76 protein-coding genes and 2 pseudogenes (1 of these 78 running past the window's edge) are annotated in these 54,392 nt (G+C 48.3%); 74 read left to right on the top strand and 4 right to left on the bottom strand.

Annotation, left to right across the window (positions count from 1 at the left end; all coding sequences use genetic code 11):
- The 6 genes and pseudogenes from Q5741_RS19005 to Q5741_RS18980 form a co-directional block, all read left to right on the top strand.
- Window positions 1–221: the 3' end of an HD-GYP domain-containing protein gene (locus tag Q5741_RS19005; RefSeq protein WP_305025700.1), read on the top strand. The gene continues 880 nt to the left of window position 1, outside the view; the window shows 221 of its 1,101 coding nt (coding positions 881–1,101); its start codon lies off the left edge, out of view; it ends in the stop codon at window positions 219–221.
- A gap of 152 nt (window positions 222–373) precedes the next feature.
- A complete protein-coding gene (gene yfkAB / locus Q5741_RS19000; RefSeq protein WP_305025699.1) occupies window positions 374–1,510 on the top strand; it encodes a radical SAM/CxCxxxxC motif protein YfkAB in 1,137 nt (378 codons plus the stop codon).
- Window positions 1,511–1,526: 16 nt separating this feature from the next.
- Window positions 1,527–2,906, top strand: a complete 1,380-nt coding sequence (locus Q5741_RS18995; protein ID WP_305025698.1) for a hemolysin family protein — start codon at window positions 1,527–1,529, stop codon at window positions 2,904–2,906.
- A gap of 181 nt (window positions 2,907–3,087) precedes the next feature.
- Complete coding sequence (locus tag Q5741_RS18990) at window positions 3,088–3,321, top strand: spore coat associated protein CotJA (RefSeq protein ID WP_305025696.1); 234 nt, start codon at window positions 3,088–3,090, stop codon at window positions 3,319–3,321.
- Entirely contained in the window at window positions 3,318–3,596 is a 279-nt protein-coding gene (locus Q5741_RS18985; protein ID WP_305025695.1) for a spore coat protein CotJB, read from the top strand. Before Q5741_RS18990 ends, Q5741_RS18985 begins: the two co-directional genes overlap by 4 nt.
- A gap of 22 nt (window positions 3,597–3,618) precedes the next feature.
- A pseudogene (locus tag Q5741_RS18980) lies at window positions 3,619–3,822 on the top strand (manganese catalase family protein); the annotation flags it as partial.
- A 17-nt stretch (window positions 3,823–3,839) separates the two neighbouring features.
- Here Q5741_RS18980 and Q5741_RS18975 read toward each other — a convergent pair.
- The 3 genes from Q5741_RS18975 to Q5741_RS18965 form a co-directional block, all read right to left on the bottom strand.
- A complete protein-coding gene (locus tag Q5741_RS18975) occupies window positions 3,840–5,453 on the bottom strand; it encodes a recombinase family protein (RefSeq protein ID WP_305025694.1) in 1,614 nt (537 codons plus the stop codon).
- Window positions 5,454–5,511: 58 nt separating this feature from the next.
- Entirely contained in the window at window positions 5,512–6,135 is a 624-nt protein-coding gene (locus Q5741_RS18970) for an ImmA/IrrE family metallo-endopeptidase (protein ID WP_305025693.1), read from the bottom strand.
- 324 nt (window positions 6,136–6,459) lie between these two features.
- The gene (locus Q5741_RS18965; RefSeq protein ID WP_305025692.1) at window positions 6,460–6,810 is read right to left on the bottom strand and encodes a helix-turn-helix domain-containing protein; all 351 of its coding nucleotides are present in this window, start codon (window positions 6,808–6,810) and stop codon (window positions 6,460–6,462) included.
- Between the two features lie 157 nt (window positions 6,811–6,967).
- Here Q5741_RS18965 and Q5741_RS18960 point away from each other — a divergent pair, with 157 nt between their 5' ends.
- The 61 genes from Q5741_RS18960 to Q5741_RS18660 all read left to right on the top strand — a co-directional run bounded on the left by Q5741_RS18960 (window position 6,968) and on the right by Q5741_RS18660 (window position 48,704).
- On the top strand, window positions 6,968–7,171 hold the full coding sequence (locus Q5741_RS18960) for a helix-turn-helix transcriptional regulator (RefSeq protein WP_305025691.1): 204 nt from the start codon (window positions 6,968–6,970) through the stop codon (window positions 7,169–7,171).
- A gap of 85 nt (window positions 7,172–7,256) precedes the next feature.
- Window positions 7,257–7,448 carry a hypothetical protein gene (locus Q5741_RS18955; protein ID WP_305025690.1) on the top strand — a complete coding sequence of 64 codons (192 nt, stop codon included), beginning with the start codon at window positions 7,257–7,259 and terminating at the stop codon, window positions 7,446–7,448.
- 22 nt (window positions 7,449–7,470) lie between these two features.
- Entirely contained in the window at window positions 7,471–7,716 is a 246-nt protein-coding gene (locus Q5741_RS18950; RefSeq protein ID WP_305025689.1) for a hypothetical protein, read from the top strand.
- A 93-nt stretch (window positions 7,717–7,809) separates the two neighbouring features.
- On the top strand, window positions 7,810–8,325 hold the full coding sequence (locus tag Q5741_RS18945; RefSeq protein WP_305025688.1) for a helix-turn-helix domain-containing protein: 516 nt from the start codon (window positions 7,810–7,812) through the stop codon (window positions 8,323–8,325).
- A gap of 10 nt (window positions 8,326–8,335) precedes the next feature.
- Complete coding sequence (locus tag Q5741_RS18940; RefSeq protein ID WP_305025687.1) at window positions 8,336–8,608, top strand: hypothetical protein; 273 nt, start codon at window positions 8,336–8,338, stop codon at window positions 8,606–8,608.
- Window positions 8,605–8,847, top strand: coding sequence for a hypothetical protein (locus Q5741_RS18935; protein ID WP_305025686.1), 243 nt, complete (start codon window positions 8,605–8,607; stop codon window positions 8,845–8,847). The genes Q5741_RS18940 and Q5741_RS18935 overlap by 4 nt, the downstream gene beginning before the upstream one ends.
- Before the next feature lie 124 nt (window positions 8,848–8,971).
- On the top strand, window positions 8,972–9,211 hold the full coding sequence (locus tag Q5741_RS18930; RefSeq protein ID WP_305025685.1) for a hypothetical protein: 240 nt from the start codon (window positions 8,972–8,974) through the stop codon (window positions 9,209–9,211).
- Between the two features lie 88 nt (window positions 9,212–9,299).
- A complete protein-coding gene (locus tag Q5741_RS18925; protein ID WP_305025684.1) occupies window positions 9,300–9,560 on the top strand; it encodes a hypothetical protein in 261 nt (86 codons plus the stop codon).
- The gene (locus tag Q5741_RS18920; protein ID WP_305025683.1) at window positions 9,557–11,545 is read left to right on the top strand and encodes an AAA family ATPase; all 1,989 of its coding nucleotides are present in this window, start codon (window positions 9,557–9,559) and stop codon (window positions 11,543–11,545) included. Before Q5741_RS18925 ends, Q5741_RS18920 begins: the two co-directional genes overlap by 4 nt.
- Window positions 11,546–12,631, top strand: coding sequence for a hypothetical protein (locus tag Q5741_RS18915; protein WP_305025682.1), 1,086 nt, complete (start codon window positions 11,546–11,548; stop codon window positions 12,629–12,631). It abuts the gene before it with no gap.
- On the top strand, window positions 12,631–13,338 hold the full coding sequence (locus Q5741_RS18910) for an MBL fold metallo-hydrolase (RefSeq protein ID WP_305025681.1): 708 nt from the start codon (window positions 12,631–12,633) through the stop codon (window positions 13,336–13,338). Before Q5741_RS18915 ends, Q5741_RS18910 begins: the two co-directional genes overlap by 1 nt.
- 5 nt (window positions 13,339–13,343) lie before the next feature.
- Window positions 13,344–13,541 carry a hypothetical protein gene (locus Q5741_RS18905; RefSeq protein ID WP_305025680.1) on the top strand — a complete coding sequence of 66 codons (198 nt, stop codon included), beginning with the start codon at window positions 13,344–13,346 and terminating at the stop codon, window positions 13,539–13,541.
- 45 nt (window positions 13,542–13,586) lie between these two features.
- Entirely contained in the window at window positions 13,587–14,501 is a 915-nt protein-coding gene (locus Q5741_RS18900) for a hypothetical protein (RefSeq protein ID WP_305025679.1), read from the top strand.
- Entirely contained in the window at window positions 14,479–14,817 is a 339-nt protein-coding gene (locus Q5741_RS18895; protein WP_305025678.1) for a replicative helicase loader/inhibitor, read from the top strand. The genes Q5741_RS18900 and Q5741_RS18895 overlap by 23 nt, the downstream gene beginning before the upstream one ends.
- Window positions 14,792–16,144: a replicative DNA helicase gene (gene dnaB, locus Q5741_RS18890; protein ID WP_305025677.1), complete on the top strand. Its 1,353-nt coding sequence runs from the start codon at window positions 14,792–14,794 to the stop codon at window positions 16,142–16,144. Before Q5741_RS18895 ends, dnaB begins: the two co-directional genes overlap by 26 nt.
- A gap of 9 nt (window positions 16,145–16,153) precedes the next feature.
- Window positions 16,154–16,312 (top strand): DUF6906 family protein, encoded by a 159-nt coding sequence (locus tag Q5741_RS18885; RefSeq protein ID WP_305025676.1) that lies wholly within the window; start codon window positions 16,154–16,156, stop codon window positions 16,310–16,312.
- Window positions 16,309–16,449, top strand: coding sequence for a hypothetical protein (locus tag Q5741_RS18880; protein ID WP_305025675.1), 141 nt, complete (start codon window positions 16,309–16,311; stop codon window positions 16,447–16,449). Before Q5741_RS18885 ends, Q5741_RS18880 begins: the two co-directional genes overlap by 4 nt.
- A complete protein-coding gene (locus tag Q5741_RS18875) occupies window positions 16,430–16,609 on the top strand; it encodes a hypothetical protein (RefSeq protein WP_305025674.1) in 180 nt (59 codons plus the stop codon). Before Q5741_RS18880 ends, Q5741_RS18875 begins: the two co-directional genes overlap by 20 nt.
- Window positions 16,575–17,090 (top strand): Holliday junction resolvase RecU, encoded by a 516-nt coding sequence (locus tag Q5741_RS18870; RefSeq protein WP_305025673.1) that lies wholly within the window; start codon window positions 16,575–16,577, stop codon window positions 17,088–17,090. The genes Q5741_RS18875 and Q5741_RS18870 overlap by 35 nt, the downstream gene beginning before the upstream one ends.
- Before the next feature lie 149 nt (window positions 17,091–17,239).
- Window positions 17,240–17,437, top strand: a complete 198-nt coding sequence (locus Q5741_RS18865; protein WP_305025672.1) for a hypothetical protein — start codon at window positions 17,240–17,242, stop codon at window positions 17,435–17,437.
- Window positions 17,438–17,579: 142 nt separating this feature from the next.
- The gene (locus Q5741_RS21710; protein WP_305025671.1) at window positions 17,580–17,675 is read left to right on the top strand and encodes a DNA methyltransferase; all 96 of its coding nucleotides are present in this window, start codon (window positions 17,580–17,582) and stop codon (window positions 17,673–17,675) included.
- Window positions 17,676–17,744: 69 nt separating this feature from the next.
- The gene (locus Q5741_RS18855) at window positions 17,745–17,894 is read left to right on the top strand and encodes a nucleoside triphosphate pyrophosphohydrolase family protein (RefSeq protein WP_305025670.1); all 150 of its coding nucleotides are present in this window, start codon (window positions 17,745–17,747) and stop codon (window positions 17,892–17,894) included.
- Window positions 17,895–18,148: 254 nt separating this feature from the next.
- Window positions 18,149–18,595, top strand: a complete 447-nt coding sequence (locus Q5741_RS21625) for a hypothetical protein (RefSeq protein ID WP_345784174.1) — start codon at window positions 18,149–18,151, stop codon at window positions 18,593–18,595.
- A gap of 228 nt (window positions 18,596–18,823) precedes the next feature.
- Window positions 18,824–18,979: a hypothetical protein gene (locus Q5741_RS18845; protein WP_305025669.1), complete on the top strand. Its 156-nt coding sequence runs from the start codon at window positions 18,824–18,826 to the stop codon at window positions 18,977–18,979.
- 37 nt (window positions 18,980–19,016) lie between these two features.
- Complete coding sequence (locus Q5741_RS18840) at window positions 19,017–19,301, top strand: hypothetical protein (protein WP_305025668.1); 285 nt, start codon at window positions 19,017–19,019, stop codon at window positions 19,299–19,301.
- Between the two features lie 34 nt (window positions 19,302–19,335).
- Window positions 19,336–19,602, top strand: a complete 267-nt coding sequence (locus Q5741_RS18835; RefSeq protein WP_305025667.1) for a hypothetical protein — start codon at window positions 19,336–19,338, stop codon at window positions 19,600–19,602.
- Window positions 19,603–19,633: 31 nt separating this feature from the next.
- Window positions 19,634–19,804: an RING finger protein gene (locus tag Q5741_RS18830; protein WP_305025666.1), complete on the top strand. Its 171-nt coding sequence runs from the start codon at window positions 19,634–19,636 to the stop codon at window positions 19,802–19,804.
- Between the two features lie 89 nt (window positions 19,805–19,893).
- The gene (locus Q5741_RS18825) at window positions 19,894–20,397 is read left to right on the top strand and encodes an ArpU family phage packaging/lysis transcriptional regulator (RefSeq protein ID WP_305025665.1); all 504 of its coding nucleotides are present in this window, start codon (window positions 19,894–19,896) and stop codon (window positions 20,395–20,397) included.
- A gap of 96 nt (window positions 20,398–20,493) precedes the next feature.
- A complete protein-coding gene (locus Q5741_RS18820; RefSeq protein ID WP_305025664.1) occupies window positions 20,494–21,765 on the top strand; it encodes a hypothetical protein in 1,272 nt (423 codons plus the stop codon).
- A 628-nt stretch (window positions 21,766–22,393) separates the two neighbouring features.
- Entirely contained in the window at window positions 22,394–22,663 is a 270-nt protein-coding gene (locus Q5741_RS18815; protein WP_305025663.1) for a hypothetical protein, read from the top strand.
- 230 nt (window positions 22,664–22,893) lie between these two features.
- On the top strand, window positions 22,894–24,072 hold the full coding sequence (locus tag Q5741_RS18810) for an S-layer homology domain-containing protein (protein WP_305025662.1): 1,179 nt from the start codon (window positions 22,894–22,896) through the stop codon (window positions 24,070–24,072).
- Between the two features lie 90 nt (window positions 24,073–24,162).
- Window positions 24,163–25,038, top strand: a complete 876-nt coding sequence (locus tag Q5741_RS18805; protein WP_305025661.1) for a phage terminase small subunit-related protein — start codon at window positions 24,163–24,165, stop codon at window positions 25,036–25,038.
- Between the two features lie 59 nt (window positions 25,039–25,097).
- On the top strand, window positions 25,098–26,714 hold the full coding sequence (locus Q5741_RS18800) for a DNA packaging protein (protein ID WP_305025660.1): 1,617 nt from the start codon (window positions 25,098–25,100) through the stop codon (window positions 26,712–26,714).
- Window positions 26,715–28,199: a phage portal protein gene (locus Q5741_RS18795; protein WP_305025659.1), complete on the top strand. Its 1,485-nt coding sequence runs from the start codon at window positions 26,715–26,717 to the stop codon at window positions 28,197–28,199.
- Entirely contained in the window at window positions 28,192–29,022 is an 831-nt protein-coding gene (locus Q5741_RS18790; protein ID WP_305025658.1) for a phage minor head protein, read from the top strand. Before Q5741_RS18795 ends, Q5741_RS18790 begins: the two co-directional genes overlap by 8 nt.
- A gap of 73 nt (window positions 29,023–29,095) precedes the next feature.
- Entirely contained in the window at window positions 29,096–29,617 is a 522-nt protein-coding gene (locus tag Q5741_RS18785) for a hypothetical protein (protein WP_305025657.1), read from the top strand.
- Between the two features lie 59 nt (window positions 29,618–29,676).
- The gene (locus Q5741_RS18780) at window positions 29,677–30,909 is read left to right on the top strand and encodes an XkdF-like putative serine protease domain-containing protein (protein WP_305025656.1); all 1,233 of its coding nucleotides are present in this window, start codon (window positions 29,677–29,679) and stop codon (window positions 30,907–30,909) included.
- A gap of 29 nt (window positions 30,910–30,938) precedes the next feature.
- Window positions 30,939–31,874, top strand: a complete 936-nt coding sequence (locus Q5741_RS18775; protein ID WP_305025655.1) for a phage major capsid family protein — start codon at window positions 30,939–30,941, stop codon at window positions 31,872–31,874.
- A gap of 38 nt (window positions 31,875–31,912) precedes the next feature.
- Window positions 31,913–32,218 (top strand): Rho termination factor N-terminal domain-containing protein, encoded by a 306-nt coding sequence (locus tag Q5741_RS18770; RefSeq protein WP_305025654.1) that lies wholly within the window; start codon window positions 31,913–31,915, stop codon window positions 32,216–32,218.
- Window positions 32,219–32,255: 37 nt separating this feature from the next.
- Entirely contained in the window at window positions 32,256–32,573 is a 318-nt protein-coding gene (locus Q5741_RS18765; RefSeq protein ID WP_305025653.1) for a head-tail connector protein, read from the top strand.
- The gene (locus Q5741_RS18760) at window positions 32,570–32,896 is read left to right on the top strand and encodes a hypothetical protein (RefSeq protein ID WP_305025652.1); all 327 of its coding nucleotides are present in this window, start codon (window positions 32,570–32,572) and stop codon (window positions 32,894–32,896) included. Before Q5741_RS18765 ends, Q5741_RS18760 begins: the two co-directional genes overlap by 4 nt.
- Window positions 32,883–33,407 (top strand): HK97 gp10 family phage protein, encoded by a 525-nt coding sequence (locus tag Q5741_RS18755; RefSeq protein WP_305025651.1) that lies wholly within the window; start codon window positions 32,883–32,885, stop codon window positions 33,405–33,407. The genes Q5741_RS18760 and Q5741_RS18755 overlap by 14 nt, the downstream gene beginning before the upstream one ends.
- Entirely contained in the window at window positions 33,404–33,868 is a 465-nt protein-coding gene (locus Q5741_RS18750) for a hypothetical protein (RefSeq protein WP_305025650.1), read from the top strand. The genes Q5741_RS18755 and Q5741_RS18750 overlap by 4 nt, the downstream gene beginning before the upstream one ends.
- Before the next feature lies 1 nt (window position 33,869).
- Window positions 33,870–34,112 (top strand): hypothetical protein, encoded by a 243-nt coding sequence (locus tag Q5741_RS18745; protein WP_305025649.1) that lies wholly within the window; start codon window positions 33,870–33,872, stop codon window positions 34,110–34,112.
- Window positions 34,093–35,445 (top strand): phage tail sheath subtilisin-like domain-containing protein, encoded by a 1,353-nt coding sequence (locus Q5741_RS18740; protein ID WP_305025648.1) that lies wholly within the window; start codon window positions 34,093–34,095, stop codon window positions 35,443–35,445. Before Q5741_RS18745 ends, Q5741_RS18740 begins: the two co-directional genes overlap by 20 nt.
- A 3-nt stretch (window positions 35,446–35,448) precedes the next feature.
- Window positions 35,449–35,892: a phage tail tube protein gene (locus Q5741_RS18735; RefSeq protein WP_305025647.1), complete on the top strand. Its 444-nt coding sequence runs from the start codon at window positions 35,449–35,451 to the stop codon at window positions 35,890–35,892.
- A 56-nt stretch (window positions 35,893–35,948) separates the two neighbouring features.
- Window positions 35,949–36,359, top strand: coding sequence for a hypothetical protein (locus tag Q5741_RS18730; RefSeq protein WP_305025646.1), 411 nt, complete (start codon window positions 35,949–35,951; stop codon window positions 36,357–36,359).
- 152 nt (window positions 36,360–36,511) lie between these two features.
- Window positions 36,512–39,850, top strand: coding sequence for a tail tape measure protein (locus Q5741_RS18725; RefSeq protein ID WP_305025645.1), 3,339 nt, complete (start codon window positions 36,512–36,514; stop codon window positions 39,848–39,850).
- Between the two features lie 3 nt (window positions 39,851–39,853).
- Complete coding sequence (locus tag Q5741_RS18720; RefSeq protein ID WP_305025644.1) at window positions 39,854–40,531, top strand: hypothetical protein; 678 nt, start codon at window positions 39,854–39,856, stop codon at window positions 40,529–40,531.
- Between the two features lie 4 nt (window positions 40,532–40,535).
- Window positions 40,536–41,516, top strand: a complete 981-nt coding sequence (locus tag Q5741_RS18715) for an XkdQ/YqbQ family protein (RefSeq protein ID WP_305025643.1) — start codon at window positions 40,536–40,538, stop codon at window positions 41,514–41,516.
- 77 nt (window positions 41,517–41,593) lie between these two features.
- Window positions 41,594–41,842: a DUF2577 family protein gene (locus tag Q5741_RS18710; RefSeq protein ID WP_305025642.1), complete on the top strand. Its 249-nt coding sequence runs from the start codon at window positions 41,594–41,596 to the stop codon at window positions 41,840–41,842.
- A 28-nt stretch (window positions 41,843–41,870) separates the two neighbouring features.
- Window positions 41,871–42,284, top strand: a complete 414-nt coding sequence (locus tag Q5741_RS18705) for a DUF2634 domain-containing protein (protein ID WP_305025641.1) — start codon at window positions 41,871–41,873, stop codon at window positions 42,282–42,284.
- Window positions 42,281–43,099, top strand: coding sequence for a baseplate J/gp47 family protein (locus Q5741_RS18700; RefSeq protein ID WP_305025640.1), 819 nt, complete (start codon window positions 42,281–42,283; stop codon window positions 43,097–43,099). Before Q5741_RS18705 ends, Q5741_RS18700 begins: the two co-directional genes overlap by 4 nt.
- Window positions 43,096–43,749, top strand: coding sequence for a putative phage tail protein (locus Q5741_RS18695; protein WP_305025639.1), 654 nt, complete (start codon window positions 43,096–43,098; stop codon window positions 43,747–43,749). Before Q5741_RS18700 ends, Q5741_RS18695 begins: the two co-directional genes overlap by 4 nt.
- A complete protein-coding gene (locus Q5741_RS18690; protein ID WP_305025638.1) occupies window positions 43,749–44,069 on the top strand; it encodes a hypothetical protein in 321 nt (106 codons plus the stop codon). Before Q5741_RS18695 ends, Q5741_RS18690 begins: the two co-directional genes overlap by 1 nt.
- A complete protein-coding gene (locus Q5741_RS18685; RefSeq protein WP_305025637.1) occupies window positions 44,062–46,692 on the top strand; it encodes a tail fiber protein in 2,631 nt (876 codons plus the stop codon). Before Q5741_RS18690 ends, Q5741_RS18685 begins: the two co-directional genes overlap by 8 nt.
- Window positions 46,692–46,889 (top strand): hypothetical protein, encoded by a 198-nt coding sequence (locus Q5741_RS18680; RefSeq protein ID WP_305025636.1) that lies wholly within the window; start codon window positions 46,692–46,694, stop codon window positions 46,887–46,889. Before Q5741_RS18685 ends, Q5741_RS18680 begins: the two co-directional genes overlap by 1 nt.
- Window positions 46,882–47,010 carry a CD1375 family protein gene (locus Q5741_RS18675; protein WP_305025635.1) on the top strand — a complete coding sequence of 43 codons (129 nt, stop codon included), beginning with the start codon at window positions 46,882–46,884 and terminating at the stop codon, window positions 47,008–47,010. Before Q5741_RS18680 ends, Q5741_RS18675 begins: the two co-directional genes overlap by 8 nt.
- Before the next feature lie 61 nt (window positions 47,011–47,071).
- Window positions 47,072–47,203, top strand: coding sequence for a CD1375 family protein (locus tag Q5741_RS18670; protein ID WP_305025634.1), 132 nt, complete (start codon window positions 47,072–47,074; stop codon window positions 47,201–47,203).
- Window positions 47,204–47,284: 81 nt separating this feature from the next.
- Window positions 47,285–47,752, top strand: coding sequence for a phage holin family protein (locus tag Q5741_RS18665; RefSeq protein ID WP_305025633.1), 468 nt, complete (start codon window positions 47,285–47,287; stop codon window positions 47,750–47,752).
- Window positions 47,753–47,780: 28 nt separating this feature from the next.
- On the top strand, window positions 47,781–48,704 hold the full coding sequence (locus tag Q5741_RS18660) for a peptidoglycan recognition protein family protein (RefSeq protein ID WP_305025632.1): 924 nt from the start codon (window positions 47,781–47,783) through the stop codon (window positions 48,702–48,704).
- Between the two features lie 424 nt (window positions 48,705–49,128).
- On the opposite strand, the gene Q5741_RS18655 is transcribed toward Q5741_RS18660, so the two are convergent.
- A complete protein-coding gene (locus Q5741_RS18655) occupies window positions 49,129–49,338 on the bottom strand; it encodes a hypothetical protein (RefSeq protein WP_305025631.1) in 210 nt (69 codons plus the stop codon).
- Between the two features lie 133 nt (window positions 49,339–49,471).
- Between Q5741_RS18655 and Q5741_RS18650 the strand changes: the two genes are divergently transcribed.
- From Q5741_RS18650 to Q5741_RS18615, 7 genes and pseudogenes are all read left to right on the top strand, one after another.
- Window positions 49,472–50,758: a hypothetical protein gene (locus tag Q5741_RS18650; RefSeq protein WP_305025630.1), complete on the top strand. Its 1,287-nt coding sequence runs from the start codon at window positions 49,472–49,474 to the stop codon at window positions 50,756–50,758.
- 339 nt (window positions 50,759–51,097) lie between these two features.
- Complete coding sequence (locus Q5741_RS18640; protein ID WP_305025628.1) at window positions 51,098–51,379, top strand: helix-turn-helix domain-containing protein; 282 nt, start codon at window positions 51,098–51,100, stop codon at window positions 51,377–51,379.
- 12 nt (window positions 51,380–51,391) lie between these two features.
- Window positions 51,392–51,724, top strand: a complete 333-nt coding sequence (locus tag Q5741_RS18635; protein WP_305025627.1) for a YolD-like family protein — start codon at window positions 51,392–51,394, stop codon at window positions 51,722–51,724.
- Between the two features lie 123 nt (window positions 51,725–51,847).
- Window positions 51,848–52,201 (top strand): P-loop NTPase family protein, encoded by a 354-nt coding sequence (locus Q5741_RS18630; RefSeq protein WP_305025626.1) that lies wholly within the window; start codon window positions 51,848–51,850, stop codon window positions 52,199–52,201.
- A 479-nt stretch (window positions 52,202–52,680) separates the two neighbouring features.
- Window positions 52,681–53,301: a copper amine oxidase N-terminal domain-containing protein gene (locus tag Q5741_RS18625; RefSeq protein ID WP_305025625.1), complete on the top strand. Its 621-nt coding sequence runs from the start codon at window positions 52,681–52,683 to the stop codon at window positions 53,299–53,301.
- Between the two features lie 177 nt (window positions 53,302–53,478).
- On the top strand, window positions 53,479–53,739 hold the full coding sequence (locus Q5741_RS18620; RefSeq protein WP_305025624.1) for a hypothetical protein: 261 nt from the start codon (window positions 53,479–53,481) through the stop codon (window positions 53,737–53,739).
- A 154-nt stretch (window positions 53,740–53,893) separates the two neighbouring features.
- A pseudogene (locus tag Q5741_RS18615) lies at window positions 53,894–54,280 on the top strand (manganese catalase family protein); the annotation flags it as partial.
- Window positions 54,281–54,392 lie beyond the last annotated feature (112 nt).

Here is a 54,392-nt window from a genome sequence, read left to right as displayed (position 1 = left end):
TTGCGATTTATCCGCTGGGATTGACGGTTACACTAAGTACAGGTGAGACCGGTGTCGTGGTCCGCATCCATCACCAGATCCCGCAGCGGCCGGTGATCCGGGTATTCAAGGACCGGAACGGTCAGGAAGTGCCGCCATACGAAATCGATTTATCGACAGCACTGTCCATTATTATTACTGATATTCCCGGCATACATAATGAAATGCTGCAGCGAGGATAGGCTGCTGCCTAAGGCCTGATGACATTGGAGGCCTGACACCGCACCTGGAGAACCCCGAGACGATGGAGGTGATCCGGGTGCTGTTTTACTTGGAGCATGTTATGATAATAACGACATCAATTTAGGTTAATATTAAGAAAAAGGTGAACAGAATGACGGTTTTACAAGAAAATAGTTTTCCCGTGCAGCCCCTTTCCCCGAGCAACGATCCCTGGGATCCGATTGGCTCACTGCGTGTACATGGCAAGCATGTACTGACCAGTGTGGAAATGACGGTTACGCATTTATGCAATATGCGCTGTGAGCACTGCGCAGTCGGCGATATGCTGACGATGAAGGAGGCTCCGTTCCTTCCGCTGTCCCAGATGCTTCAGAGACTTGATGAGGTAGAGCATCTGCAGACGATCAGTCTGACAGGCGGGGAGCCTTCCATGCTGGAAAAAACGGTGGATGAAGTTATCGTCCCGCTCCTGAAATATGCAAGGGAACGGGGAATCCGTTCACAGATCAACTCCAACCTGACGCTCGACATTGGCAGATACGAGAAGCTGCTTCCCTACCTGGATGTCATGCATATTTCATTCAATTATCTGAATGCGGATGATTTCCATACGGTTGGTTTCGCAAATACAGGCCGCCCGGTTTCCCGGGATGTCGCTGCGCGTATGTACGACAAGATGATGGAGAACGCACGACGGTTAAGCGAGATGGGCATGTTCATTTCAGCAGAGACGATGATTAATTACCGGACGCATGAGAAACTGGACGGTATTCATCAGCTGGTCCGTGAAATGGGCTGCCAGCGCCATGAGGTACATCCGATGTATGCCTCCAACTTCGCTTCCTCCCTGCCGGTTCTCTCTTTGGACGATATGCGCCGTGCGATTCATGGTCTGCTGGATGTCCGGGATCCGGACATGTGGATGCTGTTCGGCACACTGCCGTTCTTCGCATGCTCCAGCAGGGCTGAGGATCTGGAGCTGATCCGTCGTCTGCATGCGGAACCTATGGTTACGGTCCGTAACGATCCGGATGGACGAAACCGGGTGAACGTGAATATGTTTACGGGAAACGTATATGTAACAGATTTCGCTGACATCCCGTCATTCGGTAACATTCGTGAGGACCGGCTGGACGATATTTTTGCAGAATGGAGAGACCGCCACCCGTTGAACCAGACGGTGAACTGCCATTGTGATGCAGCCGGCTGCTGCGGCCCTAACCTGCTCGTACAGGATATGTACTACAAAGGGGTCGATTTCAAAACAAGGAAAGCCATAACACTATAGAAATGGGGAATCCCAATTGTCGCATACCGAATTTCACCCCGGAGAGCTATTTCTAAATTTGTTTTTGGTCTTATTATTGGTTTTCCTGAACGGTGTATTTGTCGCTGCGGAGTTCTCATTGGTCAAAGTAAGGCATTCCCGGCTCACGCAGCTGCAGTCGGAAGGCAATAAGCTGGCGAGCTACGCATTAACCGTAAACCGTAAGCTGGATGCGTACCTGTCAGCCACCCAGCTGGGTATTACGCTGACATCCCTGGGACTCGGCTGGCTCGGTGAACCTGCGGTATCCGAGCTGCTCGTGGAGCCGCTGATGTACCGTCTGGGTGTACAGGATCAGGGGATTATTACTACGGTATCCGTCGTAATTGGCTTCTGTGTAATTACCTTCCTGCATATCGTACTGGGGGAGCTTGCGCCAAAATCACTGGCGATCCAGAAAACAGAAGGGGTCGCTCTAGGGCTGTCTGCTCCGCTGCTGCTGTTCTACCGGGTGTTTCTGCCGGTAATCTGGGTGCTGAACGCATCGGCCAACGGTCTGCTGCGCATCTTCGGTATTCAGCCTGCCAGTGAGGCGGAAGCGGCTCACTCGGAGGAGGAAATCCGGATTCTAATGAATCAGAGTGCGAAGAGCGGCGTTATCGATAAGGACGAGATCAAGCTGATGGATAACATCTTCGATTTCTCGGATCTCCTTGCTCGTGAGATTATGCTGCCCCGAACGGATATGGACTGTCTGTATACCAATCTGCCGCTGGAAGAGAACCTGCGGATTATCAGCGAGACCAAACACTCGCGGTACCCGGTGGCTTTCGAGGATAAGGACCAGATTGTCGGCTTCATTCATATTACCGACCTGCTGCTCGCCGATCCGGACAAGCAGCAGGATCTCGCTTCCCTGGTGCGTCCGATCCTCAATGTGCCGGAATCGATGGAGGTCAGTCATGTGCTGCGTCTCATGCAAAGCAAGCATTCCCAGCTGACGCTGGTGGTCGATGAGTATGGCGGTACAGCGGGCCTGCTGACAGCAGAAGAGATCCTTGAAGAGATTGTAGGGGATCTCTACGATGAATTCGAGGATGAGCGTCCGAGTGTCGAAATTAATGAAGATACGATTTCCGTAGACGGCAGGATGCTTATTGAGGACGTGAATGATCTGACCGGCATCGCGATTGAAGACGATGAGGTCGATTCGATTGGAGGGTGGCTGTTCAAGGAGTTAGAGGGCAACCCTGCCAAGGGTAAAAAGGTCGAACATGCTGGTGTAATCTTCGAGGTGGGTGAAGCCTCACGCCTTCGTATTATGCGTGTGGTCATTCACCGGACACCGGGCATGCGCCTCGGAGCTGAACAGGAGAATGAAGAGAATCTGGAGGAGAACACGGCGCTGACCGATTAGCATCTCATGGACTTATGGAATTGTAGAATTACATAAGCACAATCGGGTGGACAAACGGAGCTCCCTGCTGCCAGTTATGCGGCGGCAGGGAGTTTTTGTTTTCTACAAAATCTGGTTCGAAATCGGGCCCTTTCCTCATATGCATGTTATAAAGTCAGAATGAGTAAAGGAGGACCCTGTTATGCAGCCTTCGCAATTTCGGGAGTATGCACCTTTTGTAGGTCCGTTTGATCCTTGCCCCCCGATTCGGATCAAGACGTATAACGTGCCGCCAAATCTGTTCGTCCGATTCCAGCCGCCAGGCCTTCCGCAATTCAGTCCACAGGAGGCATTAAGGCTGGGAACGCTGTGGCCTGCCTTCTACAGCCCTTATCCGGCACCGGCCGGACCGCGGCAAGAGGAGGAGGGCGTATGATGGAAGCAGGTAAGCCGGTGCCGTGTGATGAGCAGTATTATCAGCTGCTGGAGCAGCTGCAGACGCTGGATTTTGTGCTGGTAGAGCTTAATTTGTATCTGGATACGCATCCCAACGATCTCAAAGCCATTGAGCAGTATAACCAGTTTACCCAGGAGAGAATGAAGGTAGCCAATCAGTTTCAGCTTCTCTATGGACCGCTGATGCATTTTGGTCATGCGTTTTCCAAGTGTCCGTGGGAATGGAGCCAGAGCCCTTGGCCTTGGCAGGTATAGCTGACGAAGAGGAGGGAAATGCATGTGGATTTATGAGAAAAAGCTGCAGTACCCAGTACGGGTCAGCAAATGTGATCCCCACATGGCGAAACTGCTGCTTGAGCAGTACGGCGGTGCCGATGGTGAACTGGCTGCTGCCCTGCGATATCTGAATCAGCGGTACACCATACCGGATAAGGTGATTGGTCTGCTCAATGATATCGGCACCGAGGAATCTGCACATCTAAGTTATCGTTCATTATCTCAAGCTCGGGGGAGCTTTGGAAATAACTTAAGATCGAATTTATGAATGCTGTCCGGTCGGCTCCAATGACCACGGACAGTTTTTTTGTATACCGCCATCTCCAGAACTGATTTAAGCAGCTCATTACGCTTGGCAGGATCATCTGTTTTAGGATAGGTATCCAAGACTCGCTCAACATTAGGAATGATGGTTACTTTTGCTTTTTGGCGTTTATGTTCTATTTCAAGATCAGCTGCTGCATTCCTTAGGGTATCCTCGGCTTCTCTAATTCGCTGGGAGAGGCTTTGTGATCGCTCAAGATAAGTTTCAACCGTGTATATCTTACGTTCTAATAGATCGTGTAGGTTGTTATTTTGTTCGTGAAGTTCATATAGTTTCTTGTCCAGATTCTTTACTATAAGTTCTTTCGTTTTAAGCGTGTCTTCCGAGTTGATAGCAGTAAGAGGTTTGTTCGATTCCCACTCTGCTCGGTAGTCTACTAACCATTTTTGTAAGCCTTCCAAGATACGTTCTTCTACCAATTCAAAAGGAGAACTTATATTGTCACAAGTTGAAAGATTGCAAATTAAAGATGGTGCCTGATTATTTCTTGTATAGGGTCGTCGTACCATTTGTCTGCCGCACTTACCGCATCGAATAAGTCCTGCAAGTGGATTGGTAATTATACCGGCAGGAGCAGGGGCGTGTGAGCGGCTCTTTAATATTTCCTGTGCTTTATCCCACATTTCCTTTGTAATAATTGCTTCATGTTTTCCTTCGGCTACAAGCCATTCACTCGGATCCACTCGAGGACGTGATTTAGATAGAATACCATTTTTACGTGTTCTTTTCTCAGGCCTACGTCTCCATGCTATTACACCATAATAAACCGGGTTGCGTATAATCCCATTAATTGTTGCCACTGTCCAGACGCTATTGCGAGCTGTAGGGATGGAAAGATCATTGAGCTTCCTGGCGATTAAGGCGGTTCCCAATCCTTGGTTTATATACATATCAAAAATCATCCTGATGATCGGAGCCTGTTCCGGATGTGGTTTCAGCGTAAACCCTTTCTCATTTTCAAGCTTTTTTCGCTCATATCCATATGGGCTATGATTACCGATATATTTGCCTTCTGAAACTGAATCTCTACGGCCCCTTTGCTGCCGACGGTTAATTGTTTTATACTCCCGGCGTGACATGAAGAGTCCAAACTCAAAGTACTCCTCATCAAATTCATTATCCGGGTCATAGGTTTTAACAGGTGTAATGATTTTGGTATCGCTAAATTTGAAAGTCTGAGCAATAATCCCTTGATCAATGGTATCCCCACGAGCAAGACGCTCAATCTCCATGACAAGTACGCCATTCCAAAGGCCGTCTTCAACTTCTTGCAAAACCTGTTGTATTACTGGTCTTTGGGCTATGGTTTCCCCGGATACAATTTCACGGTAAACTTCTTTAATATTAATCTTCAAGCGTTTGGCTAATTCAAACAGGTTTCGTTCGTGCCTTGCGAAAGTCTCTCCCTCGCCGCGATTCTCAGCTTCTATGTCAGCTCGCGATTTACGCAGATACATGCAAAAGTTACCCTGTTGGTGATTAACAGTTTTAGAATACAGATCGTTAGCCATAATGTATGTCCTCCTTACTCTAGTAATTACTATGCTCTGATAGATGCCGTTATGTACTTTATTTCGCAGTGCCCCTTGTTTGATACTTGAGCTGTGTTAGCAGCCGGGTAGTTTCCTGAGATGGACCCGGTGGCCGCGATCGAAACATCAACACAGCACTCTCAATCTTACTTCTCATCAAATCGGTATCTTCACGGTAGTAGTGATATTCCTCGTCCAGACGAGAAGAGATTTGATCTACCCGTTCTGCTGCAAACTCAACTGGTACACGAAATTCTTCGGCCAGAAGCCCGACGTATTCGCTCCATGTCATTTCGAGTGGAGTAGGGAGCAAATAATATGGGATTGCGGATATCAGTGCAAAATGCCAGCTCTGCAGTTCTTGCAGCTCAACGTATAGATCCGGCAAATCATCTTGGTGTCCTTCATGACGAGCAATATGTCCAAGTTCATGGAAGAAGTCGGCTCTTTGTTTAAGACTGGAGTCAAATTGATTCAGAAAGATAACACTACCATATTCATCCCAATGTGCTTTAGGTTTACCCTTATAATATATGATGTCCGCACCCCATAAGGCAGCTATTAATTCAATATCCATCTCATGTGGATGATTGATATCAAGGGTTTGATATAGGTCGCATATAAGGTATTCAGTATCTGTTGGTTTATAGTATGGAAGCATTTTCTGATTCCCCTCAAATAATAGTACGTATGTTCTGTTTTGAGGCTAAAAGAAAAGCCTTTTCAGGCTCCTTTAATAAAGGTTTAGTCATCAATTCTTTGTTGCTTATATTGGTTTCTGCGGTCAGAAATTCTCTTTTTATATCCTGAAAGTGCTGCATATAAAAAGGCTAGAATAATCATAATGTCTATAATTTTACCCCACCAAGCATACTCCCAAATTACATAACCGAAAGCAGTAATGAAGGCAAATGTAAGGAGGTTCTTCAGTGATCTCCCGAATAGTAAAAAGATTAAAATCATTACAATAAGAAAGATCACCGTATCAGCCCTCTTCTTCTCGTTGTTTCTTTTTCATTTCCCGCCATGCTTGAATAGCAGCATCGGCAACTGCTTTCTCTTCATCGGTCCAGTCCTTACCACCATCTAAGTAAGCACTTCCTCCAGAAGTGACTCTGGAGACTGATCGTCCTTGCAAATAATCAAGAGAGACGTCAAATAAATCAGCAATCCTGTTTAGTGTTTCTAATGGTGGTTGTTTTGTTCCATTCTCATAAGCAGTATAAGTAGGACGCGCTACACCAATTACATCGGCAACATAGCCCTGAGTCCACTTGGAGTCAGTGGATTTTTTTCTTTCTCTTTCTGCTTTTAATCTTTTTGAGAATATCTCCATATTGAACACCAACTTCTCTAGGAATACGTCCATTATAATGTTCCCAAAAGAAACTTTAAATAAATGTTCCTTAAAGTATTAAAAAACCTTGACTTGTTCCTTTTAGTAACATATATTAGATACATAAAGTTACTTAAAGGAACAAAGAGGTGATGATATGAGGGAATGGCTTAAGCAATCTCGCGAAACTGCTTCTAAAACACATGATAGTGTAGCAAACGAGGCGGGGATATCTCGCAGCTATTATACAAATATTGAAAATGGGATCAAAACACCGTCAGTGAAGGCTGCGAAATCAATTGCTAGGGTTTTAAGTTTTCCATGGGAATATTTTTTTGAAGAAAAATGTTCCTTAAAGTAACATTTTTATATTGAAAGGAGGTGGATTTTTAATGGCTGTCCCACTGATTGAACCGCATAAACATATCTCTGGGAGGGATGTGCGAATGCCTAATCAGAAGAAGCCTTTGCCGGAAGGGAATGTTATTGAGACCTACCAGTTCGGTGAAACAACTGTTCAAATCTGCGATGACTTCGTTGCAAAGACACCTGAGCAAATTAGGAAAGTGATTTTTGAAATGCACGCTAAAGGTTGGGCAATCATCAATGACATGAAGCCTAAAAGTGAAGCCGATTAGGCTTCCGATGGAGGACAAGCATATGAACTTCCAATGGATTAAAAGCAATTCAAGAAGCTGCTGCGTAGCAGGTGTCGTTAATCGCATGCTCTTGCAAAATCTGAGCCTGGACGAAGCCATTGATAAAACGCTCCAGACAGGCCGGCAAGCTGTAAACGTTCATTTAATACCTGTTCATGAATTGGAATCAATCAGAAGTGCAGCGATTGAGTTGCAGAAGCGAGTAGAAGAAACCCGCCGGGCGGTACCGGCAGACGGCGGGCAGTGAGGGGATTTTTGGGGAGAACAACTACAACTTCATATTACATCAACCCTCTGTCCACATTCATTATTCAATCCGGACAAAGGAGCGGTTTTTAACATGTCAATCGGACAATTCGGTCCTAACCTTCAGGAAGTTATGAAGCGGAGAGGAGAAACAAGAAACAAAGCCGGCGAAGCAGCTCATGTGGATGCGACGCTTATTGGAAAGATCATTAATGGGACCCGCCGACCCTCCAAGGAAGTGATGCGAAGTACTGCAGAGCATTACGACGACGGCCAATTGTACATAGCCGCAGCGGGAGAAGTCACCGGCGGGGCGTTTGCTCCCTGGCTCGACAATGTGGACTTACATAGAGCGAGTGTGCTGTTCAAAAGTGTGGAGGAAATGAAGGAAGTCTTGACACTATCAGGCGAGGCACCGATCAGTAAGCGGTCAGATCAGCTCACGGAAGCAGAGCGCAAGATGATCAAACGGCTGATCATGGAGGCCGTGGAGGCCATAACCGCTCTAACGCACTTGGTTGCTGTTCTTTGCAAGGAATACACCTTCAGTTGGTTCGGAGTCTGGAAGGAACACCGAGCTGATCTGAAATCCAAAAAATATATCAAGTGAGGTCATGAAAATGGATAGAAAGCAGCTAATTGCTGACGCAGTACAGGCGGGAAAACACGCCAGACATAATCTTCAGGTCATTCGGTTGAATCCGGAGAAGATGCTGCCAGGAAAGATTGGCGAAGCAGAGGCGTACTTGATCACCATGAAGCAGTTCGCGGAACAGGAAATAAAAAACGCCCGGCGGGAAGGCCGGACGCTTCATTTGAGAACTCGCTTAAAAGGTCTCGTGTTGTCTATTGTATCGTCACACCGTATGGAGCGCAAGGGGGAGACGGTATGACTCAGCAAATCGCCGAACAGATGGTTGACTGCTCGAATGCCATGGCCGCCAACACGGCAGCTGTGCAAGATATGCTGCAGCAGGACAAGCCTATGGACACGCCAGAGTTTCAAAAGCTCTGGAAAGAACGTGACGATCTATTTCGGAAATGGCGTAAAGCTGCGCATCTCTTGCAGCTGCTTTCTCCGGAAGAAGCGCTGCTTACATTTAAGGAAATGGAGCGGCTACGCACAGCATAATGCTTTTTCGGAACGGACAGGCCTGTCGGCCTTGTCTTCGACCACCGGACGGTATCTAACCATTCTCCCGTTCGAGGGTCGAAGATGCGGCTGACGCATTAATACATACGAAAGGAGCATTGCTATGGAGCTTATTCATCGAATCACAGTGATCTCAAATCCAACCCGCATTTTTGAAGTCGGCACAGAGTTGGATGGCCAGGAGATTATCGAAATCAAGCAGGCAGGTGCTGAATATGAAGACCGCATTCACTCCGAATATCATGTGTTGAACGAAGAGGGTTGCTTGATCGCCTGCATCGAGAACGCCCCTGTGCTGATCGAATACAAGCAAATCGCAGAACACGATGAACATGAAAAATGACCCGCGGCAACGGGTCATCTAAGAACTTTGACAATCAAATATCACGGCCATCTTATCATGGTGGCCGGCTCAACACAAGGAGGAGTCTATGGGAACTGCCATATCTTTGGAATTATCGAATGAACGTATCGAAGTTGAGCTGAGGCCGTCAATGACGTATACGCCGCCAGCTCTGTGCATCAGGGCAGGGGCGCAGGTCATTGAACTCTATCTCAGCAATGAGCAGTTGGCCGAGATTGAGTATCCGATCCGGGAGCACCTGAGTGCCATTTCATATCCAGAAACGCCGGATCAGCAGCAGATACTGCATGCTGAAGCCCAGCAGTCCATGGAGGAGGGAACGCTATGAGATCCATGATATTGGAACAACTGACACTCCGAAATTTTAAAGGCTTTCGCGAGTTCACCCTTACAACCCAACAGGGGAACGTATCCGCTTTTGGGGACAACGCGACAGGGAAAACAACCTTGTTTGATGCCTTCATCTGGCTGATGTTCGGCAAGGACAGCCAGAACCGGACAGATTTTGAGATTAAAGGCCTGGATACTACCGGGCGAGTCCTTCAGCACAAATTGGAACACGAAGTCGAGGGGGTCTTCTTGATCGACGGTGTACGGCGGACATTCCGCAGAGTGTTCAGTGAAAAATGGACCCGCAAGCGCGGCGCAGTGACTGAAGAGCACACCGGCCATACCACGGATTACTACGTGGATGGGGTGCCGCAGAAGGAGAAAGATTACAAGGCCGAGATCGATGCCATCATCCAAGAAGACCTCTTCAAGCTTTTGACCAGCCCATCCTTCTTTAACGAGCAGCTGGACAAGAAGAAGCGGCGGCAGACGCTGCTGGATGTCTGCGGCGACCTGACGGATGCCGAGGTCATCCATAGCAACCCTGATCTTGCTGAACTGCCGGCTATCCTGGGAGACCGGGAGCTGGAGAAGCACCGGATGGTGATTGTAGCTCGGATGTCGGCCATCAATAAGGAAATCAAAGAGCTGCCGATCCGGATCAGCGAAGCTCACCGGAATATGCCGGACGTATCCGGACTGAATCAGGAGCAGTTGGAGGCCGATCTGCACACCCTTCGGAACCGGCTGGAGAGCCGTGAGACCGAAGTGTCTCGAATCGTCACCGGCGGAGAGGTCTCAGTAAAGCAGAAGCGGATGCGCGAGATTGAAGGCGAATTGCTGGATATTAAAAACCGCCTCCAGGAGAGCGTCCTTCAGAAGGTGACTGCTCAGCGCGACGAGGTGAACCAGCTGCACATGCAACGGGATCAGCTCCGACGGAAGATTGATGACAATCAGCACCGCATCAAACAGAATGAAGCATCGATTAGTCAGAAAGAACGGGAGGCCGCTCGGCTGCGTACTGATTGGACTGCTGAGAATGGCCAGCAGCTTGACGAACAACATGACGAGAACTGCCCGTCTTGTGGACAGGCCCTTCCAGCTGATCAAATTGCTGAAGCTCACACCAAAGCGCTGGAACAATTCAATCTCAAAAAGTCAGAGCGGCTGGAAGTGATCAATAAGCAGGGCAAGGGGCTAGTGGAAGAAATCAAGCAGCTGCAGAGTAACACGGACAAGCTGCAACAGGAAACGAGCCAATTAAGTGACCAGATTGCAGACATACAGACAAATCTCACCCATGCAGAGAGTGTACTGCAGGAGTTACGTGCCGGTATGCAAGATCCGACAGCCGATCCTTCCTACCAGCAACTTCAGCAGGAAAAAGCTGTAATTCAGCAGGAGATCGAGCAGTTGACCTCTTCAGCGCAGGAAGCTGCAGCAGCGGTACGGACCGAAATTCAGGGCCTGCGAACTGAAATCGAAACGCTCGAGCGCAGACGAGTCCAGTTCGATGGGGTGAAGAAAGCCCAGCAGCGCATCGATGAGCTTGAGCAGCAGGAACGGCAGCTGTCGGCCGAGCACGAACAGCTTCAAAAAGAGCTGTTCCTGGTGGAAGAGTTCACCCGCACCAAGACGGGGCTGTTGGAGAACCGGATCAATAGCAAATTCAAATATGCGCGCTTCCGTCTCTTTAGAGACCTGGTCAATGGCGGACAAGAGGAAGTCTGCGACACCTTGTATGAAGGCGTCCCTTACGACAAGGGGCTGAACAACGCAGCCCGCATTAACGTTGGGCTAGATATTATCAACACATTAGGTGAGCATTACGGCTTTTCCGCTCCGATCTTTGTGGACAACGCGGAGGCCGTTACCAAGTTGATTGATACGCAGGCCCAAGTGATTCGCCTGGTCGTCAGTGAGGCAGACAAAAAAATTCGTGTTGTACATGATGATTTACCCATTCAGGAGGCGATTTAATTGAACGATTTCTCAACTGTTTTATCCAAAGTCAATGATAACTATTTTCCGATGATCGAGCGGCAGCTCACCGGTAACGGGATTGAGATGGACCAGTACTCGAAGTCTTGCGTGATTAACGCGATTTCTGCCATCAACAGCGTGCTGGACGCGAAAGGTATCGGCTGGAACGATGATCAACTTGATAAAAGCAATATTACCCAAATATTAATTCAGACCGCTTCACTTAAGCTGAATGCGGCTGCCAGTCCGCGGGAAGTGTTCTTCCAAGTCCGGAATGTTTCGGTCAAAAAGAAGGAGAACGGGAAGGAAGTAACCGTCTGGAAAAAGCAGATCGAGATGGGTATTGAAGGTGATGGCAACGACGCTATTCTGTCCCGCTTCGGCCGTGACGTGAAGAAGGTGGGTCAGTTCTGGCTGATCCGCGAAGGTGACGATTTCACCTACCCGCAGTATACCGGCTTCGATGTGAAGCCGCCTTCATGGATGCCGAAAGGCAAAGGTGATATTGTGCGCGTCGTTTATCCCATTATGAAGACGGACGGAACGGTGGAATTTCACATTTCTGAGCGGGAAGACGTGGTTAAGAACCTGCTGGCTCACATGAACAACAACATGATGAACGAGACGTTCGGCATCTGTGCCGATCGCTACAAGGCAACGCCAGAGCAGCGAAAACAGATCAACGCTAAGAAGTCGGAGGTTCTGCAAAAAGCCAAGGGTCTGGGGCTGGCTGCACTGGACGATCCGGACCTGCAGCAATACATCAGCCCGGCCTGGACTGAACCGCAAAGCCGAGAGTCTATGATTATCCGCAAAATGCGGAACAACGTGGTCAAGAAGATTCCGAAAGACTTCGGCAACGCCTTTGTCGAGCTGACCTACCAGGAGACAACGGACGAAGCTGCAGCCGAGGTGCGGCGCGAGATTGCCGCCAACGCCAATAGCGAAGTTATTGATATAGACGGTGAGCCGGTGCAAGAAGAGGAGCCGGTACCGCCTCCTGCAGAAGTGGATCTGGAACAGGGCCAGCCGGACGGGGGCGGCCAGGAGGAAATGGTATATGGGAACGGACCCAGCTTCTGATGATTGAAATCCGTTCCCTGGGCTCAAGCAGTGCGGGGAATGTCTATCGGGTGACTGATGGGAAGACTCCCCTGCTGCTTGAAGCCGGATTGAAATACAAGAGCATCCAGCAGGCGCTGGCCTTCAAGCTCTCCGAGATCGCCGGCTGCCTGGTCTCCCATGAACATGGAGATCACAGCGTGGCCATTAAAGACCTGATGAAGGCCGGCATGAACATCTACACCAGCCAAGGCACGGCAGACGCCCTGAATATCTTGGGGCACCGTCTGCGGCCGGTGGCGGCCCAGACGCCCTTCCAGATCGGGACTTGGACCATTCTACCATTTGATGTACAACATGATGCAGCGGAGCCGCTGGGCTTTCTGCTGGCGAATACAGCGGGCGACAAGCTGCTGTTTGCCACTGATACCTATTACTTGAAATACAAGTTCAAGGGTCTGACCCACATCATGATTGAATGCAATTATTCCACAGATATTTTGTACCGGAATGTGGCTGCCGGTTATATCCCGGCCGTCCTGAAGGGAAGGGTTATGAAATCCCACTTCTCACTCGAAAACGTCAAGGAGTTCCTGAAGGCGAATGACCTGCACCGGGTTCAGGAGATTCACCTGCTACACCTGAGCGACGGGAACAGCGACGAGGCCAGATTCAAGCGCGAGATCATGGCGCTGACAGGCAAGCCCGTATTTGTAGCTGGAAGGTGATCGGTATGAACAACCTAACGGAAGAGCCTGTACGGATGAAGAGCATGATGGGAAATCGGATTTGGCGGCTCTACAACAGTGACAGAGCGGCTTTCAAAGAAGAGACGCTCCGTTACTTCTCCCGGGGGTATCCCGGCTGGAAAGTGGTCCGCATTGATTACCCGCTCGTGTATCTGGAAGATGAACGAAATAAGCAGAAATAAGCAATAGGGGATGAGCAATATGGCTACCGCGGGAGGGAGGAGCGCATGACGGAATCACCCAGAGAACAGCCAACCTTATCCGGCCTCCTGAACCAGTTTGAAGCGATTGGAGGTCCTGAAGAATTCGGCCCAGAGGGTCTGGCTATCATGGTCGCTTTATGGAGGAAATCAAGCAAATTGGGCTGGAGGAACTTCTTTCAAATGACCAATACGGATTTAACCTGCCAGACCGGGATTAGGAGCCGAGAGACCATCAATACACATCGTAAGAAACTGGTTAACGCAGGTTTAATCGAATATACGGCTCCTCCTCGCGGACAAGCCAGAGGGGATTACAAAATAAGATTTAACTTGCTTGATGAGGATGAAGTTGTCGGTGAACCTGTCCAAAAATTGGACAAGGTAGACGGTGAAGTTGTCCAAAATATGGACCACTTTAGCCAAGTAGACGGTGAACCTGTCCGGAAATTGGACCACTTGGCCGACACTGTATTAAAAGATTTTACTACTACTCCTACTACAACGGCAGATGTCGAATTGGACTCAGGAGAAAGCGAATCAGGAATCATGGAGATTGTAGACGCCTATTGCAGGCTAAACAACAAACTGGATATCCACGTCACCGCAAATGAGCGTGATGCCATGGGTAAGATGGTCGCCGGAGGTATGCCTAACCCTTTTACCATCCGAACTATGGAGAGCCTCCTGGAGGCAAAACGTCAGCGGGAAGGAAGTCGTTTCAGTTTTCCCAATAGCTTTTTGTACTACGTTCCTGGGATCAAAGAGGCTTGGGTCAATCAGCAGGTCGACAGCAAGCGATCCGCTGATCCAAATAGCGTATCAAATCAACCGGTTATGGTTGAATCGCCCAAGCGCTTGAGCAAACAGCAGCGGGAACTGGATGACTTGCGCAGGAGAGCAAAGGAGGAACGACAGCGTGGACAGAGCCGAAGTGTTTGAGCTGCTGATCGTGATCAAAGAGAACTACCCTAATTTTGATGTGAGTGACGCAAGTGTTGAACGTCATTTGAAATACCTGAAGGACTTTCCGTTTGAGACGGCAGTCAGCAATGTTGAGCAGCATGTGCTGACAAGCAGATTCGCTCCGAATATCGCAGAGATCCGCGGCAGTGTGGGCGATCAGCGGGAGCATGAGCAGCTAAAGGCGGCCACACAGCAGCATTTTGACAAGCTGGAATCGTGGGAACAGACCGCGGCACCGCCACCGCCAGGATTACGGGAGGCGCTACATGCAAGACTTCGCAGGACTGAATAACTCGATTGAAATGCCGGCAAGTCTCGAAGCAGAACGGGCCGTGCTAGGGTCCATCTTCATCGACAGCACGGCGATGACGCAGGCCGCAGATGGGCTGCAGGCGGGAGCTTTTGCTGAGTCGGCCAATCGGCTGATCTTCTCAGCAGCGCTGGAGCTGGTCGAGGCTGACGAACCGGTGGACGTCGTTACCATCTCAACCCGGTTGCAGGAAAAAGGGCAGCTGCAGGACATCGGCGGGTTTAATTACCTCACTAAACTGGCCCGGTCGGTGCCAACTACCACCGACATTGATTACTACATCGATATTCTGAGGGACAAGCACATGCTCCGCCAGGTGATACAGGCCAGCATGCTGCACATTCAGGAGGCAGCAGCAAGCGGTGATATTAGCAGTTTGCTCTCCGATATGCAGAACACGGCTTCTAAGCTTTCGGACCAAGCGGCCCCACCGCAAGAGTTTAAACCTATTCGGGAGGTAGCTCTGCAGGTTTTTGAGAACATGGAGAACCGATACGAGAACCGCGGGGAAACGACCGGCCTGGCCAGCGGATACGTCGATCTGGACAAGATGACGGCCGGCTTCCAGCGAAGCGATTTAATTATCGTAGCTGCTCGCCCTTCCGTCGGGAAAACGGCTTTTGCACTTAATATCGCCCAGAATGTGGCGGTGCGGGAGCGAGAGACCGTCGCCGTGTTCAGTTTGGAAATGTCGGCAGCTCAGCTGGTGCAACGGATGGTCAGCGCAGAGGCGAACCTGGACGCCAGCAAGATGCGTACGGGGAACTTTCAAGAGGAAGATTGGAGCAAAGCTTCTGGAGCAATTGGTGTGCTGGGAGAAAGCAATATCTTTATCGACGACACCCCAGCCATTACTGTCAACGAGATCCGGAACAAGTGTAGACGTCTGAAAAAGCAATCGGGTCTGGGCATGGTTGTCATCGATTATCTACAGCTGATTGCTGGCAGTGGAAAGCATGGAGCAAATCGTCAGCAAGAGGTGTCGGAAATTTCCCGCACACTGAAGCACATGGCCCGCGAGCTAGACGTGCCAGTCATCGCGTTATCGCAGCTTAGCCGGGGCGTAGAGCAGCGGCAGGATAAGCGGCCGATGATGTCCGACCTACGGGAGTCTGGGGCCATCGAGCAGGATGCCGATATCGTGGCTTTCCTGTACCGGGACGATTACTACAATCAGGATACCGAGAAGAAGAACATTATCGAAATCATTATCGCCAAACAGCGGAACGGGCCGGTCGGAACGGTCGAGCTGGTGTTCCTGAAGCAGTTCAATAAATTCGTCAATTACGAACGCGCATATGCGAGATAGGAGTTTTATATGAAACAGCCGAAGCGGCCGACACGTCGGCAGAAAATTGAAATTGCAGAAGCCAGACTGGTCCCTGACAACTGGCTGGTCCATCAAGACACAGCGGCCGAGCTAACGATCGTTCATCGGGAGAGCGGGAAGATCCGCACGCTGCGGCGCGGCGCATGAGGGAGCTGCAGGAATTGAATGAGGCGCTGGCATCCGTGGTCACCAATAGCGTGCTGGATTTTCAAACGCGGGTTCAGATGGCCAAGGAAATCATGAACCGAATGGGGGTAAGGCCGTATGGCAGCCCGGAAGCTTGACCCGTTTTTCCAGACACGCATCAAATACACCGTGGTGGGAGAAGATGGCCAGCCGGCCGGGGAGGTCTACCTGTTGGACCGCCGCATGCTCCCCAAACGCGAGACGAAGGGAGAAGGACCTCACCATGAGCACATACGCCAATCGAGGCATGGGCTTTGAAGCTCTAATCAATTACGCCAATGAGCAGTACCTTGCTCGAGAGATTGCCAATATCCAGAAGGTATCCACGCCATGGAAGGTGGTTCGCCAAGGTTCCCGGATCGTGAATGCTTTCCCGGAAGGGAAGAGCACGGTGGATTATATGGGCGACTATAAGGGGCGCTCCATCTGCTTTGAAGCCAAAAGCACTGAGGTGGAGACGCGTTTCCCGCTCAGTAACTTTGAAAGGCACCAGATTGATGTCATCCGGTCCTGGCGAGGCATCGCCTTTGCACTGCTTCATTTTGAGAATCTACAGGAGACCTACCTGCTGACCAAGGAGCAGCTGCTGCACTGGTGGGATGGTCAATTCAAGGATGGCCGAAAGAGCATTCCTTTAGCTTGGATCCGAGAGAACGCTCGGCGGATCGGTGGGCCGGGGAGCAGCCGCAGCGTGATTGTTCTAGATTACCTGCAGGTCGTGGATCAGGTGGTCATATGATTGTTGTCTGCCTGCATTGCGGCAGTGACATGACCGATCGGGAAGAGGACTTGTATGAGTGCCTGAATTGTGGCTTCATTGCTGAACAAATCTGCTTAGAAATTCAATAAAACGGAGTGAGGATTATGCAGTTGGATATTTTCGATTACATGAAATTACAAGAGACGCTTCCTGCGGATGGACTGCGCCGGGGCCCTTCCGGCCAGCTACTGAATGGCTGCTATTACGAACACAGCAGCCGGCAGTTCGTCTCCTATGTACAAGGCCGGAGATATTATGAGTTCGACGGGAAGAATCTCATGGCGGACTGGAAGGAACGCATAAAGAACTATAGGGCTATTGACTGATGAGAGCGATGATTCAAGGTGATTCTGCAAGGTAACAACATGGATGTGATGCCGATGCTGCCGGCATGCTCATTCCATACCTGCGTGACGTCCCCGCCTTATTGGGGGCTGCATACTGGCAGGTACGCCGGTTGGCGGCAGGGTGCTTGATCCATTTGGCGGATCCGGAACGACTTTGAAGGTGGCCATGGAGAATAACCGTGAATGTACGATCATCGAAATGGGTCGCAGTACGTAGAGATTGCGCAGCGACGGACAGCTGTTATACAGCCGAACTTGAACATATAACCAAAGGGAGCGATTGAATATGAAATCTATCAATGAACTGATACAGGAAGCACATCAGAATGCAGTCAACAAAGGCTGGTGGGAAGATGACCGGAGCTTTGGTGAAATTATTGCGCTTATTCACTCTGAAGCCTCAGAGGCACTTGAAGACTTCCGGAACGGTAAGTAGCCTACGGAAATGTGGTATGAGCATAATGGGCAGGAATACGCTGTTCAGGTTGACGATAATTACAAGCCATGTGGAATTCCATAAGAGCTGGCCGACATCGTTATCAGAGTGTTCGATGCCTGCGGCCGGTACGGCATTGATCTGGAACAGGCAATCAACGAAAAGATGGCCTATAACGCAACGCGGCCGTCACGTCACGGTGGCAAAAAGCTATAACCAAGGCATCCCTAGGGAGCCCATAGGAGGATAAGGGAATGGGTGATAAGCGATTAAAGAAAGGCGATCAGGTTGTAATGCACACCTGTATTGAAGCCAGTGACCCTAAGAATGCAGGGAGAATATGGACATGTAAGACGGACGAGTTCACACGGGGCAAGGGAGTATATAAGCAATCCTCTGTGTTCTTGGAAGGGTACAGCGGCTCCTTTGCTCCTGAGTTTTTGCAGAAGGTTGATCTATCCGAGAAGGAAGCAGAGGTAAAGGAGTTGCTGCAAGAATATGAATATTCGAAAAAGCAGGCTATCTTCTGGAATGATAAAGCTGTAGAAAGAAAAGAAGAAAACAGCAGGCTACGGAAAGCGCTGGAAGATATACAAGGTCTAACGGCTTTCGATCACACAGATTTGTACTGGAAGGGGTCGGAGGCTGTGAGGATTGCTCGGGAGGCTTTAAGGGATACCCATAAGAAAGGAGAGGAATAGGGGTGAAGACAATAGACATTGGAAGAGACTACGTCGGTAGTGGTTATCCAGAAGAAGTTGATGTTCTATACTTAGAATCATTTAACGAAAAGACTAGTGAACATATATCCGTAAGTATGAGTGTAGATGAAGCGGAAAAGTTGTTAGCGATTTGCGAAAAGCCATTGACGAGATATACAGGGTCAGGAAATTGATTAACCCATAAACCCCATAGAGGAGAGGAATAAAATGGCTTATTACCAATGCAGATATTGTGATCGTCCAGCTGGATATATGGGAATCCCCATTAAAGTTGGTGACGAATTGATTTGTGCCTGTGGCGCTGAGTGGGCAGATGCAAAAATCAAGGTTGATGAAAGCGAGGATTATTTTACTGAGGATTAACCCATAAACCCCATCTATCCCATAAAGGAGAATAGCGATGAAATATGACAAGGAAGAAATCTATGATAACGAGATCGCCCCGTTAATGAAACAGATCATTGAGATTTGCAAAAGAGAGCAGCTTCCCATGACCGCACAGTTTTATCTTAAAGAGCAAGCGGAAGATACCGGGGATCCTATGTACTGCTCAACTGTTATTGTTCCGGCCAAAAGCGAAATGAATGATGAAGCATATGAGCAGATGAAGTTTGTCAGCGAGGCGATGAAGTACGGGCCAGGAGGGAAACCATTCGTTATGTCTGCCATGATCAGAACGGTATAAGCGGTCCATCTATCCATAAAGGAGAATGATAAAAATGAGATATTTCGAAATCATTGAACCATATTACGCAATGATCAAGGCCGAAACAGAGGAGCAGGCTATTGAAAAATACGTTGAGTTCGTAGCAGATGATGACGGCAGCTTAAAGGATGAGATTGCGGAACTGGAAAGAGATTACGCACTTGTCTTGTATTCGCGTTGTCCCGCAGAGGATATGAGGAGTATGAAGACAATTGATCTTTTGAATGAATTCCAAGACGAAGAACCGAGCGTTCTCATCGTGGACGGTTCCTTATTGTAAGTTCATCTATCCATAAAGGAGCGAATAACACATGATCGGAGAAATCAAAACAGAGTTCTGGTCTAAAGAACAGATCGAAGAGCACCTGAAGAAGGTCGGCGCTTGGGATCCACCGGTTACGGTAAAGAGCAACCAGCTAATGACGACTGCTGCTCAGGTTTCCCACGGCAGGACATACCGCCGTAGGGGTGACGAATGGTAATAAATAAAAACCCCCGCATCCTTGGCCGGGCGCGCGGGGGTAACTGAACGAAAACCTCACCAAATTATACCACGGGTGAGGGGATTATATTGGGGAAAAGAAGAAAAAACACATTGCAATTGTCGCTGAACATCCTGCCGATCGACGAACGGGCTACCCGCCTCGCTGTCGAGGAGTATCTGGAAGAAGTTCGTCAGTACCGACAAATTGGTTTTGTAAGGCGTGAGGCTGCGATCACACAAGCTTACTCGTACCGGGAGCATCAGTCCACGAACGCCATCAGCAAGCCTACTGAAAATATTGCTTTGTGGAATGTGGATAAAGAGGCAGAGTTGCAGGCTAAGGATCGACTAGTCGAGATGGCATTAGGTAAGCTATCAAGTACTCAGAGAGAGGTCATTCAGCGAAGCTACCTGGATAATGAGGGCGAGTACGATTTTGTTAGTTCTATACAAATGAGTATAAGTGATCGTACTTATCGTAGAGTTAAAGTAGAGGCACTTGGTATACTAGCTGTTGCATTGAAAATTGAACAATACCAGACTATAGAGCACGACAAAAGTGCATACTCATGTGAATGGGAGGTCGGCTAAATCCGACCTCTGTCAAGTAGTTAAAATAAGCGGAGACAACCATTGCCTCTTATATTACAATGTTTTTAAATAAAATTGTGTGTGGGGGGCATTAACATGGCTGCTATACCAGATTTAGATACCCACGAGGTATTTGGTGTTTCAAACGAGATTTTACCTTTGTCATATGTTGATAGGGGGAATTTAGATATCGGAATCCAACGACATCTTAGAAGACCTACTCATATTGCTTTGCGTGGAGAATCTAAATGCGGTAAATCATGGTTTAGACAGAAGAACATACCTGATGCCGTAATTGTTCAATGTAGGTTCGGTAAATCAATAAATGATATATATACGGATGCACTATCACAATTAGGAATAAGATTGATCCTGGAGAGAACGTCAGGTACAACTATTAAAGGAAAAGTAGAAGCTGAAACTAGCTTTGGTACAAAGTTGCTAGCGAAAGTTGGTATTAAAACCACTGTGGAAGGAGAGCGCGAAGTCGAAAAGACTGAGCGGAATGTAGGTAGAGATATCAATGACCTTAGATACATTGCAGAAATTATAAAAGAATCGGGACTTAGATTAGTCATTGAAGACTTTCATTACCTTTCTTCTCAAGAGCGCAAAAAATTCGCATATGATTTAAAGGCGTTTTGGGATTATGGTTGCTTTATTGTCATTATTGGAGTCTGGACCCAGCATAATCTAATCACTTATTTGAACCCTGATCTAACGGGCCGTATTATTGAGCTTTCAATATATTGGTCTGATGATGATCTAAAAGAGGTTATTGCAAAGGGAAGTGAAGCTCTGAACATTGACATTGATGACGAGATCCAGAACTTGCTTGTTCAGAATTGCTTCGGCAATGTTGGTCTATTGCAACAGTTAATTCTTCGTTTTTTAGATGCATCAATGATTTATGAGACAGTGGAGGAAAAAGAGAAACTTTCAGACAAAGGCTGTTTTGAAGAAGCTGCTACACAGTATGCCGACCAATTAAATGCTTTATACCAACAGTTTGGTAAAGTGGTTTCGTCAGGTATCCGCAAAAGAAAGGACTCCACTGGTATTTATGCCCATGCTATGGCGGTTATTGTTGCTGCTGATGATAAAAAGCTGATTGAAGGATTGGAGTTGGATGAAATCTTTCAACTAACTCATGCTAGAGAGAGTAGAATTCAAAAGAATAATTTGAGAACTATTTTGTCAAAGCTAGAAGAACTCCAAGTAGATGAGGACGGTAGAGGTTTAGTTATTGCGTTTAATGACTCTACAGATGAAATTTCAGCGGTAGATCGTCAACTACTCTTTTACAGAAAGTATTTAACTATAAGGTGGCCATGGGATGATCTTCTTAATGAAGAATCATTAGAATGAGAAGAAAGTTTGTCCGCTTTTTGTCCTAAAGATGGCTTTTAAGTGGCAGTTCATTGGACTTTTTACCTGATATATTTGTATTGTGAGAATCGAGCGAGAATGACACGCACAGCTGCAGAGGCAGCACAATTGACTGGGGCGTTCCTCTTCTCGTTCGATTTCTTTTACCCAGATCAAATAATTTCAATCAAGTAGCATTTGTTGTTAAGAAAGTGAGAAAATCAAAGATTGATTGGGATACCTTAGCGAAATCGCAGAATTAAGAGGAAATCACCTTTTGACCTTGATTTTAAGCAATCGTTAAAATGGTTCTGTTCTTCCTCTTTAGTTACTAAGTACAGATGCCTTTAAAGCAACAGCGCAGCGTTTTGCGCTAGGTTTTGATGAAATAGATACGATTTATGATGATTTATCCGTTTTTAAATAAGCGCCTGTGTTACGTGGGTGCTCTAAATACATAGCGAACATTGAGTCACTCATTATTGGGTGGCTTTTTTGTCGTGCATGGAGGGGAAAACATGCCCAGAAAGATGGCAGTTAAGGTGCCACCGCTTCCTGCTGTCAGTAAAAAACAGCCTAAGAAATGCAGAGGATGCCCATGGGGGAACTGGACCGGGACTAAACAGTATTGTTCTCGTTTGAAATGCGTAAAGCCGGTGAAGGTGAGGAAATGAAGATTGATACAGACGATACCATCCAGGTCTACGAAGGCCACCGGTTAATCTGGACTTGCCAAGCCAATGTGTTGTGGTACGAGAATAGTCACCGGCTTAGTTCATTGGTTATTGGCGACTCCTTAAAGATAAGAGGGCAAAAGCGGTGTGTTATTCAAGTTTTTGAAGAGGGGTCAGGTTTTGAAGCAGCAGCAAAAGGTTTTAAGGCTTTGATTGTTCGGTAAAGAACAACGTTAATCGTGTAGCCTTCTAAAATCGTTTTTAAGACGTCATCCGGTTATACCGACCTGCAGAGAAGATGAGGGCGAAAAGGGCGGGAGCGGGCCACCTCGTTCGCAAGACAGTGCAAAAATCGCGATCCAATATTAAAAACCAACTCAACTCGAATGATTTACAAAATCGCCTGTATTAACCGATAATATAGACGGTAAATAAATACATAGCGAGGTTGAAAATGAAGAAATTAATCAGTGCCATTACCAGTATCGCATTAGCAGCTTCACTGTTACCTAGTTCAATTTCAGCAGCTTCTTCAAGTCTCAAGGACATCAGCAATCATTGGGCGAAGGCAAGTATCATGCAGGCGGTGAATGACGGTTATGTAAAAGGGTATCCAGGAGATGTTTTTAAGGCAAATGGATTGGTTACAAGAGCAGAGTTCGCCAGTATTCTCGCTAAAGCAGTGAACCTTCCAGAAACAAAGGAAGCGGTGATTTTTACTGACATAGCTAATCACTGGGCAGCAGATGCAATCACCAAAGACGAGCGCATGGGTGTGATTTCAGCTTCTGATTATGGGAATAAATTTAATCCCAATCAGGCGATGACCCGTATTGAACTGAGTAATTGGCTTAAGAACGTACTGCTTCAGAAAGAGGGCTACCTTGAAGCGTGGAATGATGTGGCCAATACGATAGTGCCGATAACAGAGTTTTATAAAGGGAACTTGAGTGAAACTCAGAAGCAGACCGCAGCACTCATGATTGGTACTGGTATTATTGCTGGTGATCAGAATGGTCGGTATAATCCAAATGCTAATGTAACACGTGCTGAGATGGTTACGGTGTTGTATAGATTCTTGGCTGTTAAAGATAAGCCTGCTGATAGTTTCCGTGCACTGAATGAACTTAGAGAAGTTGGTATGACGGGCACGAATATGGGCACTGCTACTAATCGTGTTGTTACCAAAGATACTAGCTGGACTAATGTTATAGGTAAGGATCAAGCTAAGAAGTATGATTTTGGTACACGTGTTCTTGGGAATGTAATCTTCGTTGATTTTTCTACCAATCCCGAATACAAGAGCGTCTACACTGATATGTTTAAGTTCACTAATGCGGAAGGAGTTTATGGAGTCTTCTCATTTAATACTTATACTTTGAAGGTTAACTCTGTGACGTCTTCTACAATGACTAATTCGAACGCGACCCCTATATCGGCTATTATCACTATTATGCCTACTAAAGCTGATAAATATAACTACCAACTCTTCAATGGCCGGGATGGTTTTGGGTGGTTGAAGAAGGGACTACCTGCAGGTGTGTGGAGTTATTCTATTCTTATGAAGAACGCTTCCAATGTAGATTCCTTTGTTGCGAAGGATGGGGGTCGTGTTACCTTTTATAAAGAATAGGAGTTATTATCATGTTTAGAAAGAGAAAAATATTCTTGATATTATCATGTAGTGTGATAATACTCCTCGGTTTGGGGGTGGTGGTATGTAATGGCGAGGGAACGTAGCCCCGAGCGGGACAAAGCAAAAAAATTGTGGCTGGAGAGCAGCGGGACGATGAAGCTAAAGGACATCGCCGCTGCTCTTTCTGTTAGTGAAGCACAGGTCCGAAAGTGGAAGTCACAAGACCGTTGGAATGACGAACTCAATGGTAACGTTTTGGGCGAATCCAATGGTAACGTTTGTGACGATTCGAATGGTAACGCTCGTAAACGCGGCGGTCAGCCAGGGAACAAAAATTCAGCAGGCAATCAGGGCGGCGCTCCGGCTGGAAACAAGAATGCCGTTGGCAACAGTGGCGGTCCGGGCGGTCCCCTTCGTAACAAGAAGGCGCTAAAGCATGGGGTCTATGAGACGATTTTCCTTGATGCTTTGGAAGAGGATGAGCAGGAACTGCTGGATCAGATCGACATGACCCCGCTCGCCCAGCTGGAAGAACAGCTCCTGATGCTTACCATCCAGGAGCGCCGGCATATGAAGCGAGTCAAGCAGCTTGAGGCCGGTCTGACGGATGAAGAGCGCAAGGTGAAGGAAGAGCTGACACAGCGGAAGGACAAAATCCCGTATGTCAGCCAGAGGACCGGGAAGACGATTCAGGTCCCGGTGGTTACGGAAGGCATGAAGGTAGTTGAGGTTACCACGGTTACGGGTTCCAAGCTGGACAAGATCCTGAAGCAGGAAGACGCGCTCGTCAAAACCCGGGATAAGAAGATTCGGGTCATTAACCTGATCGCCAACCTGCAGCAGGAAGAAGAGAAGCTGAAGATTGCTAAGGAGCGCTTGGAGCTGGAGAAGTACAAGGTGTACGGGGACCGTGATGGGGAAGACGATGAGGATGATGATAGTGGAGATGATTTGGAATGGTAACACTGGCCAGGGAACACCGAAGGCGAATTAAGCGGAAGCTACAGAAGCGACCGGAGAAGTTGGCCGAACTGAAGCAGATTCTTTTCAGCTTCAAGGAGTTCTGCTTGCGGATGCTGAAGATCAAGACCAAGGATGGCGACATCAAGCCGCTCGTCCTGAACACCGCTCAGATCACCTTTGCTGAGAAGGTATTCGCTGACATCATGGCAGGCAAGCTAGTACGCATCATTATCCTGAAGGCCCGGCAGATGGGCTTCTCCACGGTGACCGAGGCCATCATCTACTATCTGACCTCTCTGCAGGCAGCCAAGAACGCCTTTATCGTTGCCCAGGATTCTCATGCTTCAGGGAACTTGTACGACATGTTCCGGCTTTATTACGAAAACGTGCCTGAGATTATCAAGCCCATGTCTAAGCGGAACAATACCAAGCGATTCACCTTTGAAAATCCGTCAACAAGGCCCCATGAGCAACGGCGGGAGCCGGGGCTGAAGTCGAAGATCACCGTACAGTCAGCCGAGAGTCGGGTGCTTGCCCGCTCTGAGACCATCCATTACCTGCATGCGTCAGAGGTTGCCTTCTGGCCAGCTTCGAAAAAAAAGAAGCACATGCTGTCCATGTTCGCTGCGCTTTCCAAGGAGGCGGGTACGGTCGGGGTCATTGAGTCCACGGCCAACGGTATGGATGACTTCAAGAAGATGTGGGAAGCAGCTACCGAGGGGGAGAATGACTTTACACCGATGTTCTTCGCCTGGTTTGAAATGCCGGATTACCGCAAACCGGTACCCGATGATTTCGAACTGACCGAAGAGGAGCGGGAGCTGAAGAAGAAGTACAGCCTGGATAATGAGCAGCTGCAGTGGCGTCGCTTTACCATCCGGAACGATTGTAACGGCGATTCCCGCACATTCCGGCAGGAGTATCCAAGCGAACCGATGGAGGCCTTCCTGCTGTCCGGTGAAGGCATCTTCGATAATGAGTACATTCAGAAGCTACTGGATGCTCTGGGCAAACCGGGACCCGGTGAGCGGTATGAGATTGACCATATCAAAGGAAACGTGATACGTGCAGACTCAGGCGAGCTGCGCGTCTTTAAGCTGCCTGAAGAAGGCAAACGCTATATTATTGGAGCCGATACGGCCAAAGGGAAAGAGGGTGGCGACTATGACGTTGCTTACGTCCTGGAGGAGCGTACCGGTGAGACCTGCGCGGTGATCCGCGGTCACTGGGACACAGACTTGTACGGTAAAAAGCTGGATCGGCTGGGGCGGTTCTATAATATAGCCCTGCTGGGCGTCGAGAACAACAATACCGGTGAATCGGTACTCAACACGTTGTTCAACACCTGCAAGTATCCTCTGCTTTACATGTGGAAGAAGGGTGACCTGGGGTGGAACACCAACCAAGCTACTCGACCGGTCATGGTCAGCGATTTCAAGGAAGCGATCCGCGATCAGCTGTACCCGATCCACTGCCGGCTGCTGTACAAAGAGTGCCTGACCTTCATCGATAAGAACGGGAAGGCCGAGGCTGATTCTGGGTGTAACGATGACTGCATTATGGCGTACTCCATTGCGTTGCAGCTACGGCAGGTGGCCGGCAAGTGGTTTGAATGGTATGACAAGAAACAGAAGCAAAAACAAGAAGATACTGATGAGGGAGTGGGGTGGATATAAATGAGCGAAGGAAATGCAGCGTGGATCCCGATTGTGAAGTCGGAGGAAGAGCGTCATATCCCCTCGAGTGCTCAGCTTCCGGATGCTTTTGATGATCTCTATGATGTTCATGGCCTGCTGTCATTCCCGGCCGGGAATGACCCTGCTTCCTGCCGGCTGCTGGTGAAGAACAGTAACATCCTTCCGCAGTGCATTGAGGCCTACAAGCGAAATATCGCGGGTTACGGCATTGCGCTGGAGTATCTGCCGGGTGAAAGCGACAAGACGGCCAAGGAGGAATGGGACAGGGCCGAGAAGTTCCTGGAGACCTGTAATCTGGAGGATACGCCGGATGAGATTATTTCACACTTGATCGAAGACCTGGAGAGTACCGGCATGTCGAATGTGGAGGTGGCCTGGCCAGCGGGCAGTGAGTTCCCGACCATCTTCCGGATGGATCCTAAGTTTGTCCGCAGCACCAAGGAAAGCGAGCGGGCCACGATCAAGCGGAAGCGGCGGATCAGCTCGACGAAGAAGGTGGAGGAGTTTTCGCAAGAGATTTACACCCGGAAGTATGCCATGAAGCGGGGGAGCAGCGTAACCTGGTTCCGTTTGTTTGGCACCGAAGGCAATGAAAATCAGATCATTCCGCTGCGGATCAACAATGACGGACCGTATGGGGAGCCCCGCTGGTTCGGTAACGCTCCGGGTGTTGTCGGATCCAGGGAAGCAGAAGAGCTGAATGTCTCCTATTTCTCGAACGGACGGATGCTGTCCATGATCCTTACCGTTACGAACGGCCGTCTCACCAAGCAATCCATGGAGCTGCTGCGAAACGTCAAGGGAACCCAATCTCAGGGAGGCATCCTGTACCTGGAGGCCAAAGGGGAAGAGACCGGCGGGCCGATGGATGAGAAAGTGGAGAAGGTGGCCATCAAGCTGGACAAGCTGAACGATCTCCTGCAGCAGGATGCTTTGTTCCTGGAGTACGGCAAGGAGAAGAAGGCAGATATCTTGTCTGCCTTCCGGCTGCCCCCGATCCTGGTCGGCCAGAGCTCGGACTACAATAGGGCGACCGCGGATGCTGCCCTGCGCTTTGCAGAGGAGCAGGTCTTTGAACCTTATCGGAAATGGATCATGAATGAGATTTTCAACAAACGGCTCTTTCCAGCTCTGGGGATCTTCCGGGTTCGGGCTGTCCTGCGTGGGCCGCAGATTATTGACCCCGAAGACCGCAAGGCCATGCTGGAGTTTATTGCGGATCGCGGTATTATGTTGGTTCGGGACCTGATCCCCATCGCTGAAGATGTTCTCGGTACGACAGTTGATGAAACGAAGTTCAGTCCGGAGTATCTGGACACACCGATTACGCAGCTGGCTAGCAGCCAGCCGGCACTACTCGACCCAGAAGGCGGCAGTGATGCAGAAAACCTGCAGGGTCGGATGGTCAGCATTGCCAAGCGCTTGTTAAGGCACAGCTCGCAGGAGGCGAGTGTCCATGTGTGAGTCTTGCTGGGTATTGATTGCGAAAGCGGATGATGACGAATTTCTGGACAGTCTAGACCTTAACCATGCAGAGCGGGCGGTACTGAATGAACTCTACAAGCAGGGGGAAAGCCGGGTAACAGAGATCCTTGAACTGCAAGGAAAAGAGCTGCTTGCAGCCATCCTGGAGCTGAGCGAGGAACTGCAGGTGGATCCGGATGAACTGGCCAGGCTGATCGAGGATGTTCAGAGCGGCGAACTATTCCAAGTGAAGTTCATAGAAGCAATTCAAGAAGCTTTTGCGCCGCTTTTTCAGTATGCCGGTGAGACTGAGCTGAAGGCACTGGATGAGTCCAAGGTGTGGGCCGTTGAGAACACTGCAGCTGCTCGGTTTACAAGTCAACTGGAGGACCTTGTGCCTTCGATGAATGACACGACCAAGGATGTGATGCTTCGCTCCCTTGAACGTGCGATCGCGGAGGGAGCAACACCGTCCGAACGGGCACTGCTGGTTCAGGAAGTCAGCCGCACGGCAGCCGAGGGGGAAGAGGGACCTTTCAGCATGCAGCGCGCTCAGCGGGTCGCCAGGACATTCAGCACTGCCGCTGCTAACGGCGGCAAGCTGGAAGGATGGAGGCAGTCTGAAATCGCCAAGGGGAAGCGCTGGAGGTCTGCTGCAGGGACACGTACCCGGAAGAGTCACCGAAAAGCTAACAATCAGGTGGTTCCGCTCGAAAAGCCCTTTGATGTGGGAGACAGCAAGCTGATGCATCCCGGTGACCCAGCGGGTGAATCGAAAGAAATCGTGAACTGTCGCTGTTCCATGCAGTTAGTTATAGATTGAACTTCCTCCTTAGACAAAAACTAGACTTTGGAATAATCTATATACAGCAAGAGAATCTAGGAGGAATAAATTTATGCTAGAGATAGATATTAAGGATCATCATGTAAACGAAGGTGAAGAGGTATTCCAGATCAGGCTTAGGGATACTAAAGACTTCAGAATGCTTGATTTTGGTCATCTTGGAACCCTAAACCTTTTTCCCTGTAAGATATATTTTGATAAAGACTATAAGAAGCCTGTTACAAAACGTGAAGAAATAAAAGAGAGGTTACTTAGTGAAGATGTTATTTACGTAGACTACCGAGGCCTTAGAGGGGAACTCCGTAGACTAGAAGTAAGTCATGTAGACGGTCCTTTTAAAGTTGATTTGAAATCGGCCTATTCAATAGAACGAGCGGCCGTTTCTTGGGAAATAAGCGAAAGTACTATAAGGAGATTTCTTCGTGATAAAAATGCCACTCAGGTAACGAAGTACACAATGCAACACAGATTTGGAGCCCTTGGTTCAGTTCCTAAGAAGGACAGACACTTGGTAAGCACGATGATCAGAAATTATCGTTTTGACGGATTTGAGAGACGAGATGAATTAAAATAGTTATTTCAAGACGCCTAACTCTATGGCGTCTTTATTAAATTTAGGAGGTGAAAAAAGATATGGGATTCAAACTGAAGGACGCCAAAATCACACATATTTCCCTCGTGGATAAGGGAGCCAATGGCGTGCCATTTGCCATTATCAAGTCGGAAAAGGCCAACGCCATTCAAAAGCAGGTGATCATCGCCAAGATCGACGATGATAAGCGAATCGTGAAAGGTGTTGTTTACCAGCCGAATGTGGCGGATGCACATGACGACCAAATGGACGAGGGTGAAATTGAAAAAGCCGCACATCTCTTCATGGAGAACCAGCACACGTACAACATAGATAAGCAGCACGATCTGGACGCGGACAAGGGCTTTGTCATTGAATCGTACATTGCTCCAGCTGACATGCAGTTGGGCGAACAGACAATTGCCAAGGGCTCCTGGGTTGCCGCCGTAAAGGTAACGGATGATCAGACCTGGGAAGACATCAAGAAAGGCGAGATCACCGGCTTCTCCATGTGGGGCGTCGGCAAGCGTGAGGAGATCGAGGAGGAAGAGGAGCTTTCAAAAGGGCTGCTCCGGCGCATTGGGAAAGCGTTGGGCCTTATTGAGAAGGGCGCTGTAGCTGACAAATACAATAAGAACCGAAAGAACCGAGAATTCTGGGCTGCTCAAGACGCTCTGAACTCGGTTCTTTTTCGTTGGGACTCTTGGGAAAGCGGCATGGAGACTGACGCGGAAGTCATCCGGGAAGCCCTGCAGGACTTCGTAGACATCGCCCAGCAGGTGCTGATACAGGATGACATCGTTAAGGCCATTGGGACACCGCCGGAGCAGATTGCAAAAGCAGGCAAAAAGATCTCGGCCGGGAACCTCAAGCACCTGTACGATGCAATTGACGCCTTAACTGAACTGAAAAATAAAACAGCTCCGATAGAGGAGCCTAAGGAGGAAGATGAGTTGAAAGCAGAAGATATTGCAAAAGCCGTACAGGCTGCCGTGGAGCCGATTGCAAAACAGGTGAAGGACCTGTCAGCGGAAGTTACTGAACTCAAGAAGCAAGAGGGTGAAGGTGCCAATCCTGCCGCTGGGACACCTGATACGGGCAGTGCTGATCCTCAAGCTGATGGCGTGGCTGATGCTATTGCCAGAGCACTTGCACCATTGACCGAGCAAATGACCACATTGGCCGCCGATGTGCAGCTCGTTAAAAACAGCCGCGGCGGATCTGCTCAAGGCGGCGCTCAGGGCGAGGAAATTCAGAAGTCATCGGGCGGCGTGAGCTTCAGCGGCTTGCTGTAATTCAAATTTGAAGGGAGACTATTAAACATATGAAAACAAATGGACAAGTTGTCAGCAAATCGACCATCGTTACACCGATGGATCAAACTGCTCTGAATTACCAGCAGGTCGATGCATTCATGCAAATGGCGTATGAATCCACCGCCTTTTTGAAGGGCATCCGCACGATTACACGTACCAGTGCCAAAGGTACCATCGATAAGATTGGTGTAACGGGACGCAATCTGCGCGGTAAGGTGGAGAACAACATGGCCACGAATACAGCTGGACCGACGTTCCCGCAGGTACCTTATGCTGTAGCGCCTGTTGTTCTGCCATTTGAAATTACAGAAGAGTTCATCCGTCAAACGATGCGTGTTCGCGGCCAAGACGCAGAGGCTATCATTATGGCTGCCATGACCAAAAACTTTGCGGATAACATGCAGGATTTGGGTTTTAACGGAGATACAGCGACATCGAACACGGATCCTGATTATGACTTCCTCAAGATTAATAACGGCTGGTTGAAGAAAGCTAAATTAGAAGGTAACTTGATCGACTGGGCAACGCTGCCGGCTGAGAAGAAAGTCGGAATCTTCTTCGAACTTGAACGTGCTGTTCCGACACGACTGCGTGCTGCAGGCGAATTCAAATACTTCATGCATCCGAATACGTTCAGCGAGCGGCTGCAGCGGCTGGCTGAAAAGGATACCAGCGCATCCATTCAGCTGCAGATTACGGGCGGCGTGAAGAAGATCAACTCCTATGCTGTTGAAGAAGTAGCGCACATGCCGGAAGGCGCTGTATTGTTCACCTACCATCAAAACTTTGCACTGGTGAACACCTACGACATGCAGATTCGCAAGACAACGGAAGGGAAAGAAGCCATCTATGCAGACAAACGCTTCTACGCCATCCATTCGGATTACGATTCCATTTTTGAAGAGCCGGGGGCGGTGGCCTTTGCGGAAGGGGTGTCCTTCTGATGCCATACGTCACCTACCGGGGGAGCAACGCTTCCCTCATGATTCATGGTATCCGGTTCGCAGCTAAGGTTCCTGTCTTGGTCGAGAGTGAATCGGTGGTTAAGCATTTTCGTGATCGGGATGACTTTGAGGTGCAGGAGGAAAAGATCATCCCCTTGGAAGACCTGACCGTCCCGCAACTTAAAGACAAAGCTAAAGCTGCAAATATCGAGGGTTTTGCTGATATGAAGAAACTGGAGTTGATTAAAGCGCTGAAAGGTGAAGAGGATCAGCCACCTACAGGCAACAAGGCGGAGGGAGCTGACGGTAAAGGTGCTGACAGCAACGATCCTCCAACAGCGTAGCCGAGTAGCTCCTATTCAGGAGGCCAACCCTGAACAATTGGAACAATACATCGATGATGCCCAGGTACGGATTGAGCTGTATTTGCCTATTCCTTTTCCCGAAGTCGTGGATCGGCAGCTCATGCTGGCCTGGGTGAAGCTGGCCGAGGGACTGGCTCTGCAGGACACAGAGGAATACCTGGCGGCGGTAGCCCGAAACTACGCATCCGAAAGCGATGGCGCCTGGACGTACACCCGGCAAGCCGTGGCCGGCAAGACGACGGGGAATCCGGATGTGGACGCGATCCTGTTTTTGTGGGTCAAGAAGCAGCAGGAAGGGCCGGACGATGGCAACATCTCGGCCTATTTGCTATGAATCACCGTTTTAAAATGCCCCTGGTCGTCTACCGGGTGACGTCCAAGGAAGATTCTGATGATCTGTTCAGTGACCGCAAGCCCAGCAAGACGGCAGAGCTCAAATGCTTTGTTATTAAAACGGAGACCAGTGAGAAGACCGACGAAAAGCCGGTTTTGTTCATCCTTAAGAAGCAACTCGGAGTCGCCAAGCATGCCGACGTGCAGCTGGGGGATGAGGTATCCTTGCTCGGCAGGCGTTACCTGGTAATCGATGTCGTGCCGCGGCGATATTGGACGGAGATTCAGATAACCTGTGAGGTGAAGGGGAGTGAGCATTCATGATTTCGAGGGCTTGGCCAGGAAGCTGCGGCAGTTTAATGAAAAGGGTATCACTCAAGTCCTGCGGAGTATCGCGGAAGCTGTTGGGGAGACGCTGTTGAATTACGTGATGGATGAGATCGACCGCCAGCACCTGATTGATACGGGACTGATGTGGAACTCCTTTACCCGCGGCGGGGAAGGCAATGTGTGGGAGTGGGATATCGACCGCAACGCCATTGTGCTGGAGGTCGGCTCCAACCTAGGGACCAATAAGAACGACTCGGACCAGTGGGGCTATCCGCGTCTGATCAACGACGGTTACAGGATCAACAAGCCGCACTTCGTTCCAGGCTACTGGAACAGCGGGGGCTCCTTTGTCTATGACCCGAATGCGAAAGGCGGTTTCATGGCTAAGCCCCGTTCGTTCATAGGCCGGCATTATTTCGATATTGCCGTTAAGCACCTGGAAGGCGGGATGAATGCCCTGATCATGAAACGTCTAGAGAAGGAACTGGGGAGGATTTGGTCATGATGGATACGGGATTGAAGGCGTGGGCCGAGATTGTCAAACAGGTGTATCCGGATCTCCCGATCCTGCGGGATAAATCCAACTGGCAGGCAGGGCAGTTCCAGCGGCCCAGCGTATTTATTGAGACGGACCTTGTGTCCGATAAGGTACATACGCCGGGCGCCGACCGGATGATTGAGGATATTGGGCTGGTGTTCCACCATGCTGCTGCTTCTGAATCGGAAAATGAAGGGGAACCGATCGAACTTGATCTCACACCGTTCTTCGACTACCTGCGGCGTCAGCGTTTTTGCGTAGCATCCAAGCGTTTTAACGTCATGCTGGTCATCGAGGCACCGCGAACCCGGCAGCTGAAGGACCGAGTGGAAGTCACGTTCCGGTATTCTTACCTACTCAAAGTGGAAAAACAGCCGGTCGATAAGATCAACGAGATATATTTGGGCTTTGAAGGAAAGGAGCTTTAACATGAGTGTACGGAATAAAACAGCTGCTGCGGTGCCTGTCCAAGATGATTTGAACAAACGGACCAAGCAGGAGTGGATTGAGAGCGCAGCCGTCTTGAAGCGAGAACGCTTTGAGATTGCCGGCGCTCTTTTTAATTGCGGGGAACACGAGCTGCTATCCCGACAAGAAGTACAAGCCAGAGTGGATGCCTACTTGCATCCAGCTCATAAGGAGGAACAAGTAAATGTCGATTCAGCGGAATAGACCTGGCGCATACGTCGAGCTGCACGCCAAGGCACTGGCCAGGGTGACCCCAGCTTCCGGCCGCGTGCTGCTCCCTTATCAATCCGAGTGGGGAAAGCCGAACTTAGCGGTGGATATGGCCGACGATACCGAGCGTTTAGCAGAGAGCGGCAAGCAGGTTGATGTGTTAGAACTTGCGGGCGAGAATGGGGCGACCGTGGTTGGTTACCGGGTAACCAATGGCCAAGAGCTTCCGGCGCTGTATAGCCTTCAGGATAGCTATGCGGTCGAGGCGCGCTATCCGGGCACTCGAGGCAATGACTTTGAATTTATGATCCGAACAAGCTTGATCGATGCCACCAAGAAAGAAATTTTGGTGCGGGACACCAAAGGCATTTATGATAATGAAACCTTCCTTGTAGCCGATAAGGCTGCTGCCGTCTCAGCGACCGAACGGTCCAATATGATCCGCTTTAAGGATCTGGGGGCTGTCGCTTGGGCAGATGTGGCCTTTACACCTCTTACAGGCGGGACGAGCGGTACCGCGACGATTACCCCGGCTGATTGGAGCCGCATCTTTAACCGAATTGACGGTCTGTTGTTTGACGTGTTCTATCTGCCTTCAACTGACAAGGCAGTCCAAGCGGCTGCCAAGCAGTGGCTGCTGGACCGCCGTACCAAGGCTCGCAGGCTGGCTCAGCTGGTGGTTGCTGGAGAGGCAGCCAAGGATGGAGATATCGAAGCACATAATGAGCGCAGCCGGAGTATGAATGCCCGCTGGGTCATTAACAGTTCCTTGGCTGGCGAACATTCCAACGGCAAGACTTATGACTCCGTGGCCTGGGCAGCCTGGGTGGCGGGTCTGATTGCCGGTACACCGGCCAATAAGTCGTTGACCGGTGTCAAAGTACCGATGACCGCGGCCAAGGTGGATTGGAGCCACAGCGAGGTACTGAAGGGTCTGGCTGAGGGGACACTTATGGCGACTCGTGATGGTTACGACTACATCATTGAGTCAGCGGTGAACACGCTGACGACGCTGGGTGACGGCGAACGTGAGGACTTCGGGAAAATCCGTGTGTCCATGACGATTGATCAGCTGCTCAATGACATTTACTCAACGGGCAAAAAGTATCGCGGTAAGCTGGACAATGATAAGGACGGCCGCGGTCTATTTATTGCTGCTGTCCTTGAATACCTGAAAATCCGTGCGCAGCAGAAGGCCATTGCAGACACGTATTCCTTCGGTGAAAGTGCGACTCAGACAAGCGACTTCGATTATGCATACTTCGATTTGTTGGCCAAGCCGTTGGATGCGATCGAAATCTTTAATATCAATTGGGAGGTGGCATAATTTATGGATCGCGAGCTGATTGGCCGGAACCTGTCTGTTCAAGATGACAACGGGGATCCGATTCAGACGATCAAAGAAATTGAAGTCACCTTGAAGCCGGAAACGCTAGATATTGTTCGGGCTAAGCGGATGACGAAGACTAAACAAATTGTGGGTTATGAGATTCCGGTAAAGCTGGTGATGTCGAAGCTGGAGTCTCGCCTGCGGTACCGATTATTGGATGACTTTAAAGCAGGGAAAACCATGGTATTGGCACGGATCACGGGAGCCCTAGAAGACAGGCAGACTGGTAATACCGAGCGAGTACTGATCACAGGCATTCATATTCATGATGATATGGATATCATCACGGCTAAAATCGATGACAATAATGGCATTGATATCACTTTGAGCGGGACCGCAACGGACTTCGAGTTTGTAGAGAAGTTTCCAGATTACATGGCATAAGGGGCGCATTTGCGCTCCTTTTACTTTTCCCAAAATAAAATATTGGAGGCATCACAATGAGCGACAAACTGCAGAAATACCTAGCTTCAGCTAAAGAAGGAAATAAGCCAGAGACCATTACGGTGGCCGTGGATGGTGAGAAATGGTCGGTACGTCGGCTGACAACGATGGATGTCCGCCGCTCTTTTGAGTTGGCATACAACGAAGACGGCTCCCCGAAGGACACTTACAACGAAATTGATGTGCAGATCGTCAAGGCAACCGAGCATGACTTTGATTGGAATAACACGGAGCTGCTAAAGGCGTTCAAGTGTACGATGAAGTTTGAGCTGCCACCGCGTCTCCTGTCGGATCCGGATGAGTTTGCTAAGCTCAGCAAGGCCGTTCGTAATTTTCAGGAGACGAAGGAGGCCTTGATTGCTGAGGCAAAAAACTCATCAAGCGAGACGGAGAAGCAAGCTGGATAGCTTCATTCTGGATTAATCAGAAGCGCCTGCCTGCCGAAGTCTTGCCTTATGACGTAGATAAGAATCGTCAGTATCACTTCTGTTTGGCGGCCAGCATCATTGCTGCTGAAGAAGCCAAGCGGCTGGCTGAGAAAAAATGAGGAAGGAGGTGAGTGACCACGGCTACAACATCAGTAACGGTTCCATTTGAAGCCCGAGACCTGTTGTCCGGCGCTGTCCGGAAAATGCGTAGCGTGATCCAGGGAGCGACCGATGACCTGATTGATTTCCGGCGTACTTCTGGGGATATAGGGGAGGACTTCGTTTCCAGTAGCCGTAGAGCGAAGGAATCGGCGGCGGACCTGGGCCGTGAGATTGGTGGAGCAGCGGACGAGGCTCGCCGAATGGATAGCTTTCAGATGGGTGACCTGTTCGGGCGAGCCCGCCACGGCGCCGATGATTTCCGGACAATGGTTCACCGGGCAGAATCTGAAGTAAGGGGTATGAGTGATGCTCATGTCCAGTTAAAGGCTCATGATGGAATTACTCCTGTATTGGACGGCATTTCATCGAGACTATCCAACTTAGCTGCCGCCGCAGGTGGCATAATCATTGGCAGTGGCGTGAAGGATGCCATGTTTGGTGATGTTACAGATTATTATTCGGCGTCGGCCCGTAGTGCGGCTTTTATGCCAGCTGATGTCCGGGAACAAGGATTATCTACTGCCGACGAGCTCTATTTGAAAGGATACTTTTCGTCTCGATCGGATGCTGCGAACCAACTGGCCGATGCAGCACCTTTGGTCAGTGATAAGTCGCAAATAAGCAACTTCTTAGCATCCTCAGCAAAGATTCAGAAATTAAGACCCGACTCGGGTGCGGAAGAAATCAACCGAGCCCTAACCCAATCCGCAAGTACGTTTAAAGAGAGTTACGACCAGGTAGCAGACAGTATGCTGTATGCGTTCGAGAAGGTAGGAGACCGGCAGCAGGATCTCTTCGATACCTTTTGGGAGTACAGCGGATATTTTAAAAAGACAGGCGCAAATTCGGGCCAAATGGCAAACTTTCTGACACAGAGTATGCAAAATGGGAGCTTCAATTTCGATAAACCGGCCGATTTTATAAAAGAGACCTTCGGAGGTAAGGCCCTGAACACGGGTGATATGGCCAATTACTTCACGCTGCGCGGTGCGGGGAAAAATGAGGCTCAGCATCAGGCCCAAGCCTTTACGGATGATATCAACTCTGGAGATCAACAGCGTGTCAAAGGCGCGATTATGGCCTTGGTTGGCGACTTGGCCAGTCAAACGGCAAATGAGTTAAAACAATCACTGACCACGCTTGGCTCCGCCACGGCTGAAGATAATGGCGATGCTATTATGAAGACGTACCAAGTGCCGTTTCAACAAGCGCCAAGTAGTATCACTGGTACTACAGATCGTCTGGTGAATGCCCAAAAAGCAGCAAATCCCATGCAGGATTACATTGAAACCCGCCGCCAGATCGATAAGCAGATGCAGGATATAGGGGCTAATCTATCCTCGGCTGCTTTGCCTGTTATGAAGGAGTTCAATTCTCTAATATCAGACAACCAGGCAGAAATATCAGCATTAGGAACTAAAATTGCAGACTTTGTTTCAGGTGTAACTAGCTTCTACAATGAACATTTCTCAGTTGTGAACAAAATGATTATAGGGCTGCTAGGAATTGTAGCGGTAAAGAAGACGGCTGAAGGAATAAAGAAGACCTACGATCTTTTTAGTGGAACACGAGAATCAAGAAAAGGTGGCCCTTTCAAAACAGAGTCTGCAGGTAATGCTGAGTCAATAACAGTGCGTGCAACGCACGTATATATCAACGGCCCTGTTTCTGGAGACAGAGGGCGAGGTGATCAGAAACGTAAAAAACGCGGGGGAAGCAGAAAGGGCGGGGCTCGAGGGACAGGACCTTCCAGTACAGGCTCAAGGAAATCAAATTGGTTTGGCGGCCGAAGAAATCAAGCGCCAGAGATCGATATTCCAAAGAAAGGCCTTTTTGAGACAGGGACCAGCAAAAGTATCTGGAGCCGCATGGGGTCAGGGTCAAAGTGGCTGAAAGGTGCATCCGGATTGCTGAAAGGCGTAGCAGTCATTGGTACAGCCGCCAATGTAGGAATAGGCGCATATGACATGTATCAAACTGCGAAGGATGAGGGTTGGAAAGAAGCGATTTCCACTAAAGGTGGTTCCACAGCAGGCAGTTTGGTTGGCGGTGTAGCTGGAGGGGCTCTAGGTTCCCTGGCTGGTCCAATTGGTACGGCTGCCGGTGCAGCCGTGGGCAGCTGGGCTGGTGAGAAGTTAGGGGCACTTGCTGACTCCGCAGGCTGGACTCGCGCGACTGTAGACTTTGTATCTTCAACCACTTCGGCAATTAAAAGCTGGTTTGGCTTTGGTAAAAAGGAACAGCCCGCGAAACCCGCACCTCCACCTGAGGCAAAGGTTACCTTCGGGAATATGACACCCGAAAATGCTCAAAAGATCCGGGAGACCTTTACCTCCTTCCAGCAGGATGTGGCGAAGAATGGCATGAAACATGCCCTGACCAACGCGCTGGATCAGAGCGGTGTGACCAAGGCAGCAGATATTCTAAAAGACAAACTGGTTGGGGTGTTTAAGGGTACGGATAGCAAAAAGGCTAAAGATAATATCCATGCCGTTGGTGCAGTAAGCAGCAAGTCCACCACGAGCACGAAGCAGCTGGGCCAGGCAGTCGGTGTGATGTGGAAAGGATCGAACAGTCTGCAAGCTCAGCAAAACGTAAGAGCCGTTGGTACGGCGGCGCAGCGAACCGGTGAGAAAGCTAAACAAATGGGTCAGACGGCCAAGGGCAGCACACAGGAAATTGTCCGAGGTGCTGCCCAGGCTGGACGCAGCTTCTCAGGGGTTAGCTCGGCGGCTCAAAGTGCGGCGTCGCAAACCCGCCAGCACCTGCTGTCTCTGCGGAACATCTCGAGCGAAGGCAGCAGCTGGGGCAGCAACCTGATTAGCATGGTCGCTTCAGGGATTCGTAGTAAATTTCCGACCCTGACGTCTGTGGTATCCCAGGCAGCCGACGTAATCCGAAAATACCTGGGCTTCCACTCGCCAACCGAAGAAGGTCCAGCATCCGACTCCGATCGTTGGGCCGGTAATTTTGTGAACATGTTTGCAGACGGCCTACGACATGAGCCGATCCAAGACCAAATGAAGCGCATGGCAGGCGCTATGCGAAGTGGAATTGAGGGAATGCAAAGCACCAGCCTAACAACTGCCGAGGGGCCAATCCCAGTGGCCAGCTCGCTATCCATTCCTGCGCCTGCAGCCAATCGTTCAGTCACGATCCAATCGATTCAGATGGATTTCGGTTCGCTTGGTCCTGGGATCTCCAATTTCAATGACTTTGCGGCCGCACTCAAGAGCCCGCAAGGCCGTTCTTTGATTCGGCAGGTCTTTGGCGAGGAGTTGTACAATGTACTGGAAATGGGAGGGTAAGCCATGTTAACGATGATCCGGGACAAAAACCGGTTCACCTTTCCGATTACGCCTGAAGAGATCCAGATTACAAATGCGAACGAGGTGGATAGCTTCACCGTCATTACAGGCGAAGAAAAAACAGGCAAGAGACTCACTTCCAAGCTGAAGCGGGTCTCTTTTTCTGTGATCTTCCCAAGAGCTTGGAAGGATATATGGGAAACGGGCAAGGAAACGGTGAAGTATAAATCTCCGGAGCAGGCTTGGAAACTGATGGAACAATGGATGAAGAAACCAGTCGTCATTAACTTTGAGTCACTCTTCAGTCAGACGATGTGGTTTGAAAGCATGGAGGGTGTGTATAAAGACGGTCAGGCGAACCTGCACATGACGATGACCTTGGTCGAATTTTCACCTGTGGAGATTGTGTCCTACTCCAATACCAAGCAGCTGCTCAAGCCGGGCGTCATCATTACCAAGGCTTCTAAGAGCAGGCCTAACACAACGGCTAAGGCTTCAAAAAAAGATAAAAAAAAGAAAAGTACCAAAGCCAAGAAAGCCAGCGATAAAAAGAAGAAAAACAGCAGTAAAAAGGCATCAAAGGCCGCAGCGAAAGCTGCAGCGGATAATGCTAAAGGCGCCTTTGATTATACGGGACAGCAAAAAAAGATCTCAAGCAAAATTAAACAGGTAAAGGGTTGATCTCGTGGACCATTTTGCGGTTATCTTCGGCAAACAAGATGCTCGATCACCGCTGACCGATGCAGTGACGGAACTGTCCTGGTCTTCCCAGCGGGATGAAATCGCCCGAAGTATGTCCGTCCGGATGAAGGATGCCCCGGATATACATGTAGCCGGTATGCTGATGTGCTTTTCCCAGCAGACGAGGGGTGTATTGCTTCATGCCAAGAACCAGTTTTTTCACGGCCCCATCATCAAAGTGGAGAAGGATGAATTCACAAACGCTTGGGAATTAGAAGCGAATGAGATTAGCTGGTATCTGGCTAAGAACAAAGGAACGCGGCCATATTTGAAAGGGGATGCCGGGGAAGAGCTGCAGCGGTTTATCCGAACAACAGGTATCGACTTCCGCTGCCCCAAATTGGGCTTCACTTTGGATGAACGATACGGCACGATGCCTCACTCGGAGCTGATCCTAGATGTGTTGCAAAAAGCATATGAGCGAAGCGGCTACCGCTACCACCTCGATGTGATCCGAACAGATCAGAGCTTTTACCTGCAGGTGACCCGTGAAGGAACCAACACCAAGGTTCCTATTTTTATTCCGGACCAGATGGAGGCAAGCACAGCAGGATACAGCTTGGAGGAAACCTACACGGTCGTCACCGCTCAGAAATATAAGGACGACAAACTGATCGCTTCCGTCACAAAGTCGGATGCTGGTGGAATCAAGACTCTTGGGCGGATGGAAGAAATTCTGGAAGTTGAAGAGAACGAAAACCCTGCAACTGTAGCCACGCAGCGGCTGAAGTCATTATCGACCCCAAAACAGATCAAGAAGATCACCGTTAAGCATGAGGACCATACGCTGGCCGGGCTGCGAGCGGGTTGGCTGGTCTTGATCAAAACGGACCATGTCTCGAAGTGGATCGTTGAAAGTGCAGACACCAGCTTCCGCAACGGTCTATATACCGTCCAACTGGTTCTAGAAAGGAGAGAGGCCTAATGCTAGGGAATGCCATAAAACTATTCAAAGAAAAGGTTGCCGCGCACATCGATGCTCGGGACACGGAGCGGGCAACTTTGCTGAGCTGGCCAGATGCTCGTATTGAAGTAGACGGAGATCCCTACCCGTATGAGGCCAGTAGCTTGGTGTTTGCTGATTACCTGCAGGAACAGAAGATCGAGATCACGTTTGAGGTCGAGGAGCCGGCAGTCTCAACCATGAAGGGAAAAATGGTTGTACCCAGCCCACTGCAGGTTGGTGACCGCCTAATCGTCTCCCGGATGACCGGGCAGCGGTACTACGTGTTGGGAAAGGAAGTGAAATGAGATGGCCGACGAGTCCTTATTTCCAGAGTTGGACCTATCGGAAATGGATGTGGCGGACCTCGTTGATTCGGTGCCCTCAGAAACGAAATGGACGTATGTCACGGATTTCCGAAACCGTCGTGCCGTCTTTGATGATGCGGGCCGTCCTGAAAAGACGAAGACCTACGCGGAATACCTGACTCAAACGGCACTAAAAATCCTGAATACCGAACGATTTCAGTATGTCATCTATACCGGGAATATGGGAGTCGAGCGGTCCGAATGGCCAGGTTGGGAAGATGCCGAAATTAGCCGTGACATTGAGGAGGCATTAACGGCTCATCCTGAAATTGAACGCGCAGAGGTAGTCTCTATGGAACGGAGGGGCCAAGAAATGAGTCTAACGATTCGGATTGAGGGAACAGCAGGAAGTACAACATTGGAAGAGGTGATTCCATTATGAATATTGCTGATCTGCCAACGTTTCCGGATATGCCGATCTTGGAGGAAACGCCGGACATGATCTACCAGCGATGGGTGAACCGGGCAATCACACTTTCCAACGAGCGGGGACTGCCGCCGCCGCCCGTCGCGGAGGGCGAATACTTCTATGATCTGTGGTATCCGATCGCCCAGGAGCTAACTGAGCAGCAGGAATTACTGGCCTACGCCTTCCTGCAGGCGTTTCCGATCTGGGCGGATGAGGAATTCCTCGATGCACACGGCTGGACCGAGGGTACCCCTCGTAAGGCGGGGGAGGATGACGACACGTACCGTTTGCGTTTGCTGGATAAAGTGTTTACGGAGGAAGGCAGCGGGCGGCGAAAGGATTATGAAGCCTGGGCTAAAGAGCTGGAGGGGGTTGGGACTGCCTTCGCTCGTGAGAAAGAACGGCATGACAACTCCATCGATCTCTACCTCACGGACATGACCGGTCAGCCTGTGACGCAGGCATTCGCGGATCGAGTCAAGGATTTGCTTTGGGAAGACAAACGGATTGCTGGGCATGACCTGGCTGTTCATCCAGCGCCCATTTTCCTGGTTCGTTTGGAGGCTACCTTGGATACAGCTGTAGATCTTACTGAGCTGACGGAGGGAATCCGTAGGCGTGTGCTAACCTACGCTGCTGATCGCTCTAAACTGGTCTATAACGTCGTCGCTTCGCTGCTGCTGGTACCAGGCGTAGAGAATTACAAAGACTTCAAGCTCAATGGTGATGCGCAGGACGTGGAGATTCCGGCGGCTTCGCTGCTGCAGGTTGAGGTGGTCCTGTTATGATCCCGCAGCGATACCGGGAGGTCCTCCCACCGCACTGGTACGAGAATGAAATAGCGGAGTGGCACTTCGGTATCATGGAGGAAGCGGTGGATACCCATGAGGCCAAGCTGGAAGAGCTGCAGGGTCAATTCTTGCTGCAGCGGGCCACTTGGGGGATTTCGGTTTGGGAGTGGATGTACTTTCATCAGGTTCAGTCAGGGACGCTTGAGCAGCGGCGGGAAGCCATCCGGCGCAAACGGCTTGCGAAACGTCCTTTTACACTGCCGGCGCTTCGCCAAATGGGTGCCCAATACGGGAAGCTGCAAGTTGTTGTGGAGAAGTTTGAGGATAAAGAGATTCACTTCGAGTACGCTGCTAATGCGCCGATTAATGTGAATGGCTTGCAAACCGACTTTGAATATGTGCGGCCTGTCCACATTAAGCAGGCGGTGACGGTTGCCAAGCCGATCACAGAGCAGATTGCTGTGAAAGGATCGGCCTATCAGCATACCGTGGATTATCCTATCTGTGGACTTGAGATGCCGCAAGAGATCGGCGTGAGTGGTACATTAGCAGCCGAAACAATGAACCTAGCAGGGCAGCCAAGCTATTACCGGATAGACAGTCCGATTGCTGGCTTTGAAATTCCGATGAAGGAGGGAACAACTTGATGGCAAATGTCATTCAACCCCGGCTGCTGGATTTGATTGTCGAGAGTCTGAGCGGCTATTTTGATCACGCTCTGATCAACCTGGGTGGCGAGTTGGTATCTTATCCGATTCATAATACCGTAATTTCCGGATACTTGGTCCGTAAGTATGTCTATCTGTTGGATACAGATGCTGCTGGGAAACAGATCTTGGGCGCTTCGCTGATGGATAAGGACGGAAACACCTTGGCCAACCAAAATATGAATGTTGTTAAGAATGACAAAGGATTTTTAATTGGTTTTGATTTTACTGTGCGATTGGAGGCGAGTACCGTTGTATAACAAGGAAGTATGGAAGGATGAGATACCGGACCTGACCCGGCCGGTCAAGGATACGGCTGGCAAACAGAAAATCGACCCGCAAACAGGCCGGCCATTATATGAACTCGTTCAGGAAGGGACCCGAATTACCTCGGCCAGATTAAATCATATAGAGGGGGGGATCGAAGGTGCTCATAACTTGGTCGAGCAGTTGGCCAAAGAGCTGGGGGGCAACTTTGTAGCTGCCATTGATGGTGTGCAGGGACTTCAATTTACCGCCAAGGAACTGTCGGTATCTTGGACGCCTGGAGTCGCCTACGTAGGTGGTAGAAGGTTTGAGGTAGCAGCTGGCGACATGCCTTTAAACGCTACCCAAGGTCAGTATTTGTATTTGGACAACGATGGAGTGGTGAAGAAGACAACATCAAAAGCAACAGCTGCAGCAGCATTGTTGCTTTTTTATGTTGCGACAGATGCCAGTGGTGTCATTTCGACTACCGACCAGAGGATGAACGTAAACATTTCTGAGCTTATAAAGAAGCTGGATAATGTTCAGGTACCTGTGGCTTCAGTGGATACTGCTGGTATCGTAAAGCTCAATGACACGCTGACCAGCACATCAAAGGACCAAGCGCCTACAGCTAATGCGATCAAAAAGGTGAATGACGGTTTAACTGCCCACTCAGCCGATACAACAAAACATATTACAGCAACAGAGAGGTCGGCATGGAACGGAAAGGCTGATGCATCTGCTTTAGCATCCGTATCAACAGATGTACTAAAATCATCGTATAATATCCAAAATTTACAGCGTGAGGTCGCGTATCTTACTCTGAAACAAGCGGCATCAGACCGAATCAACAACGGAACAACATTCGGCAGTACATTCGCGGATTCGTTCAACATGACGATTGACTACACCAAAACCGCGACAACTGCGGCATTATCAGCGGGAGCAACGTCATTCTCCGTTAATGATGCTACAGGGTTTTCCGCAGGCAAGGAATTTACGATTTACGACGATGTCAACAGCGAGCGTGTAACGGTATCCTCTGTATCAGGCACGACAATCACGCTTAAGGCAGCGCTGACCAAAGCGTATAAGTCAGGCGCTAACGTAGCGCGGACGATGGCGGTAGCAGACGCAACTAATAGGGCGCTGAAATTCGGCGGTTGGTCAACGCAGGTGACGAATACAGTAACTGACACGACAGTAGTTAATAGCGCGTATGGTACGACCGGTAATGGTGGACGGAAGTTAATTCGGTTGAGTAACGGGTGGTTGGTTGTGGTTGTAAGAGTAACGAGTCCAAGTATTGCACGTTATTTTTATGTATCAAAAGACAACGGAGCAACTTTTACTCAATTAACTTATACGCAAGGTATAGCTGATGAGGATGCGTGCATAGCTTCTTTTGGGACGAAAGTGTATTGTTTGATGTCAAATGGTGCTAACACATATTCTCTTTGGTTCGATGCAACAACAGTAACTAATAATTCACAAACTGTAATATTGTCACCTGATACGCCTCAAACCGCAGTAGGTAAAGTATCTCTTGCCATTAACGAAGCGGGAACGGAACTACATGCGGCGTGGACGAGTAAAAACAGCACGTACCCGAACAGCTTTAATATCCGTTATGCCAAAGGTACGATTAATGCCGATGGTAGTGTGACATGGAGCGCTGCGGAGCAAGTAACTGTAGCCAACTCTTCTACTACTAATTTTAATACACCTTCCGTTATCGTTAAAAATGGAGTGGCTTATATAGTAGCACAGTCATTGAATACGGTGGCTGGCAATGATTATAAAATAGGAATCATATCGCGTGGACTTAACGGTAATGGTTGGTATAGTGATACATTCAATTCTGGATGGGGAGCAAGAGCTTTTTACACTTCTAGTTACGCTCAGAACTTTCCCTCCGCGATCTTTGTCTCGCAAAGTATTAACGGCCTAGCAAACGGTCGGATATGGGTTGCGTGGGGTGGCCTTGACGCTACAGACTCAAATATACAAAATATTCGAGTCGCTTATTCAGATGATGTCGGAGCTACATGGACAACTCCGCAAAAATTAACAAACGGAAATAGCTATATCCAGGCAGTTCCAAGTATAAGCGCAGATAGACAAGGAACAATATTTATTGTTTTTCAGGGGCAATCACCTGCTGGGAACCCACCATACAGCATAAGAGCTATAAAAAATGTAGCAGGCGTATGGGGAAGCGTGTACGACGTCAAGTTATCTACAACTAGTTCGGGTATGACAAGTCCGTCTGTCCTTTTTGATCCTTCCATGGAAGTCACGGAGCCTATATTTATTTACATGGATACAGGGAATCCTAAAGTCGGATTTTACGGAACATGGACAATCGGAGGCGAAATGCCGATCACGCAAAATGACGTGCGCTTTACGCTATCCAACACAGATGAAGTCGTAACGTGGGTACAGCATGACGCCGGGTTAACGGTGACAGCAGCGCTCAACGGGCAGGCCATGGACAAGACTAGCGCAAATAATGAAGACGAGTTTTCAAAGGCGTTGTCGTCGGTTCAGGCAGCAGAGGTAAGGCTGAACATGAACCGCAGCAGTACGAACGACGATCTTAAAATAACTCGAATCTTAGGGGGCATCGGATAATGGGTAAACTTGGTTACAAAAGTGTTGACGGTGAAATGAAGGGGAATAATCCGCAGCAAAAGATCGTTGAACTGGAACAGCAACTGGAAGAGCAGAAAGCTGTGAATGAAGCTTTAAAGACAAGTGATCTAGACAATAAAGAAGCTATTGCCAGCCTGATTGAGCTTGTATTGTCTGGGGGTGTAACGAATGGATAAGACAGCTTTTGCGAAAATCTATCTGGATCTGGTCAAGGCGGGGCGTCGCGATGAATCCAGCGTACCAGAAGAGATTAAAACCGAATATGAGCAACTGAAGGAAGCGGAGTCCAATGCTTAAGCTGCGGGATCGGCTTTTTTTGTTGTTCTTAGAGCTCGTCATGAAGGGAGGTGAGTTCCAAATGACCGACGCGATGAAGCGCAGTTTTGCCACAACCTATGTATATCTGATTATGAACGGCCGCCGTTCTATTGAAGACGTACCTTCTGCATTCGTGGATTATGTAAAGGGTGATCTTGGTATGACAGAGTAAGAAAGTTTTGTTTCCCCTGGAGGAATCCGGGGGCTTTTTCTATGAGGAAGTCCATGATGAATAGACAGGGGGATGAAGGGGATGAATGAGGGGGTCTCAACAATCATCAAGGGTATTGCCACGGCTTTTGGAGCCGTGGCAGGATACCTGTTTGGAGGGTGGAGCGTCTTGATTAACTTATTGTTGATTATGGTCAATGTCGATTGGCTGACCGGCTGGGCGGCTGCCTGGATTCGGGGAGAGCTGAAAAGCCGAGTCGGATTTGAGGGTATTGCCCGGAAGGTGGTCATCTTCTTGATCGTCACAATTGCGCATTTTGTGGATGTAGCGCTGGGGAATCTGCATTACTTCCAAGATGCAGTGGTTTTCTTTTACCTGGCCAACGAGCTGCTGTCCATTATAGAGAATGTGGGCAGGATGGGGGTACCGATGCCGGATGTACTGCGGAATGCTGTTAAGATTTTCGAATCAAAGACGGAGGCGCCTGAGAACCCGAACCTTCCGGATCCACCGGAGAACAATGATCACACACAGAAACCGGCCGTTTGATAGCCGGCTGACAGAAGGGAAGTAAACCATGATATTTAATCCAAATAAATATACCATTGAACGGCGCTACATCGATAAGCGTCACAATGTACGGCCTGGAACCCGACTCACCTCGGGAACTCCGGGCTTTTTTGTTGCGCATGATACGGGAAATCCAGGAGCGACTGCAGAGAACCATTTTAATTACTTCCAAAGATTGAAGGACCGTGCTGCTTCAGCGCAGACCTTTATTGACGACAAGGTAATCCTAGAGATCATTCCGACCGGTACCGGTCCGGATCCTGCTGAGAAGGCCTGGCACGTTCTTTACAGCGTGACTACAGACAACGATCGTTTCGGGGACGATGCTAATGACATTGCCCTCGGGGTAGAGCTTTGCTATGGCGGTAAGATCAACTTTACTGAAGCGTATAATCGATTTGTCTGGTATATGGCCTATTGTTGCTGGAGGTGGGGCAAAAACCCTTTGACTCATATTCCAACACATAAACAATTGGATCCGGCTCGCAAGCGGGACTGTGACCAGGCACTTACCTTTGGAGGAAAAGGCTTAAAGCAGTTTCTGTACGATGTTGCAGCCGAATTGAACGGCGAGGCAGTACCGCACATTCCTGAATCAGACAAGCTGCCGGAGAACGTCTCCAATGCGCTCATTAAGGACTATGTTCAGCCCGCATGGGCTGCTGCTCATGCTGCAAAGGCGGCGCAGGAGAAGGCACATTTTCATAATCTGGCTGACAATCTGCGGAAAGCAGCGGGGATTCTCTTGCAAGGACAGACTAAAGCAGGAGTGTTGGAAAGGTTACCCAAGTCTAACGCTCAAGAAATTATATTTCGCTGGCTTAAACCTGCTTGGCAGAAGGCTCATGAAGCAGGAGATGCTACCGGCAAGAAGCATTATAACAATTTGGCTAATTATTTGAGGCGGTCAGCGGGCATACCAGAGGAGTAAGGGAAATTGTTTATTCAGTAAAAGTTTTTTGTGCTACAAAACCATAGGCGATTCTTTTGGAAGTAATCAAAAGACAGAGCCCCATATATTTCTGGGACTCTGTTTTACTTGAAAAATTAATTTATAACTTCAACTCCTTATAGACGTAAGCACCTTTTTGGAATTGTACCTACTTTATAGTGCTTTTTGAAGAAATCTGAGACATTAGGGAACAAGTATACATCAGTGTACCCTTCGTACCATTGCCCTTTTTCACCAATTTAGGAGATACTGAAGCAGATGTTGGATCATAAGCAGGAATACGAATTGGTCAGTAGCTGTGCCAGACACGACACGGAATTTGAATTTAGTTCTTACAAAAGGTTTACCATGATCGTAATGTCCAGTATTCATGTCAGGGAAAGTTTATGTACATTCTTAAATGTTAATTGAATTCAACTAAACGAATCACATTCATTACATCGGTATAAGGTATCCAAACAGCACCTTCATGAGTCCTGACTTTAAATCGTTCCTTATCCAATGACTTCTCTGCTCTCCCCTTCATAACACTTTGATCGTAAAGTTTGATTAATATCCTTTCATTATTGATTTCTGCGTTTTTTATTTCGCTATAAATTGAAAATGTAGGCATTACGCCTCTCCCTCCTAAATCTTTTCACCTGAGTAATTCTGAGTAATTGTAGTTATTAAGGTCCGTATTGACTAATCCTATCTTCCAAAAGATAATACCTTAGTAGGTAATGATAGTAAATAGGAGGATAAAGATGAATAAAGTCCCAGTACCGGGATTTAGAACCGGAGCTTTGTGGAAGAAGATTCTAGCGAGTGTATTCTATGTTGGTGTAATCCTTACAGTTATTATTTTGATTTTGCTCAAAGATAATAAAATATCAGGCAAAGATAATCTAGTCATTAGCCTTCAAGGAGTGTTGTTCCTCCTATTTTTGGTTATAATTCCGTATTTATTTATTTTCGATATCATGGGCGTGAGAGCAAGAACTCCTCTGCTCCGTTCATCAAAACCACTGAGAATAATTATAGGTAGTGTTATAGCGGTAATTCTATTAGTGGTAGGGTTGGGAATTACAACAATGTTTATCGATAAACTACATTCCCAGGAGTACTTGGCAGAACAAAAGGAAATAAGAATAAAAAAAGAAAGAATCGCTGCTTTAGAAAAAGAGAAACAAGCAGAGGCAGAGAAAGTAAGGCGACAAAGAGAAGTAGAAGCCAAACAAGCGACAGATCGAGAAATTGAGAAGAATGCTAAAGAAACGACTGCAGCTGAAGCATTAAAGAGAAAACAAGATGAACAGCAAAAACTCCTTGCAATAGAAAAGCAAAAAGAAGAAGAGAAGGCCAAAAAAGAGGAAGAAGCTGAAGCTTTAGCAGCAAAAACTAATTTGGAAGAAGAAACGGCTGCTGAAGAAATGAAGAGGGCAGAGCAAAAACTTTTAGAAGAACAAAATAAAAAAATTGAGGAAGAGCAGCGAATAAAGAAAGCAAAAGAAAAAGTTCTGGCTGAATCAGCTGAAAATTATAAAGAAGGCTTAGAAATATATAATTTAGGTGGGTCTGTTGAGTCGATAGACTATTTTAAGAAGGTTATTCCAGAAGATCCAAACTATATTAATGCTCTCGGGTATATCAAAGCAGCGGAAAGGGATGAATATAGTTCAGGCTTAGAGCCATATGACTATCTTGTTTTAAAAAAGAATGCTGATAAATATAAGGGGATTAGGACATATTTCCAAGGGAAAATAACAAGCATACAGGAATTTAAAAATAAGACTTTTCTTATTTTATCTACTAAACAAGAAGAGTTCGGAAATTGGACCAATGATGTAGCTGTAACTTATGATGGTTCAATGGATGCAGTGGAAGGAGATGTTATTACGGTTACGGGTGAAATAGAAGGTAAATATTCTTCTAATGTTCAAGCAATTTTAATAACTCTAGGAATCAATAAAATCAATTTTAATTACACCCAAGGTACTAATACAGAACTCATGCCGTATTTTCATGCAAAATACTATAATGTGAACAATTAATTTAGATATAAGCCTCACTTAATCTTATGAGATTAGTGAGGCTTATTTATTCATTAGTCAGTAGGATTCTTCTATTGAATAGGATCTTTTGTTCCTATATAATGTAGAACATATATTCGCATACAGAGGTGATTCACATGCCAGTCAAATATGTTGGGGAGATCGTGGAAATCGTATATCTGGATCAAGCAGGCAATATAACACAGCGAAAAATTGAGGTCCATAGCGTGCGTAATGGTTTAGTGAAGGCTGAGTGTCTTCAGACCAGAGCACCGCGCACGTTCCGCCAAGACAACATTCTGGCATGGAAGCACATCAGGAAAGGAGCCTGAGTCCGATATGTTATCTGATCTTGAGCGCAAGCTGCTGCGTATCCTGTTTAATTACTCTGCACAGCACCGGCATATGCCGTCTATGCAGGACTTAACCAGTAAGACAGGCAAGAGTAAGGCGGAGATTATGGAGGCGCTGAAGGGGTTGGAGAAGTCCATATATATTGCCTGGGAAAATAAGGCCAGTACCCAGGACATCAAGCTGCTGGAAGGCTGGGAACGGCAACCTAAACAGTCAGTAAAATCGACTGCGCCTCAGGGGAAAATTGATTATTGGACCCAATATTAAGGAGTGGTGTTTGTGGCGAAGAAGCTGGAGGGTAACGGATTTTGGGAAAGCTCACGCTATGTCCTGCCAGAACACAGAGATGCAATGCAAGAACGAGAGCAGGAGCAGCTGCGTCGCGGCCGGCCGGTCATTGATGAGCAACAGCTGCAGGAAATTGAAGTAGCCCTGATTGATTCATATAATCAACGTTGCGAAGTGAAATTGGTGGTCTTCAACCCGTTCGAGGATGAGGAGGTTACTGGAATTGTAACTGTGGTCAATACATATACCAGAGAAGTTAAATTATTTCAGGGAAATAACTTCAGATGGATCAAAGTGGAAGAGATCATTAAGGCGTCTTTGTAATTCTAGAGAATTGATACATATTGAAGTCTCTTGATAGAAAAGAGGCTTTTTTTGTTCGTTAAGCTAACTGGCAGGATAGCGTGGCGGCCATGCAGAATCAGTTAAAAACTAAATAGGAAAGAGGTGATCTCAATCCGAATCCATATCATCGGCGGATCAGGTAGCGGCAAATCCTATATCTCGGAGTTACTGAGCGAAAAGCTCCGGATTCCACATTACGATTTAGACGATATTTTCTGGGATTACCAATCGAATGAATATGGCGTTAGGACACCGGAGGATGAACGTGACCGCCGGCTCAGAGAAATCATTAGTCTTGATTCGTGGATTACAGAAGGCGTGCACAGGTCGTGGGTAGGTCCGAGCCTTGCCGCTGCGGATAAGATCGTCGTACTGATGACGCCATTGTCTGTGCAGGAGGAACGGATCTGGAAGCGTTATGAAGAGCGCATCGCCGGCATCGTCTCAAGCAAATAACGCGAGACGCTCGAGGGCATCCATAACTTGCTGGCCTGGAATAAAGACTATAATCTTAAGCTGTCTAACTTAATCGCCAATTGGGACTATAAGGATAAAATGATCCTCGTTCGAGATAACCTGGATCTTCTTGAACTTCAATTGATATGAATTCGATTTAGCAGATAGGACTTCAATTGCCGTTTCGGCATATTACGCTAACGGGGAACGATAATTCAATTATCGGGATGATTAAGAAGCCTGGGAGATCCCAAGCTTTTTTTATTATCGTGTGTGGACTAATAGGTATGCTCTCCCTTATCATAACGATCTCACACTTACCATCTGGCCAGAAGCAAACAATGCAAAATTAAGATTGTACCCACGGACGGAGTTACTTCGTAAGACAGCATAAAAATATATTTTTACAAGCGTGTCTATTTCTTTTTGGATTATGCTATCATAGATAGGAATAAATTCCTAAAAAGGGGCGATTTTATATGAAAAAGAAAGCAGTTACTGGTTTCTTAGCATTACTTTTAGTGTTACCAAGTGCATCCATAGCCTCGGCACACCCAGGCAGAACAGATTCGAATGGCGGCCACACATGCTGGACTAACTGTTCAAAATGGGGCTTGGATTATGGTGAGTATCACTATCACAATGGAGGAAGTTCTTCCTCAGGAAGTTCAAGTTCATCCTCTAGTCCAAGTTCCAGCTATTCTACTCCCAAAAGCTCCACTCCTAAACCAGCTGCACCAACCTACAAAGCATCTGGACTTAAGGTATATGTAAATGGTCAGCAGCTCGTTTTTAGTAGTAAACCAGTAGTTTATAAGAATACAAATCTTGTTCCTTTACGTGAGATTGCAGAAGCACTAGGAGCATCAGTTACTTACGACAAAGATAGTGGCACGATTGGAGTTAAAAAAGGAAATAGAAAAGTTACCTTAACAATTGGAAGTAAGACTGTATTTTACAATGGCACGTCCGAAACATCTAGTGCGGCTCCTATAGTGATTAAAGGCGTTACATATGTACCAGCACAGGTTTTTGCCAGAGGACTAGGAGCAGGCATAGAATTTAATTCAAGCACTAACTCACTTAAAATCAAATTGTAGTTTTTAGCATAGAGGATCTGACCAGACCTCGCTGCGTATAACTTTGTTGCTTTGTTGAAAAATAAGAGTATAATTTTTAAATTAAATTCGGAACACAGGAAGCACCTGTATCTCTCTTTAGAGGGACAGGTGCTTCCTTTTTTCGTTCTTCATTATAATTTTTAGGAGGAGTAACACATGATTCGTTTTCAATTGTTTTTAAAGCGGAAAACAGAGGAAGGCACTATTATTTATAATGCTGGCTATGCTCACTTCAGTAATATTGAAGACATGAAAATCGGAAAAGGATTATTTCTTTTGACTGATCAAACCCATAAACTGTCCAGTGGTTACCCAGAACTTAAAGCTCTCTCGTCCGATTGCGTTATTTTGGATCATTTTCACTTTGATGGTATGGACACTATAACAATAACCGATGATAAAAAGTTATGGAATTGAATAAGCAAGCCGCATAATCATCAGCTACAGCGGCTTGCCCGATCATCGATAAGTCTTCCAGGTATCCATGGTGAGGTTTAATGGTTGTACTCAGCGTAAGTGAGGATTAGATGATACAATTCGTTTACGAATACATGAACTCCAACTATAGTGTACTGAAGAGTTTGCCCATCTCGAGATGATCGCCACGATGGTGTATAAGCTGACCAAGGATGCGACACCGGAGATGCTGAAGGCGGCAGGGCTGGACCCGCATTTTGTCAATCATGATAGAGCTCTCTTCTACCAGAATGCAGCGGGCGTGCCATGGACGGCAGCCTATATTCAGGCCAAAGGCGATCCGATCGCGGACCTGTACGAGGATATTGCGGCCGAGGAGAAGGCGAGAGCGACCTACCAGTGGCTGATTGATATGACAGATGATGTAGACCTGCAGGACGGATTGAAGTTTCTGCGGGAGCGGGAGGTCATTCACTCCCTGCGCTTCCGCGAGGCGGTCGTGATTTTGACGGAGGAACGGGACCGGCAGAAGATATTTTGATTAGAGAAGCGGCTCGCATATGATATTATCCCCTCTAAGTAGACAGTGTGTAAAAAGCGCACTAATGTTTACTTGGAGGGGATTTTTCATGGGCGAAATACGGAAGACATAT

The organism is Paenibacillus lacisoli, from assembly GCF_030580655.1.
Taxonomy (GTDB): Bacteria; Bacillota; Bacilli; order Paenibacillales; family Paenibacillaceae; genus Paenibacillus; species Paenibacillus lacisoli.
The sequence above is the reverse complement of the archived record's forward strand: the minus strand, read 5'-3'. Positions and strand labels throughout refer to the sequence as shown.

What these genes read in the sequence shown, in the direction of transcription:
- Q5741_RS18720 (WP_305025644.1), top strand. Translation starts at nt 39,854, where the DNA reads ATGTTAACGATGATCCGGGACAAAAACCGGTTCACCTTTCCGATTACG.
- Q5741_RS18780 (WP_305025656.1), top strand. Translation starts at nt 29,677, where the DNA reads ATGGGATTCAAACTGAAGGACGCCAAAATCACACATATTTCCCTCGTG.
- Q5741_RS18965 (WP_305025692.1), bottom strand. Translation starts at nt 6,810, where the DNA reads ATGGAGATATTCTCAAAAAGATTAAAAGCAGAAAGAGAAAGAAAAAAA.
- Q5741_RS18760 (WP_305025652.1), top strand. Translation starts at nt 32,570, where the DNA reads ATGAATCACCGTTTTAAAATGCCCCTGGTCGTCTACCGGGTGACGTCC.
- Q5741_RS18930 (WP_305025685.1), top strand. Translation starts at nt 8,972, where the DNA reads ATGGAGCTTATTCATCGAATCACAGTGATCTCAAATCCAACCCGCATT.
- Q5741_RS18900 (WP_305025679.1), top strand. Translation starts at nt 13,587, where the DNA reads ATGACGGAATCACCCAGAGAACAGCCAACCTTATCCGGCCTCCTGAAC.
- Q5741_RS18845 (WP_305025669.1), top strand. Translation starts at nt 18,824, where the DNA reads ATGGCTTATTACCAATGCAGATATTGTGATCGTCCAGCTGGATATATG.
- Q5741_RS18925 (WP_305025684.1), top strand. Translation starts at nt 9,300, where the DNA reads ATGGGAACTGCCATATCTTTGGAATTATCGAATGAACGTATCGAAGTT.
- Q5741_RS18855 (WP_305025670.1), top strand. Translation starts at nt 17,745, where the DNA reads ATGAAATCTATCAATGAACTGATACAGGAAGCACATCAGAATGCAGTC.
- Q5741_RS18735 (WP_305025647.1), top strand. Translation starts at nt 35,449, where the DNA reads ATGGATCGCGAGCTGATTGGCCGGAACCTGTCTGTTCAAGATGACAAC.
- Q5741_RS18775 (WP_305025655.1), top strand. Translation starts at nt 30,939, where the DNA reads ATGAAAACAAATGGACAAGTTGTCAGCAAATCGACCATCGTTACACCG.
- Q5741_RS18945 (WP_305025688.1), top strand. Translation starts at nt 7,810, where the DNA reads ATGTCAATCGGACAATTCGGTCCTAACCTTCAGGAAGTTATGAAGCGG.
- Q5741_RS18810 (WP_305025662.1), top strand. Translation starts at nt 22,894, where the DNA reads ATGAAGAAATTAATCAGTGCCATTACCAGTATCGCATTAGCAGCTTCA.
- Q5741_RS18985 (WP_305025695.1), top strand. Translation starts at nt 3,318, where the DNA reads ATGATGGAAGCAGGTAAGCCGGTGCCGTGTGATGAGCAGTATTATCAG.
- Q5741_RS18975 (WP_305025694.1), bottom strand. Translation starts at nt 5,453, where the DNA reads ATGGCTAACGATCTGTATTCTAAAACTGTTAATCACCAACAGGGTAAC.
- Q5741_RS18655 (WP_305025631.1), bottom strand. Translation starts at nt 49,338, where the DNA reads ATGCCTACATTTTCAATTTATAGCGAAATAAAAAACGCAGAAATCAAT.
- Q5741_RS18805 (WP_305025661.1), top strand. Translation starts at nt 24,163, where the DNA reads ATGGCGAGGGAACGTAGCCCCGAGCGGGACAAAGCAAAAAAATTGTGG.
- Q5741_RS18935 (WP_305025686.1), top strand. Translation starts at nt 8,605, where the DNA reads ATGACTCAGCAAATCGCCGAACAGATGGTTGACTGCTCGAATGCCATG.
- Q5741_RS18950 (WP_305025689.1), top strand. Translation starts at nt 7,471, where the DNA reads ATGAACTTCCAATGGATTAAAAGCAATTCAAGAAGCTGCTGCGTAGCA.
- Q5741_RS18650 (WP_305025630.1), top strand. Translation starts at nt 49,472, where the DNA reads ATGAATAAAGTCCCAGTACCGGGATTTAGAACCGGAGCTTTGTGGAAG.
- Q5741_RS18745 (WP_305025649.1), top strand. Translation starts at nt 33,870, where the DNA reads ATGAGTGTACGGAATAAAACAGCTGCTGCGGTGCCTGTCCAAGATGAT.
- Q5741_RS18620 (WP_305025624.1), top strand. Translation starts at nt 53,479, where the DNA reads ATGATTCGTTTTCAATTGTTTTTAAAGCGGAAAACAGAGGAAGGCACT.
- Q5741_RS18660 (WP_305025632.1), top strand. Translation starts at nt 47,781, where the DNA reads ATGATATTTAATCCAAATAAATATACCATTGAACGGCGCTACATCGAT.
- Q5741_RS18665 (WP_305025633.1), top strand. Translation starts at nt 47,285, where the DNA reads ATGAATGAGGGGGTCTCAACAATCATCAAGGGTATTGCCACGGCTTTT.
- Q5741_RS18940 (WP_305025687.1), top strand. Translation starts at nt 8,336, where the DNA reads ATGGATAGAAAGCAGCTAATTGCTGACGCAGTACAGGCGGGAAAACAC.
- Q5741_RS18880 (WP_305025675.1), top strand. Translation starts at nt 16,309, where the DNA reads ATGAGGGAGCTGCAGGAATTGAATGAGGCGCTGGCATCCGTGGTCACC.
- Q5741_RS18625 (WP_305025625.1), top strand. Translation starts at nt 52,681, where the DNA reads ATGAAAAAGAAAGCAGTTACTGGTTTCTTAGCATTACTTTTAGTGTTA.
- Q5741_RS18885 (WP_305025676.1), top strand. Translation starts at nt 16,154, where the DNA reads ATGAAACAGCCGAAGCGGCCGACACGTCGGCAGAAAATTGAAATTGCA.
- yfkAB (WP_305025699.1), top strand. Translation starts at nt 374, where the DNA reads ATGACGGTTTTACAAGAAAATAGTTTTCCCGTGCAGCCCCTTTCCCCG.
- Q5741_RS18740 (WP_305025648.1), top strand. Translation starts at nt 34,093, where the DNA reads ATGTCGATTCAGCGGAATAGACCTGGCGCATACGTCGAGCTGCACGCC.
- Q5741_RS18750 (WP_305025650.1), top strand. Translation starts at nt 33,404, where the DNA reads ATGATGGATACGGGATTGAAGGCGTGGGCCGAGATTGTCAAACAGGTG.
- Q5741_RS18840 (WP_305025668.1), top strand. Translation starts at nt 19,017, where the DNA reads ATGAAATATGACAAGGAAGAAATCTATGATAACGAGATCGCCCCGTTA.
- Q5741_RS18690 (WP_305025638.1), top strand. Translation starts at nt 43,749, where the DNA reads ATGGCAAATGTCATTCAACCCCGGCTGCTGGATTTGATTGTCGAGAGT.
- Q5741_RS18820 (WP_305025664.1), top strand. Translation starts at nt 20,494, where the DNA reads ATGGCTGCTATACCAGATTTAGATACCCACGAGGTATTTGGTGTTTCA.
- Q5741_RS18990 (WP_305025696.1), top strand. Translation starts at nt 3,088, where the DNA reads ATGCAGCCTTCGCAATTTCGGGAGTATGCACCTTTTGTAGGTCCGTTT.
- Q5741_RS18790 (WP_305025658.1), top strand. Translation starts at nt 28,192, where the DNA reads ATGTGTGAGTCTTGCTGGGTATTGATTGCGAAAGCGGATGATGACGAA.
- dnaB (WP_305025677.1), top strand. Translation starts at nt 14,792, where the DNA reads ATGCAAGACTTCGCAGGACTGAATAACTCGATTGAAATGCCGGCAAGT.
- Q5741_RS18920 (WP_305025683.1), top strand. Translation starts at nt 9,557, where the DNA reads ATGAGATCCATGATATTGGAACAACTGACACTCCGAAATTTTAAAGGC.
- Q5741_RS18875 (WP_305025674.1), top strand. Translation starts at nt 16,430, where the DNA reads ATGGCAGCCCGGAAGCTTGACCCGTTTTTCCAGACACGCATCAAATAC.
- Q5741_RS18795 (WP_305025659.1), top strand. Translation starts at nt 26,715, where the DNA reads ATGAGCGAAGGAAATGCAGCGTGGATCCCGATTGTGAAGTCGGAGGAA.
- Q5741_RS18700 (WP_305025640.1), top strand. Translation starts at nt 42,281, where the DNA reads ATGAATATTGCTGATCTGCCAACGTTTCCGGATATGCCGATCTTGGAG.
- Q5741_RS18770 (WP_305025654.1), top strand. Translation starts at nt 31,913, where the DNA reads ATGATTCATGGTATCCGGTTCGCAGCTAAGGTTCCTGTCTTGGTCGAG.
- Q5741_RS18865 (WP_305025672.1), top strand. Translation starts at nt 17,240, where the DNA reads ATGAAATTACAAGAGACGCTTCCTGCGGATGGACTGCGCCGGGGCCCT.
- Q5741_RS18970 (WP_305025693.1), bottom strand. Translation starts at nt 6,135, where the DNA reads ATGCTTCCATACTATAAACCAACAGATACTGAATACCTTATATGCGAC.
- Q5741_RS18905 (WP_305025680.1), top strand. Translation starts at nt 13,344, where the DNA reads ATGAACAACCTAACGGAAGAGCCTGTACGGATGAAGAGCATGATGGGA.
- Q5741_RS18870 (WP_305025673.1), top strand. Translation starts at nt 16,575, where the DNA reads ATGAGCACATACGCCAATCGAGGCATGGGCTTTGAAGCTCTAATCAAT.
- Q5741_RS18670 (WP_305025634.1), top strand. Translation starts at nt 47,072, where the DNA reads ATGACCGACGCGATGAAGCGCAGTTTTGCCACAACCTATGTATATCTG.
- Q5741_RS18955 (WP_305025690.1), top strand. Translation starts at nt 7,257, where the DNA reads ATGCCTAATCAGAAGAAGCCTTTGCCGGAAGGGAATGTTATTGAGACC.
- Q5741_RS18680 (WP_305025636.1), top strand. Translation starts at nt 46,692, where the DNA reads ATGGGTAAACTTGGTTACAAAAGTGTTGACGGTGAAATGAAGGGGAAT.
- Q5741_RS18640 (WP_305025628.1), top strand. Translation starts at nt 51,098, where the DNA reads ATGTTATCTGATCTTGAGCGCAAGCTGCTGCGTATCCTGTTTAATTAC.
- Q5741_RS18830 (WP_305025666.1), top strand. Translation starts at nt 19,634, where the DNA reads ATGATCGGAGAAATCAAAACAGAGTTCTGGTCTAAAGAACAGATCGAA.
- Q5741_RS21625 (WP_345784174.1), top strand. Translation starts at nt 18,149, where the DNA reads ATGGGTGATAAGCGATTAAAGAAAGGCGATCAGGTTGTAATGCACACC.
- Q5741_RS18785 (WP_305025657.1), top strand. Translation starts at nt 29,096, where the DNA reads ATGCTAGAGATAGATATTAAGGATCATCATGTAAACGAAGGTGAAGAG.
- Q5741_RS18675 (WP_305025635.1), top strand. Translation starts at nt 46,882, where the DNA reads ATGGATAAGACAGCTTTTGCGAAAATCTATCTGGATCTGGTCAAGGCG.
- Q5741_RS18960 (WP_305025691.1), top strand. Translation starts at nt 6,968, where the DNA reads ATGAGGGAATGGCTTAAGCAATCTCGCGAAACTGCTTCTAAAACACAT.
- Q5741_RS18695 (WP_305025639.1), top strand. Translation starts at nt 43,096, where the DNA reads ATGATCCCGCAGCGATACCGGGAGGTCCTCCCACCGCACTGGTACGAG.
- Q5741_RS18835 (WP_305025667.1), top strand. Translation starts at nt 19,336, where the DNA reads ATGAGATATTTCGAAATCATTGAACCATATTACGCAATGATCAAGGCC.
- Q5741_RS18910 (WP_305025681.1), top strand. Translation starts at nt 12,631, where the DNA reads ATGATTGAAATCCGTTCCCTGGGCTCAAGCAGTGCGGGGAATGTCTAT.
- Q5741_RS18730 (WP_305025646.1), top strand. Translation starts at nt 35,949, where the DNA reads ATGAGCGACAAACTGCAGAAATACCTAGCTTCAGCTAAAGAAGGAAAT.